Below are 57671 nucleotides of genomic sequence, written 5' to 3' on the forward strand. Positions count from 1 at the left end.
AAGAGGGGCATCAACTGGCATCATCCCTGACCAGACCCACGGGGTGGACCCAGCCAGGCTCGACACCACAAACATGGCATCGACTACTTGGCACACTGTTGAGTTCTCAAGGAACAGACGCGCATCCGCTGGACCCTCTCGGGCCCGTCTGGAGGCAACCGTTCTAACTTAGCCGTTCCGCGGCTCCCGGTCAAGGCGGCCTCTCGGCGTCCCTGGCTCGTTCGCCTGGGTCGTGAGACCCGGCCGGCCGGCCCCGTGCTCCGAGGAGCCGTGGGCCTGGATGACCGTACCCGATCCGCTGACCTGGTCCGACACCCGCCTCTCCGACCCCGGGGGGCTGAGCGGCTGGATGACCGTACCCGATCCTGCGACCCGGTCCGACACCCACCTCTCCGGCCCCGAGGGGCTGAGCGGCTGGATGACCGTACCCGATCCTGCGACCCGGTCCGACCGCCCCCACGACGCCACGACGCGGCTGGCGCTCAGCGCCGGCCGACGAGGTCGAGGGGGGTGCCGTCCGCGGGGACCGACCACCGGGTCGAGCTCGGTGTCCGTTCCTCCCTGCCGGGCGGCCGGGGGAACATTACGCAGCACCCGGCCGACGCGCAAGTCGCGTGAGCGGGTGTGACCGGGGGCACCGACGATGCTCTCGGCGGACCCTCCCCGGCACGCGACAACGCCGCCGGCCGGGAGGCCGACGGCGCTGCTCACGCGGTGGTGGTGAGAGGTCGATCGCGGTCAGTACAGGGCCGACGCGAGCGCGCGGCGGGCGGCGACGACACGCGGGTCGTCCGTGCCCAGGACCTCGAAGAGGTCGACCAGCCGCACTCGCACCCGCTCCCTGTCCTCGCCGGCGGTGCGACGCACGAGCTCGACGAGCCGGGCGAACGCGTCCTCGACGGCACCGCCGAAGACGTCCAGGTCCGCGACCGCGAGCTGCGCGTCGACGTCGTCGGGCCGGGCGGCGGCCGCCTCGCGCACCGCGCGCACGTCCGCACCCGCGGTGCGCTCCATGAGACCCACCTGCGCCAGGCCCGCGCTCGCCATCGCGTCGCGGGGGTTCTCCCGCAGCGCCTGCTCGTACGCCGAGCGCGCCGCGGGGAGGTCGTCCCGCTCGATCGCGTCGTACGCCGCCTGGTGCAGCGGCGGGAGGGCCGGCTCCGGCTCGGGCTCCGGGGCGGGAGCGCCTGCGGCGACGCGGCCCGTGATGCCGTTCGCCTCGGCCGCCGCGAGGAGCTGGTCGAGCACCGCCCGCACCTGCTCGCGCGGGTAGGCGCCCTGGAACAGCGGCACCGGCTGCCCGCCCAGCACCGCCACGACGGTCGGCACCGACTGCGCCTGGAAGGCGGCGGCCACCTGAGGGTTGGCCTCAGCGTCGATGCGGGCCAGGAGCCAGCGTCCCGCGTCCTCGTCGGCGAGGGCCGCGAGGTCCGTCGCGACCTGCTGGCTCACCTCGCTCCACGGCGCCCACAGCACCACGACCACCGGGTGCTGGGTCGAGGACTGGACGACGTCGGCGAACGTCGACTGGTCGACGTCCCGGACGTACCCGCCGGCGGTCGGCAGGCCGCCCGGGCTCCCGGGCGGCGGGGTGGCCGGACGTGCCAGGGCCGACAGGTCGACTGCTCCGCGCGCGTCGAGGCGGGGGCCGGGCTGCTGCGACGGCTGCGACATCACGAGCTCCTCGGTGTGGTCGTGCGTGCTCAGGTCGGTGAGGACGTCACCGCGGGTCGGCCCCACGGACGTGGGTGCGGTGCCGTCCGCGCATTGTCCATCGTCGCAGGCCCAGGGCGCAGCGGCGTCCGCCGCGGCGCGTCACTGGGCCGTCGCCGCGGTGACCGACTGCTCCCCCGCCAGCACCTGCACCTGCGCGTCGCTGCCGGCCGGCGGCACGTACATGACCACCACACCCGTGAACGTGCGCGTCAGGCTCGATCCCGCCGTGGTCGCCCCGCCCGCGAGCGCCGAGTAGAACGGCTCGACCGTGATCGTGCCGCCGGGCGCCGCGAGCGTCACGGTCGACGTGGTGGCGATCTCGCTGACGACGATGGCCCCACCGTCGACCGTGCCGACGGTCACGACCGGCTCGGCGGCCGGGGTGTACGTCTGGGTCAGCGTGGCCGCGTCGGCGAGCTGCGAGACGACCTGCGCCCGCTCGGCCTCGATCGCGGAGCGGAAGGCGTCCGGCGCGAACGCGCCCGCGTGCGGCGACGCGTCACCGTTCGCCAGGACGTCGGTGTACTGCGCGACCGCGTCGAGCGGGGTGAGCACCAGGCCCTCCGCGTCCGGCGCGAGCGTGGGGCTGCCCTCCTCGGGCGCCGCGGTCGCGGGCGTCTGCGCCGACGGCATGAGCTTGGCCCAGCCCCACAGCTTGTACTGATCCCGCGGGGACGCCTGGCGCAGCACGAGGACGCGGGGTGCCTGCAGGTCGTCGGGCTGCTCGGTCACGACCAGCTGGGTGCGGGGCCAGGTGTCCGTCTCCGACACGACCAGCGCCTGCTCGTCGAACGGCAGCGCCGTCGGCGGCTTCGTCCCGCCGTTGGCCGTGTTGCGCACGTACTCGGCGGTGCGGATGGCCAGGGCGGGGCCCTCGAGACGCGCCGCCAGACCCGCGGGGTCGTTCCCCGCGTCGCCCGCCGCGACCACCTCGGACACGGCGCCGAGCACGCGCTGCGCCTGGGCGACCGACAGGGCAGGCGGTGCGACGGCGGGCACGGGGTCCGGCTGCGCGGTCGGCAGCGGCGTGCCGCAGCCGGTGAGCAGGAGCAGCGGGAGCGCCGCCGCGGCGGCGAGCGCACGCCGCGCACGGCGTGTGGGCCGTGCGGCGCCGACGACGCCCTGGGCGGGCTGCGGGGCGCGGGTGCGGGTCAGGGTCATCGTCCTTCCTCCGTGGTCGGGTCGTCGTCGTCGGCCGGCAGGCCCCACGCGCGTCGCCAGGCGTCTGCGCGCGGGCCGGCGGCGGGTTCGGTCCCCGCCGCGCGCGGTCCGGTCGGGACGGGGGCGTCGCGGAGCCAGGCCGGACGCGGGGGGTCGGCCGGGGCGGGGCCAGCGCTGCGCCCCGGGACGGGGCCAGGGGTCGCGTCGGCGCCCGTCACGGCCCGCGGCCCCTCCGGACCGGCGGCACGGGACGCCTGGGGCCCCGCGGACGGGCCACGGCCCGGCGCGTCCGGACCGGTGGCCCAGCCCGGGCGCGCGGACGTCGGACGCCGCCCGCCGGGGGCGTCGGGCGAGCCCGCCGCTCCGGGCGGGGGCAGCTGCGGGCTCCCCGTCGGACGTGCCGGTGGCAGCTGCGGGCTCGCACCCGCCCGCCCCGGGGGGAGCTGCGGGGTACCGGCCGGACGCGCCGGCGCGGGCTGCGGGGTACCGGCCGTGCGCGGCCCCGGCGGCGGGAGCTGCGGGCTGCCGGCCGGGCGCGTCGAGTGCTCGCCGCCGAGCCAGGCGGGGCGACCGTGCGGGTGCTCCGACGCCGGGCCGGGTGACGCCGCGGCCGGCGTCCCCGTCATCGGCCCGCCGCCTCGGGTGGCCGTCGTCCGCGCGGCGGTGGCGGCCGGGATCCAGCCGGTCGGCGCGTCGTCGCCCGTCGGTACGGCGCCGCCCGTGGGCGCGCCGCCGTCGCGGCGCCCGCCGACGGGCACGGCCGGGCCGCGGGGCGTCCGCGGTTCCGGGGCGTCGGCACCCTCGGGCGCACCCGAGGTGTGCGCGTCCTCCCCCTGCCCGGTCGCGCGGGCCTCGCGGCCGCTCGAGCCCAGGGAGGTGACGGCGCGCAGCGCACGCCGTGTCGCGGGGGCCACCGCGGCGAGCGGTCCTGCGGCCCGGACGGGCTCGCCGGGCAGCGCGGGCTCTGCGGGCACCGCCGGGTCCGTGCTCCGGGCACCGGCTGCTGCCGGGCCGGCGGCCGGGGTGGGTGCCCCACCCGCGCGCGTCGGCGCGGCCGTGCCGGCCGTCCGACCTGTGCCGGGTGCGCCGTCGGAGGCGGACCGCCCACCAGGGGCGGCGCCGGTGGAGGCGGCAGGCGAGACCGCGACCGGTGTCACCGCGGCGTCGTCGCGTGCCGCCGACGCGTGCACGGGCTCGTCCGCGGGCGAGGCGCCGGACGCACGGGCGGCACCCTGCGCCGCCAGCTCCCGGAGCTGCCGGCGCGTGAGCCCGGCGGGCTCCCCGTCGGGGCCGACCACGGGCATCGGCCCGGTGAGCACGGGGGTCCAGTCCGCGTCGGAGCCTCGCCGCCTGCGACGCAGGTCGCGGACGAGCAGGGCCGCTGCGGCCAGCACGAGCAGGCTGCCGACGACGACGCACGGCCACAGCCAGGGCGTCGTGACGACCTGGGGCCAGGCGAGCGACAGGGTCACGGGCGAGCCGCCCGGACCGGCGGCCAGCACGCTCCAGCGGCCGGGCTGCGCGGTCCACGTGATCTCGGCGGAGCCGTCGCCCGTCGCCTCCACGACCCACAGGTCGGAGCCGGTCGGGTCGGGCACCGTCACGGCGGCCCCGGCCTCGGCAGGCGCCTCACCCTCGGCAGGCGCCTCACCCTCGGCAGGCGCCTCACCCTCGGCGGCCTCCGTGGGCTCGGGAGCCGGTGCGGCCACGTCCTCCGCGGCCAGCCGGTGCCAGCCGGCGAGCCCGGTGACGCGCTCGTGGGCGTCGGTCCCGACCCAGCCCGCCACGTCCGTGTCACGGCCGACGGCGAGGACGACGGGTCCGTCGGCCTCGGCCCGGACCGTCACCTCGTCACCGGCCAGCTCGAGCACGCCGGGGTCGGTCACCACCAGGGGTTCGTCGGCCCGCAGCTCGGCGACGAGCACGTCGTCAGCACGCCATGCGGTCGCAGAGGCCACCCCGAGGGCGATGACCACGACACCCAGGAATCCCACCAGGGCGACGATCAGTCGCTTCAGCACGCACAGTCCTCTCCGGTCGCGAACGGCCCCAGGATAGGCAGACGGGTCACGACGGGCCGAACCCGGACGAGGGGTGACGGCCCGATCGTCACCCGACCTCCACCTCCCGATCACGTCGGGACGACGCGGAGGGAGATTGCGGGGCGAACCCGGACAGACGCGGCACCCTGCCCACGCACAGGCCGCTCACCAGCACCGACGCACTCGCCGGCGGGCGTCGCCGGGCGCGTGGTCCGTCCTTTTCAGGGACCGTGTGCCGCGTATCCTGGCACCGGGGCACCGGCCCACCGAGGAGGACCTCGGCCACCGCCGCCGGCCGGGCCCGTCTTCCAGGAGGATCATTCGTGCCCGAAGCCCGGAACCCGTTTCCCGTCGTCAACTTCCGCGGCTACGACCGCGACGCGGTCGACGAGACCATCGGCGCGCTCGAGAAGGCCCTGGCCGACGCGCGGGCGCAGGTCGAGGCGCTCGACTCCGAGAAGATGAAGGTGGCGGGCGAGCTCTCCGAGGCGCACCGCCAGCTGCGCGAGGCGGAGCGCCCGACGTACGCGGGCCTGGGCTCGCGCATCGAGCAGCTGCTGCGCTCGGCCGAGGAGCAGTCGTCCGACGTCATGACCCAGGCCAACGCCCAGGCTGCGGACTCGCTGGCGCGGGCCAAGCTGGCGGCGGGTCAGCTGCGCGCCCGCGCGGAGAACGAGGTGGCCGAGCTGCTGGCCACCGCCCGGCGCGAGGCCGAGGAGGTCCGCACCACGGCGGCCGCGGAGGCGGAGAGCTCGGTGCTGGCTGCCCACCGCCGCGCGGAGGAGCTCGTCGGGTCGGCCGAGCGGGAGGCGGCGCGGATCCAGAGCGCGGTCGCGACCGAGGAGAGCGAGCGGCGGACGTCCCTCGAGCGCGAGCTCGGGACGCTGCGGGCACGCGTCGAGCACGAGGCGACCCAGCTGCGCGTCGCCACCGAGCGCACCGCGACCGAGCTGCGGACGCGCACGGAGGCGGAGACCACGGCGCTGCGCGAGGAGACCGAGCGGTACGCGCAGGACCTGCGCCAGAGCGCGGACCAGGAGACCACCGAGCTGCGTCAGCGCACCGAGGCCGAGGTCGCGGCGCTGCGCAGCGACGCGGAGCGGTACGTCGCGCGCCTGCGGTCCGAGGTCAACGCGGAGGTCGCCGCGGCGCGGCAGGCCGCGGCGGAGGAGACCACGGCGCTGCGTGCCTCGGCGGCCGAGTACGCCGACGCGACACGCGCTGCCGCGGAGCGCGACGCGGCGGCGCTGCAGCAGCGGGTCGCCACGGAGGTGGCGGCGCTGCGCACCGAGGCGGAGCAGTACGCCGCGTACGTCCGCGCGACCGCCGAGCGCGAGGCCGGCGAGCTGCGCGCCGCGACGCACGACGAGATCGCCCAGGTCCGGGCGGAGGCCGAGGACGCGGTCGCGACGCTGCGCACCGAGTCGGAGCAGTACGCCGCGGAGCTGCGGGCGTCCGCCGAGCGCGAGACGACCGAGCTGCGCGAGCGCACCGGCTACGAGGTCGCCCACCTGCGCGAGACGGCCCAGCGTGAGACCGACGAGCTGCGGTCCACGACCGACCGAGAGACGTCCGAGGCCCGGGCCGCCGCGGACCGCGAGACCACGGAGCTGCGCGAGCGCACGCGGCTCGAGGTCGAGCGTCTGCAGAACGAGGCTCGCCGGGCGGTCGCCGAGGCGATGACCCAGGCCCGCACGCAGGCCGACGAGCTGGTCCGGCGCGCCGAGCAGCAGCTCTCCGACGCCGAGCTCGCCATCGCGGCGCAGCACGAGGCGGCCGAGCGGCACGACGCTGAGCGCCACGAGACCGCGCGCGCCGAGACCGAGCGGCTCGTCGCGGACGCCGAGGCGCACGCCTCCGAGGCGGAGGAGCGCGTGGCCAAGGCCCTCGCGCACGCCGAGAAGGTGCGGGTCGACGCCGAGCAGCAGGCAGCGGAGCTGCTCGCCAACGCGCGGCGCAACGCGGACCGCGTGGTCGCCGAGGCACGGGAGCACGCCGAGAAGCAGATCTCGGACGCGATGACCGAGGCGGAGCGCGAGCGGACCACGGCGACGCGCCAGGTCGAGGACCTGCACCGGCAGCGCGAGTCGATCACGTCCTACCTCGACGAGCTGCGGCACCTGCTCGGCACCAACCCGGACCGGGCCGCGCTGGAGAAGGCGGGCAGGATCGAGGAGAAGTTCGTCAAGGAGCAGTCGGGCGGCACCGCGGCCGCACCCGCGCAGCGCGCCGAGCGGCAGCCGGCCACGGCGGCCCGCCCCGCCGGCACGGAGGCGGCCGACGCCGCCCCCGACGGTGCCGGCGACCGCACCGGGACGACCGGGTCCACCGGCTCGGGCGACGCCGCCGGCCCGCAGACCGAGCCGGCCGGTGACGAGGGCTCCCGCCCGGCGCGTCCGGCCCGGCCCGCGCGCACGTCGAAGGCTCGCCCGGCACCGGTCTCGGCGGCCGTGCCCGTCGTGCCCTCCCCCGCCGTCGAGCAGCAGGCCGACACGGCGACGGACGCGTCGTCCGACGGTCGCTGACCACCCGATGAGCAGCCCGCAGCCCTCGCCGGACGGTCGCACCGACCGTCCGGCGGGGCGCGCGCCCGGCGTCCCCCCGCACGGGCCGGCGGGACCGACCCCGGCCGCGCCGCAGGCCGCCTCGGAGCAGCCCGGCCCCGACCGCGCCGCGCAGTGGCGCGAGCAGCGCCGGGAGGCCGCGCGCGCGCACGCCGACGCGCTGGCCGCACGGCAGCGCGCCGAGTCCACGCGGGCGCGGGCGATCATCGCGGGCTTCCTCGCGGAGGCGCGCGAGCGCGGCGTGGCCCCGGGCCCGCTGCACGTGCGCTCGTACGACGGCCGCGCGCGCTACCGCACGCCCCTGCGGGGCTGGTACCTGCGCCGCGACGAGACGGTGGGCGTCGACACCGCCGGGGAGTTCTACGTGCTGACCGCCCCGCCCAGCCTCACGGCCCGCTTCCGCGGGGTGCAGCCGGTGCCGCAGGACCCGCCGCTCGTCATCGGTGCGGGCGGCAAGGACGGCGAGTCGATCGACCTGCCCGACGCCCTGGCGCGGGTGCTGGCCGGCGAGGTCTGACGCCGGCCACGTGAGCGTCCGGTCAGCCGGCGTCCACGCGGTTGGCGAGCTCGGACAGCGCCGTCGCCACGGCCGCCGGGTCCTCGACCGCCGACAGGTGACCGACCCGCGGCACCACGACCAGCAGCCCGTCCGCCGCCGTCGCCACCATGTGGTCGGCCGCGTCGGTGCCCGTGACGGCGTCCTCGTCGCCCACGACGACGGTGACCGGCCCCGTGAAGAGCCGCAGCGTCTCCGTCCGGTCGGGTCGCGCCGCCATGGCCCGCTGCGCCCAGGTGACACGCGCCGGGTCCTGCTCGCCGATCCAGGCGGTGACGCGCTCGACGACCTCGGGGCGGGCACCGCGGGTGGTCTCCCCCAGCAGCGTGCCCACCATGCCGCGGACCGGGTCGACGGAGCCGGCGGCCTCGACCTCCGCGGCGACGCCCTCGCGCTTCGCGGCGGCCTCGGGGGTGTCCGCGGTCGACTTGGTGTCGACCAGCGCGAGGCCGGCCACGAGCTCCGGGTGGCGCTCGAGGAGCGCGAGCGCCACGTACCCGCCCATCGAGAGCCCGGCGACGACCACCGGTCCGGTGCCCGCGTCGCGCACGACCTGCGCGACGTGGTCCGCCGCCGCCTCGAGCGAGGGCTCGGGCAGGTCGGAGCCGACGGGGACCGGCAGGTCGGGAGCGAGCACCGGGCGGGTCCGCGCGAGCGCGCCTGCGACGTCGTCCCACATGCGGTGGTCCAGCGGGAAGGCGTGCAGCAGGACGATCGGGCTCGCGGTCATGCGTCCTCCAGGAGGTGGGGCCGAGCGACCACCGGTGCGGTCGCCCGCTGACGACACTATCGACCGGGCGGGCGGCCCGCCCTGCGTGCGCGGGCGAGGCGCGCCGCGTGCTCCAGCAGCACCGCGACCCCGTCGTCCGCGTTGGACGGCAGGGTCGCGTGCGCCGCGGCACGCACGGCGGGGTGGGCGTTCGCGACCGCGAAGGCGCGCCCGGCCCACCGCAGCATCGGCAGGTCGTTGGGGGCGTCGCCGACCGCCCACACCTGGGCCGGCGCGATCCCGCGGCGCGCGGACCAGTCGCCGAGCGTGGCGGCCTTCGTCACCCCGGGCGCCGCGATCTCGCCGAGCGCCGCGGCGGCGGACGACGTGACGTGCGCGAGGTCGCCGACCACTCGCTGCGCGTCCGCCACGAAGGTGTCCGCGTCCGTGGGGCGCCCGGTCGCCCGCAGCAGCAGCTTCAGGGTCGTGGGCGGCAGGACGTCCTCGATGCGCTCGGCGCGCGGGCTGCCGGGCGGCACGTCGTGCTCGGAGACGAAGCCGCGCTCGGAGGCGAAGCCCGCGGCGGACTCGACGGCGAGGTGCACGCGGTCCGCGCCCCACGCCGCGCGCAGCCGCGCGGCCACGGCAGCGACGCGCCGGGCGTCCATGCCGTGCTCCTCCAGCACGCGCAGCCCCGCGACGTCGACGACGGACGCGCCGTTGGCGCAGATCGCGACGCCGTGGCCGGCGACGTGGGCGGCCAGGTCCGTGAGCCAGCGGTGCGGCCGGGCGGTGACGAAGACGACGTCCAGGCCCGCGTCCTCCGCGTCCGCGAGCGCGGCGGCGGTGCGGTCCGAGACCGTCCCGTCGGGGCGCAGCAGCGTGCCGTCCAGGTCGCTGGCGACCAGCCGGACGTCGTCGCCCGTGCCGGAGTCCTGCTCGGGTGCGGCGCTCACCGGCGTGTCGGCCCGCGCCGGGTGCGCGCCTGCCAGCACGCGGTGTGCCAGTGCCGCCGCTCGTCGAGTCCGTCCCCGCGCCAGGAGTCGGTGCGCCACGCGACGACGTGGGCGGTGCCGGCCGCGACGGTCTGGAAGCAGCCGGGGCAGCGGTACTCGCGGTCCGACCCGGCGACCCGCTGCACGACCCACTCGCCGTCGGGCCCGCTCTCGGACCGGCGTCCGCCCGTCACCCGGTCCAGGTCGAGGGGCACGTGACCGGTCCCGTAGGGGCGACGGGACGATCGGCGGGAGCGTGGCACGGCACCATCCTCACCCGGCCGCCGACCCGCCCGCTCCCGCGGCCCGGGACGCCGACGCCCCGCCGGCCGCGGTCGCGGCGGGCGGGGCGACGGCGGGGCGTGCGTCAGAGGGTCGCCGCGGAGTCCGGCGTCGGGATGACACCCGTGCGGACGAGCTCGCGGTACCACCGCGCCGAGTCCTTGAGGGTCCGCACCTGCGTGTCGTAGTCGACGTGCACGACACCGAAGCGGCGGTCGTAGCCGTAGGCCCACTCGAAGTTGTCGAACAGCGACCACACGAAGTAGCCGCGCACGTCGACGCCCTTGTCCATGGCCTCGCCGACGGCGTCGAGGTGGTCGTGCAGGTACGCGACGCGCTCCGCGTCGTGCACCCGGCCGTCCGGCGTCACGGTGTCGTAGAACGCCGCGCCGTTCTCGGTGATGGCCAGGGGCAGCCCCGGGTAGCGCTCGTGCAGCTCGAGCAGCAGGTCCACCAGTCCCTGGGGCTCGATGTTCCAGCCCATCGCCGTGTGCGGCCCGGGCTGCGGCAGCCACTCGACCTGGTCGGCACCGACCCAGGGGCTGACGACGGACGACCGGTGCCCGTCGGGACCCGGCGTTCCGTCGCCGACCGGCGGCGTCCCGTGCTGGACGCGGCCGGTGGAGTAGTAGTTGACGCCCAGCAGGTCGATCGGGACGCGGATGAGGTCGAGGTCACCGTCCTGCACGAACGACCAGTCGCTGATGCCGGCGGTGTCCGCGAACACACGCTCGGGGTACGCGCCCTCGAGCAGCGGGCCGAGGAAGACCTCGTTCGCGATGGTGTCGATGCGGCGCTTGGCCTCGACGTCCGCGGGCTCGTGGGACGCGGCGCGCGTCACGTGCAGGTTGAGGGTGATCGACACGGGCGTCTGCGCACCGAGCTCCTCACGGATCGCGCGGGCGGCCAGCCCGTGCGCGAGGTTGAGGTGGTGGACCGCCGCGAGCGCCGCGGCCGGGTCCGTGACGCCCGGGGCGTGCACGCCGGAGCCGTAGCCGAGGAAGGACGAGCACCACGGCTCGTTGAGCGTGGTCCACAGGTGCACCCGGTCGCCCAGCGCGCGGGCGACGACGCGGGCGTACTCGGCGAACGCCTCCGCGGTCGCCCGGTTGGTCCAGCCGCCCTCGTCCTCGAGCGTCTGCGGCAGGTCCCAGTGGTACAGCGTCACGACCGGCTTGATGCCGTCGGCGATCAGCCGGTCGACGAGGTCGGCGTAGAAGTCCAGGCCCGCCTGGTTGACCTCGCCCGTGCCGGTGGGCAGCACGCGCGACCACGCGATCGAGAACCGGTACGCCTGCAGGCCCAGGTCCTTCATGATCGCCACGTCCTGCGGCACGCGGTGGTAGTGGTCGATCGCCACGTCGCCGGTGTCCCCGTTCAGGACCTTGCCCGGGGTGTGGGAGAACGTGTCCCAGATGGACGGGGCGCGGCCGTCCTCGTGGACGGCTCCCTCGATCTGGTACGACGCGGTGGCCGAGCCCCACAGGAAGTCTGCCGGGAAGGGACGGCCGGACGGCCTCGTCGTGCTGGTCATGCTGGCCTCCGTGGGTCCACGTGGTCCGGCGGGACCGGAACGGTCACCCGCCGCGGCCGTGCGGCAACGGTGCCCCACGGGTCGAATCGATACGATACAGGGAGTGGGACCGCTCCCGCACCCCTGGGACGACTCAGCGGGCGTCGCTCACGCCCGCAGCTCGACCTCCGCCGTGCCCGCCGCGACGTCGACCCGGTCCCCACCCCACGGGTGCACCGCCCACGCCCCCGGGGCCCCGACCGCGCGCACCCGCACGGTCGCCCCGACGCGCCGCACCTCGAACGTCGCCTCGCCCTGCCCGCTCGGCACGCGCAGCGTCGAGACGTGACCGTCGGCCAGCCCGAACAGCCGCAGCGTGACGCCGTCGGCGTGGTCCCGGTCGGGGCGGTCGTCGTGCGCGCCGACGGGCAGCACCGTGCCCGGCCGCACGTACAGCGGGACCGAGTCGACGCCGTGCCGCTCGTGGACCCAACGCGGCCCGGTGACCTGCTCCCCCGTGAGCAGCGACGTCCACGTCCCCTCCGGCACGTAGACGTCGACGTCCCCGTCCGCCGAGAACACGGGCGCCACCAGCAGCGACTCCCCCAGCATGTACTGGGTGTCCACGGTCGCGGCCCCCCGGTCGTGCGGGAACTCCAGCACCATCGGCCGCATGACGGGCAGCCCTTCCTCGTGCGCCACCCGGCCCGCCTGCGCCAGGTAGGGCATGAGCGACAGCTTGAGCCGCGTGAAGCGCCGCGTGACCTCGACCGCCTCCTCGTCGAACGCCCACGGCACCCGGTAGGAGTCCGAGCCGTGCAACCGGCTGTGCGACGACAGCAGCCCGAACGGCACCCACCGCTTGAACACCGCGGCGTCGGGCACGCCCTCGAACCCGCCGATGTCGTGGCTCCAGAACCCGAACCCCGACAGCGCCAGCGACAGCCCGCCGCGCAGCGACTCCGCCATCGAGACGAAGGTCGACTCGCAGTCGCCGCCCCAGTGCACCGGGTACTGCTGGCCGCCCGCGGTGGCCGAGCGCGCGAACAGCACCGCCTCGCCCGGTCCCCGCTCGGCCTCCAGGAGCTCGAAGACGCACCGGTTGTACAGGTGCGCGTAGTAGTTGTGCATGCGCTGCGGGTCCGACCCGTCGTGCCACACCACGTCGGTCGGGATCCGCTCGCCGAAGTCGGTCTTGAAGCAGTCGACGCCCTGGTCCAGCAGCGTGCGCAGCTTGCCCTGGTACCACGCGACGGCGTCCGGGCTGGTGAAGTCCACCAGCGCCATCCCCGCCTGCCACAGGTTCCACTGCCACACGGACCCGTCCGCGTTGCGCACCAGGTGGCCGAGCTCCTTGCCCTCCGCGAACAGCGCCGAGCGCTGCGCGATGTAGGGGTTGATCCAGACGCAGACGCGCAGACCGCGCTCCTTGAGCCGGCGCAGCATCCCCTCGGGGTCCGGGAACGTCGCCGGGTCCCACACGAAGTCGCTCCAGTGGAACTGCCGCATCCAGAAGCAGTCGAAGTGGAAGACGCTCAGCGGCAGGTCGCGCTCGGCCATGCCGTCGACGAAGTGCGTGACCGTGGCCTCGTCGTAGCTGGTGGTGAACGAGGTGGACAGCCACAGGCCGTAGGACCAGTCGGGCACCCGCGCCGGGCGGCCGGTGAGCGCGGTGTACCGGCGCAGCACGTCCTTGGGCGTCGGGCCGGCCACGACGTAGTAGGTCAGCGACTGCCCCTCCACCGAGAACTGGGCGCGCGAGACGACCTCGGTACCGATCTCGAAGGAGACCCGCTCCGGCTGGTCGACGAACACCCCGTACCCCGTGTCCGAGAGGTAGAACGGCACGTTCTTGTACGCCTGGTCGCTGGCCGTGCCGCCGTCGGCGTTCCAGATGTCCACCGTCTGGCCGTTCTTCACCAGGGCGCCGAACCGCTCGCCCAGGCCGTAGACGTGCTCCCCGACGCCCAGGGTCAGCTGCTCACGGACGAAGTGCCGCCCCGCGGCGTCGGTCATCACCCCGACGCTGCGGGCCACGGACGAGGTGAGCACGCGGCCGTCGGCGACGAACTCGACCGACCAGTCCCCCTCGGTCGCCACCCGCGCCTCGAGCGGGCCCGAGCGGAGCGTCGCCACGGGGGCCCCGTTGAGCTGCGGCGTCGTGATCTTGACGTCGCCCACGCTGCGGTGCAGCGCGAACCGCGGACCGCGGTCCAGCCCACCCTGGAAGTGCTCGATGGTCACGCCGACGACGCCGTCCATGGGCGAGTGCAGGGTCACCGTCACCAGTGGCCGGTTGAGCGTGTCCCCGCGCGTGACGATCGGCGCCGTCGACGCGTACACGGTGAGCGTGTCCTCGCCGGCGACGACGTCGTCCACGTGGCGGGGACGCAGCTCGGTGACCCCGGGCAGGAGCTGCCAGTAGCCGTCGGTGAACTTCATGGGGTCCTCTCGGTCAGGGCGAGGGCGCCGTGCGCCGCCAGCGGCACACGGCCGGTGACGTCGGTGCCGGTCAGCAGGTCGTGCCAGGCTCCGGCCCCGGCGTCGGTGAGCTCGACGGCGCGCGGCCGGTCGCTCGCGTTGAGGCAGAAGAGGACGTCCCCGCGGCGCACGACCTCCACGCCCGCCTCGGCCCGCACGTCGGCGGGGCCCGCGACACCGGCCGCCGCCAGACAGGCGCGGACCACGGCCCCCACGGCGTCCGGCGGTAGCAGCGCGCCGACGTACCAGCCCTGCCCGCCGCCGTCGTGCCGGCGGCGGACCACCAGCGGGCAGCCGTCCAGGTCACCCCCGTCGACCGTGGCGAGGGCCTCACCGTCGTCGACGCGCAGGCGCTCGGCCCAGTCGTGCACCACGACGTCACCGAGCAGGTCGGACCGCACGCTCACCCCGACGTCGGGCAGCGGCACGTGCTCCTCCCCCGATCCGCCGACCAGGTCCGCGAACGGGACGGGGAACCGGCCGGTGCGCACGTGGGCGTCGCGGTCGACCACGGCGGAGAACGGCCCGACGAGCAGCACGCCACCACGCTCGACCACGCGACGCAGGCCCGGGACGTGGGCGTCGTCGACGAGGAACAGCTGCGGCGCCACCACCAGGTCGTACCCGTCGAGGTCCGCACCGGGGGGCACGACGTCCACCGCGACGCCGTCCTCCCACAGCGGCCGGTAGTAGGCCAGGAGCTGCGGGAGCACGCGCAGCCGCTCCGACGGGCCGCCCGGCTCCTCGGCCGCCCACCAGCTCGACCAGTCCATGACCAGCGCCACCCGTGCGGGCACCCGTGTGCCGACGACGCGACGCAGCCTGCCCAGCTCAGCACCGTGCGCCACCACCGCGCGGTGCCGCGCGGTGTCCGGCCCGGCGTGCGGGACGAGCGCCGAGTGGAAGCGCTCGGCGCCGACCACGGACGCCCGCCACTGGAAGAAGCACGAGCCGTCGGCGCCGCGGGCGATCGCGCGCAGCGAGTCCAGGCGCAGCCGGGCGGTCGACTTGGGCACGTTGTGGGGCCGCCAGCTCACGGCACCGGCCGCCTGCTCCATGACCATCCACGGCGCGCCGCCGGCCAGGCCGCGCGCGAGGTCGTGCGTGAGCGCGACCCGCACCACGTCGTCCGGGTCGGCCGGGTCCCCGTAGACGTCGTCGGCGACGACGTCGAGGTGCGGGGCCCAGCGCCAGTAGTCGGTGGGGTGGTGGAAGCCCATGAGGTTGGTGGTGACCGGCACGCCCGGCGCGTGCTGCTCCACGACCTCGCGCTGCTCGAGGTAGAGCGCCAGGAGCTGGTCGGAGGCGAACCGCCGGTGGTCGAGCACCTGGGTCGGGTTGACCAGGTAGGGCGCGGTCCGCGGCGGGATCACCTCGGACCACTCGTCGTAGCGCTGGCTCCAGAACGTGGTGCCCCACGCCCGGTTCAGCTCGTCGAGGCTGCCGTACCGTGCCCGCAGCCACGTGCGGAACCCCTGCGCGCAGTGCTCGCACCAGCACACCTGGCCGAACTCGTTGCCGACGTGCCACATCCGCACGCCGGGGTGGGGGCCGAACCGCGCGGCGAGCGTCCGCACGACGGACAGGGACCGCTCGCGGTACTGCGGGGAGGAGGGGCAGAAGTGGTTGCGGGACCCGTGCGACAGGCGGACGCCGTCCCGCGTGACGGCTCGCGTGCCCGGCCAGAGCACCCCGAGCCAGGGCGGGGGCGAGGCGGTCGGGGTGGCGAGGTCGACGAGGATGCCGTGGTCGGCGGCGAGGTCGACGACCTGCTCCAGCCAGCCGAGCTCGAAGCGCCCGGGCCGGGGCTCGAGCGCGGCCCAGGCGAAGACGCCGACCGTCACGAGGTTCACGCCCGCGTCGCGCATGAGAGCGACGTCCTCGCGCCAGACCTCGGGCGGCCACTGCTCGGGGTTCCAGTCGGCGCCGAGCAGGAGGCCGACCTCGTCGGTGAGGCGCGCGAGCGGCCGGGTGGGCGCGGGTGCCGCGCGGGGTGTCGCGAGGTCCGTCACGAGGTCCGCCTCCCCCCGCGCCCCTGGGCGCCCTGATCGTCGAAGCGCTTCACCAGCCTAGCGCGTCGATATCGTTCTACCTCCGCGTGGGTCCCCCGGCGTCGAGCCGGACGTCCGACCAGGTGCGAGGCGAAGCGCTTGCGTGCCGACCCTGCCCGTCCGCGCGGGTGAACCCGCGCCACCGGGCCGCTCGGGGCACCCGGACCGCGCGCTAGGGTGTGCCGCACCAGCGGGTGGGAGCGCGATCCGGCGAGCCCCGAGCACCTGACGGACGGAGCGACGTGGCGAGCACCATCGACGACGTGGCGCGAGCGGCAGGGGTGTCGACCTCCACCGTCTCCTACGTGCTGTCGGGCAAGCGGCCGATCTCGGCCCCCACCCGCCAGCGCGTCGAGCGGGCCATCCGCGACCTGGGGTACCGCCCGCACGCGGGCGCCCGCGCCCTGGCCTCCAGCCGCACCAACGTGCTCGCCCTCATGGCCCCGCTGCGCGTCGACGTCAACGTCTCGGTGATCATGCAGTTCGTCACCGGCGTCGTCACCGCCGCGCGCACGTACGACCACGACGTGCTGCTGCTGACCGCCGACGAGATCGCCGGCATGGAGCGCGTCGCGACCGGCTCGATGGTCGACGCGCTGGTGATGATGGACATCGAGGCCGACGACCCGCGCGTGCCCGTGCTGGCACGCCTCAGCCAGCCCGCGGTGCTCATCGGGCTGCCGCGGGACCCCGAGGGGCTGTCGTGCGTCGACCTCGACTTCGACGCCGCGGGCCGGCTGGCCGTGCGCCACCTCACCCGGCTCGGCCACCGGCAGGTGGCCCTCGTCGGCTCCCCGCGTGCGGTGCTCGAGCGGCACACGTCGTACGCCGAGCGCATGATCCGCGGGTTCACGCAGGCGACCTCCGACGCCGGCGTCGAGGGCATCGTGGAGCCGTGCGAGTCGTCGATGGTCGGCGCCGTCGACGCGATCGACCGCGTGCTCGCCCGGCAGCCGGACGTCACGGCGCTCGTCGTCCACAACGAGGTCGCGCTGCCCTGGGTGCTGGCTGCCCTCCGCGAGCGCGGGCGGCGCGTCCCGGACGACGTCTCGGTCCTGGCCGTCTGCCCGCCCGACGTGGCCGTCGGCCAGCCGCTGCCCCTGACGAGCATCGACATCCCCGCGCACACCATCGGCACGGTGGCCGTGGAGATGGCGATGGCCCGCGTGGAGAAGTCCGCCCCGGCGGAGACGCGACTGCTCACCCCGCAGCTGGTCGAGCGCGCCAGCACGGTTCCCCCCGCGCGCTGACCACGCGGCCGCCCACCCAGCCGTTCGTCCCGTGCGCGCCACCGGCGTCAGCCCTTGATGGCGCCGAAGATGACGCCCTTGGTGAAGTGCCGCTGCACGAACGGGTACACCACGAGGATCGGCACGATCGCCAGCACCATGACCGCCATCTTGACCGGCAGGCCCGTCACGGCGCCCGTCGCGACGTCGACCTGGCCGACGCCCGACCCGGGCAGCGTCACGCCCTGCAGCACGTAGGAGCGCAGCACCAGCTGCAGCGGCCACTTGGCGTTGTCGTTGATGTAGAGGATCGCGTTGAAGAACGCGTTCCAGTACCCCACCCCGTAGAACAGGGCGACCACCGCGACCACGGCCCGCGACATCGGCAGCACGACGCCGCCCAGGATGCGCCAGTCCCCCGCACCGTCGATCCGGGCGGCGTCGAGGATCGCCGGCTCCAGCCCCATGAAGAAGTTGCGCAGGATCAGCACGTTGAACGCCGACACCGCGCCGGGCAGGATCAGCGCCCAGTACGAGTCGATCAGACCCAGGCCGCTCACCAGCAGGTAGGTCGGGATCAGGCCCGCCCCGAAGAACATCGTCACGAGGAAGACGAACAGGAGGGGGCGGTGCCACAGCGACGACGGGCGCGACAGCCCGTAGGCGGCCAGCACCGACACCACCGTCGACAGGACGGTGCCGACGGCCGTGATGCCGACGCTCACCAGGACCGCCCGGGTGACGATGCCTCCGGACAGGATCTGCCGGTACGCGTTGAGGGTGAGCTCCCGGGGGACGAGCACGAGCCCGCCCACCCGGATCGTCTCGGCCTGCGTGGACAGGCTGGTGAGGACGACCGTCCACAGCGGCAGGACGACCGCCAGGACCACGCCCGTCAGGACGAGGGCCTTGACGAGCGCGCCGACCCGCGACGGCGGCTCCTCCCACGCGGGCCGGTGCCGCGAGCGCCGCGGGCGTGGGCGGCGCGGCACGCGCGTCGCCTCCTCGGGGGCCGCGTCCCGCGGGACGAGGAGCACGTCCGAGCTGATCTCCGGTGTCTGACCGCTGCCGATGCTCATGCCTTCTGGTACACCCCCGACTCACCGAACACGTGCGCGAGCTTGTTGGCGCCGAGGACCAGCGCCAGGCTGACGACGCCCTTGACGAGGCCGGCCGCGGCCGCGAAGCCCCAGTCCCCGTAGATGACGCCCTGGTAGTAGACGTACGTGTCGATCACCTCGGCGACGTCGGCCCCCACGGCGCCGCGCTGCAGGATGAGCTGCTCGAAGCCCACGGTGAGCGCGTCGCCGAGCCGCAGGATGAGCAGCAGCACGATCACGGGTCGCAGCGCCGGCAGCGTGATGTGCCACATCCGCCGCCAGCGGTTGGCGCCGTCGACGGCGGCCGCCTCGTAGAGCTCGGGCGACACGGTGGACAGCGCGGCGAGGAAGATGATGATCCCCCAGCCGGCGTCCTTCCAGACCGACTGCATGGTGACCAGCACCAGGAACGTGTCGGGGTTCGTCATGAGGTCGAAGCCCGTGCCCAGCCCTGCGTCGCGCAGCGTCTGGTTGACCAGGCCCGCACCCCCGAAGATCTGCTGGAAGATCGTCACGACCAGCACCCACGAGAAGAAGTGGGGCAGGTACACGATCGACTGGATGGTCGTGCGGATGCGCGGCGTCACGACGCTGTGGAGCAGCAGCGCCAGCACGATCGGCACGGGGAAGAAGAAGACGAGCTGGAACGCCGTGATCACCAGGGTGTTCTGCACCGCGTCCAGGAACAGCGGGTTGGACAGCACCCGCTCGAAGTTCGCCCAACCGACGAACGGGCTGCGCAGGAACCCTGTGTACGGCGAGTAGCTCTGCCACGCGATGACGTTGCCGAGCATCGGCACGTAGGCGAACACGGCGAGCAGGAGCACCGCCGGCAGCGTCATGACGAGCAGCGCCCCGTCGCGCCGCAGGCGCGTGCGCACCGACAGCCGCCGGACCGGGAGGGGCTCCGGCCGGGCCCCCGCGGACGTGCCCGCGGGGTCCCGGACCGGGTCCGGCGCCGTGGCGGCCCTCCCTCCGCCGCGACGCACGATCTGACCGAGGCCCGTCACTGCGCGTCCAGGATCTCCTGGTAGAAGGAGCGCAGCTCCTCACCCCCCGCGGAACGCCAGGTCTCGACCGCCGCGTCGAGGTCGTCGAGCGACTTGCGGCCCCGTGAGATGTCCTTCTCGAGGTCGACGAAGGGCTGCCCGATCGACGCGAACTGCGCGGGCTCGACGATCTGCTGCGCGTAGAACAGCGGGTCCGTGACGAACTCGGCCGCCTTCTGCTGCCACGTCGAGGACGCCTCGACGTAGCCGGGGTACTGCACCCGGGTGTTCGCGATCGGGCCGTCGACGAGGAACATGTACGTCGGCTGCAGCTCGGTCGCGGCGAGCGCGGTGGGCACGGGCACGCCGCCCTCCCCCTTGGTGTAGTGCACGCCTTCGACGCCGTTCTGCACCAGGTCGAACTCGGTGGTGCCGAACGGTGCCGCCAGCACGTTCGCGAGCGCGAGCAGCTCGCGGATCCGCTCCTCGTCGTCGCTGCGCTTGAGGAACGAGAAGATGTTGGCGGGGTTGCCCTTCCACAGCACGGGCGTGCCGCCGTCCGCCGCGAACGGGTCGAGGGGCTGCTGCCAGAACCCGGGGTTGCTCGCCAGGTTGTCACGCAGCGCCTCGTGCCACCCGCCGAGCCCGTCGCTCATGAGGAGCGACGTGCCGGACTGGAAGCGGGTCTTGGCCTCCCCCTGCTGGTCGGCCACGGCGTCCGGGTGGACGGCGCCGGACGCGAACAGCTCGGCGTTCCACGCCAGGGCGGCGCGGTACTCCTCGGTCTCCACGCGGTGCACCAGGCGGTCCCCGTCGAGCCGCCACTTCGGCGGCACCGCGTGGATGGTCGCCGAGGTGTTCCACAGGTCCTCGGCACCCCAGCGGCCGCCGCCCGTCAGCTCGGCGGCCAGGTCGAGCAGGTCCTGCCCGTTCCTGACGTCCAGCGTGATGCCCAGCTCGTCGAGGACGTCGGTGCGCACGAAGGTGGCGTCCGTGATGGTCTCGCCCGGGAACGGCAGGCCGTAGAGCCGGCCGTTGAAGACGCAGAACCTCCACGCGTCCGTGGGGATGTTCGCGAGGTTGGGGTACTCCTTGACGGCGTCGCCGCCGAGGTGGTCGGTGAGGTCCTGGAAGATGTTCGGGACGATCTCCGAGCCGAACCGCGGCGGGATGTTCCAGGTGGGCACGCAGACCCAGTCCGGCACGTCCTTGGCGGACGCCAGGACCGTGGCGAGCTTGTCGCCGTAGGTGTTGCCGTCGGTGATCCGGAACTCGATGGACGAGCCGAGGATGCCGTTGACGGCCTCGTAGTACTGGTTGCCCTTGGTGGGCGGGATGGTGCCCCACAGCGGCGTCATCGCGGTGAAGGTGGCGCCGCTGCCGGGGGCCTCGGGGACGGACCGGACCAGCTCGGCGGGCAGCGTCGCGTAGCCGGGGGTGGATCCGTTGACGCTGGGGAAGTCGGGCTCGACGTAGTCGATCGGCACGTACGTCGGCAGGACGTCGCCCGAGGGGACGGCGCCGGGGGCGTCGCTCGTGCCGCAGCCCGTCAGCAGGGACGGGACGCCGACGACGGCCGCACCTGCGGCGACCATGCCGAGGAACGAGCGGCGATGCACGGGCCGGTCGGCGAGGCTCCCGGCGGAGGTGGTGGTGTTCATCAGCGCCCTTCACTCCCTCGTGGATGTGGACGTGCTGCGGTCGACCGGGCCGTCGCGCGGCGCCGCGGCTCCTCGATGACCCCGATGGACATCGCGCAATCGAAGCGGTTCGACTCGGTTTCGTGCTCGGGAATCTAGGGGACGGCACCGATTCAGGCAAGACCCCCACAGCGGACAGGAGGAACTTGTCAGCGCCGGCCGATTCGGCCACGATGGCTGGCCAGCACGCCCGACGTGGTCATCGAAACGGTTCGACCATCGCACGCGTACCGGCGGCCCCGAGCCCTCGTGCGCACCCATCGCACGCCCCCGACGACGAGGAGCGACGTGGCCGACGCCACCACCCCCGACCTGCTCGTCGCCGACGCCCCACCGGCCTGGCGCGACGCGACGCTGCCCGTGCGGAGTCGCGCCGAGGCACTCCTCGTCGCACTCACCCCCGAGGAGCGGATCGCGCTGCTGCACCAGCACGCCCCGGCCGTCCCCCGCCTCGGCCTGGCGGCCTTCCGCACGGGGTCGGAGGCGCTGCACGGCGTGGCCTGGCTGGGCACCGCCACGGTCTTCCCGCAACCCGTCGGGCTCGCCGCGTCGTGGGACACCGACCTCCTCGAGCGCGTCGGCGCGGTGGTCGGCACCGAGCTGCGGGCCAAGCACGCGGCGGACCCGACGGTCTCGCTCAACGTCTGGGCGCCGGTCGTCAACCCGCTGCGGCACCCCGGGTGGGGCCGCACCGAGGAGGGGTTCTCGAGCGACCCCCACGTCACCGCCCTGCTGGCGACGGCCTACGCCCGGGGCCTGCGCGGCGACGACCCCGTGTACTGGCGGACCGTGCCGACCCTCAAGCACGTCCTGGGCTACGGCAACGAGACCGACCGGGCCGTGACCAGCAGCAACCTGCCCCCGCGCGTGCTGCGCGAGTACGAGCTGCCGGCGTTCCGCGGACCGCTGCGGGCAGGCGTCGTCGGCGCCCTCATGCCGTCGTACAACCTGGTGAACGGGCGTCCAGCCCACCTGTGCGGCGAGCTGCTCGACGAGCTGCGCTCGTGGTCGGACGAGTCCCTGCTGGTGGTCTCGGACGCCGCCGCGCCGGGCAACGTCGTGACGTTCCAGCGCTACCACGACGACCACGTCGCCTCCCACGCCGCGCTGCTGCGCGCGGGCGTCGACTCGTTCACCGACAACGACGCCGACGCCGGCCCCACGGTCGCCCGCCTCACCGCGGCGCTCGACCGCGGCCTGCTCGAACCGGCGGACGTCGACCGCGCGGTCCTGCGCCACCTCGAGCTGCGCATCCGCACCGGTGAGCTGGACCCCGAGCTGGACCCGTGGCGCGTCGGCCCCGACGCGATCGACCTGCCCGCGCACCGCGCCCTGGCGCGGGAGTCCGCCGCACGGGGGGTCGTCGTGCTCGCGAACGACGGTGCGCTCCCCCTGGACCCGCGCGCGAACGTGGCGGTCGTCGGACCGCACGCCGAGCGGGTCCTGCACGACTGGTACTCCGGCACGCCGCCGTACCTGGTGGGGCTGGCCCCGTCGCTGGCGACGCGCCTGGGCACGCACGCCGTGCACGTCGCCGACGGCGCCGACCGCATCACGCTCACCGCGACCAGCACCGGGCGGGGGGTGCGCGCGCTGGCGGACGGCACGCTGGTGGCGGACGCCGACGAGCCGCCGGGGCACGACGTCACCGACTGGGGCGACGGGCTGCTGACCCTGCGTGACGTCGGTCGCGACCTGCTGTGGTCCGGGGCGCGCTGGGTCGTGCGCGCCGACGCGACCCGCGTGGGCGGCTGGGTCGCCCAGGAGTCCTTCCGACGCACCTGGCACGACGACGGCACGTGGTCGCTGCAGCACGCCGGGTCCGGCCGCTGGCTGCGCGTGCAGCACGACGAGGCCGGCACGCTCGTCGCCGACGCACCGGACGCCGCGCTCGCCGAGCGCTTCCGCGTCGACCTGCTGCGCAGCGGTGCCGCCGCGGTCGCGGACGCCGCGGCCGCCGCCGACGTCGTCCTCGTCACGGTCGGGAACGACCCGCACCTGCACGGGCGCGAGACCGAGGACCGCCCGCACCTGGACCTGCCCGCACCGCAGGTCGCGCTGTGGCGGGCCGCCCGGGCCGCGGGTGCACGGGCGGTGCTGGTCGTCGTCTCGTCGTACCCGTACGTGCTCGGCCCGGCCGGTGACGAGGCCGACGCCGTCGTCTGGTCGTGCCACGCCGGGCAGGAGCTGGGCAACGGGCTGGCGGACGTCCTGCTGGGCGAGGCGGAACCCACGGGGCGGCTCGCCCAGGAGTGGCCCGCCGACGCCGCGCAGGCGGGCGACCTGCTCGACCAGGACGTCATCGCGACGCACGCCACGTCCTGGTACAGCCGCACCCGTCCCCGGTACGGGCTGGGGCACGGGCTGACGTACGGCGCGCCCGTGTACGACGACCTGTGGTGCACCCCCGGCCCGGTGCGTGACGGCGACGGGGTGGTCGCCCACGTCACCGTCACCAACGCCGGCGACCGGCCGGCGCACGAGCTCGTGCAGCTCTACGTCGACGCGCCCGAGCACCGGCTGGCGTACCCGCACCGCGTGGTCGCCCACACGCGGGTCGTCGTGCCGCCGGGTGGCACCGCCGTCGCGACCCTGCACGTGGCCGTCGCCGACCTCGCGGTGTGGGACGTGACCCGCGACCGGTGGGTCGTGGAGCCGGGCCGCTACGTGCTGACCGCCGCCCCGTCGAGCGCGCACGACGGGCCGCGCGCCGACCTGTGGGTGGCGGGCGACCCGGTGCCTCCGCGCGACCTGCGCACCCGGCCCGCACGTGCGGTCGACGCCGACGCGCTGGCGGGCGTCGACCCCGCCGACCTCACGCCGACGACCGGCACCTGCGTGCAGGTCCGGCGGGGCCACCCGGCCGGGAGCGTGCTGCTGCGGGACTGCGACGTCGCGGGAGCAGCCGCGGTCGAGCTCACCGTGGCCCGCACGCGGGCGGGCGACGCAGCCGTCGAGCTGCTGGACGCGGCCGACGGGTCGGTCCAGGTCCGCATCGACGTGCCCGCCGGCGGCGGCCGGTACGACTGGTGCACGCTGACGACGCCCCTCGCCCCGGACTCCGCCCTGACGAGGGCGGACGGTCCGCGCGACCTGCGCCTCCGGCTGCTCGGGTCCGCGCGTCTGGCCACCGTGCGACTGACGTGACCGGCACGCCGGGCGTCGGGCGGGGCGTCCCCGCGGCCGGTCGGGCGGCGACCGTCAGGCGACCCAGAGCCCCCCACGTGCGACACGCAACGGGCGCAGGTCGGGCGTCGTGACGACCAGGTCGGCGCGCCGCCCCGGCACGAGCGCACCGACGTCGTGCCGGCCGAGCACGTCGGCCGGCGTCGCGGACGCCGCCCGGACCGCGTCGACCAGGGGCACACCCGCCGCGACGGTCGCCCGCACGACGTCGAGCAGGTGCGCGACGCCGCCGGCGATGGCACCGGTGCTGACCCCGCCGTCGGCCGTGGGCTGCAGCACCCGCGCGACACCGTCGGCGACCCGGACGGCGGCGGGGCCCAGGCGGTAGTCCCCGTCGGGCATGCCGGCCGCGGCCATCGCGTCGGTCACGAGCACGGCGCCGTCGGGGCCGACGAGCTCCATGACCGCACGGACGGTGGCCGGTGCCAGGTGCGTGCCGTCGGCGACCAGCTCGACCACGAGCTCACCCCGCGCAGCGGCGGCCAGGCACGCGGCGACCGGCCCCGGGTCCCGGTGGTGCGGCGGGCGCATGCCGTTGAACAGGTGGGTGGCGGTCGGCCGGGGACCCCTCGCCCGGGGCGACGTCGCGAGCAGGTCGAAGGCTCGCGCGACCGCCGCCTCGACCTGCTCGGCCGTCCCGTCGGTGTGCCCCACGGAGGGCAGCGCACCGGCGGCGACGAGAGCGGCGAGCACGTCCTGCCCCCCGTCCGCCACACCGGGGACCTCGGGTGCCACCGTCATCGTCACCAGGTGGCCCCTCGCGGCCGCAGCGAGGTCGCGCACGAGCGTGGGGTCGCCCGGCAGCATGTCGTCGGCGCTCTGCGCACCGCAGCGGGCGGGCGCCAGGAACGGCCCCTCGAGGTGGATGCCCGCGACGACACCGGCGTCCGCCGCGTCGGCGAGCAGCGCGGCCCGCTCCAGCAGCACCGCGCGGGGGGCCGTGACGAGGGACGCGACCAGGGTCGTGGTGCCGTGCCGCAGGTGCTGGGCCGCTGCCCGCCGCACGTCCTGCGGCCCCGTGGCGTCGGGGAAGCCGGCGCCGCCACCGCCGTGGCAGTGCAGGTCGACCAGCCCCGGCAGCACCAGCGTGCCCGGCGCCGGGGCGTCCGGCCGCTGCTCCGCCGGTACCTGCGCCGCGGGCTCGACCCGGTCGACGCGACCGTCCACCACGTGCACCACCGCGTCACGCAGCACCCCGGTGGGCGTCACGACGTCCCCCCGCACGAGCAGCGGACCGGTGGGGTCGGGGGCGTGGCTCACCATGGCCCCATCATGGCGCGGCACGGGACGCGTCAGCGCCGCTCGCGCGGCGCGGCGGTCCCGCGGCGCGCCCGCACGGCGCCCGCCGCCAGCCCGCCGACCAGTCCGGCCAGGGCCGGCAGCCCGATGAGGTCCCACGCCGCCGAGCCCGCCTGCCAGGGCCACGCCGACAGCAGCACCCCGGTCTGCACCACACCGACCAGTGCACCCCCGACCAGGCCCAGCCCTGCGTACACGCCCGGCCCCGGGCCGAACCGCCCCAGCACCGCCCGCGCCAGCACCACGAGCGGCACCGCGCAGAGCACAGCGGGCCCGGCTGCGTACAGCAGCCACGTCGCGGAGCCGGTGAGGGCCTGCCCGGGGCCGTCGACCAGCAGGAACGCCGCGGCGCGCACGACCCAGGCCGTGACCACAGCGACGACGACCCCCACGACGGCCGGCGCCGTCCAGTGCCGGATCACGCCCGGGCCGCCGCGACGAGGCGCAGCACGTCCTGCGCCGCACCGGGCACGACCGGCAGACGCGCGAGCGAGACGAGTCGCCCCACGACCGGTGCCGCACCGTCGATGAGCGCTCGGGTGCGCCGGGAGCCCCCCGGGTCGTCGTGCCCCCGCTCGCGGAACAGCCGCAGGGCCGTCGACCGGATCAGCTCGCGGGTCTCGTCCGCGGTGCGCCGCGCGCTCACGGCGCGACCGCCGCAGGAGCACCGGCCGTCACGTGCTCGCCCCTGTCGGCATCCCGGCCGTCGGCGGGGTCTGCGGGTTCGCCCGTCCGCATCGTGTCCATGGTGCAAGTGAACACGTTCATCCGAACCCGCTCACGACGTCAGAAGAGGCGGGCGTCCACGTCGTCGACGCCCCGCATGGCGTCGTAGTCGAGCACCAGGCACGTGATGCCGCGGTCGGTGGCGAGCACCCGCGCCTGCGGCTTGATCTCCTGCGCGGCGAACACGCCCCGCACGGGCGAGAGGCGCGGGTCACGGTTGAGCAGCTCCAGGTAGCGCGTGAGCTGCTCGACGCCGTCGATGTCACCGCGCCGCTTGATCTCGACGGCCACGCTCCCGCCGCCGGGCGCCTTCGCCAGGATGTCGACCGGTCCGATCGCCGTCGGGTACTCGCGCCGCACCAGCGTGTGGCCGGACCCGAGCAACCCGATCTGGGCTGCCAGCAGCTCCTGCAGGTGCGCCTCGACGCCGTCCTTGACGAGGCCGGGGTCGACGCCCAGCTCGTGCGCCGAGTCGTGGTGCACCTCGTAGAGGTCGATCACGAGCCGGTCATCGGTCTTGGCGTGCTGCACCGTCCAGACCTGCGTCACGCCGGCGGCACGCTGCTCGGCGTCCGGCTCCCCCACGGCGAGGGAGCACGGCGGGCTCATCCAGTTCAGCGGCTTGTACGAGCCGCCGTCGGAGTGCAGCAGCACCGACCCGTCGGCCTTGACCACCACGAGCCGGCGCGCGCGGGGCAGGTGCGCCGACAGCCGTCCCGTGTACCGCGCCGCGCACTCGGCGACCACCAGGCGCATGGACGCTCCTTCAGTGCTTCGGGGGGATCAGAACACCTTGCCGACCCGCGAGGGGGTGGCCTCCAGCCAGGACGTGAAGCCGGCGTACGCGTCGGCGGACATCTGCAGCCGGATCTCCTGGAGCGGACCGCCGGTCGCGGGAGCGACCTGGCAGCGCGCGACCACCGCCTGCGGCTTGCCGGGGACGAGCGGCAGCACCGTGCGCTCGAGGACGACGATGCTGCCGCGCGACCACGTCCGGGCCGGACGAGGCATGACCGACGCCCGCCGCCACCAGTAGAGGGTCACCGAACCGTACTGCGCGACCCCCCGGGCGGACGGCGTCCTGCCGTCGTGCGCCGCCTCGACCAGGCGGCACGAGAACGAACCGACCCGGCGCGAGAGCGTGCTCGTGCGGGACAACCACACCACGGCGACGACCCCGGCGAGGAGCACCAGCGTCGCCGCGACCGTGATCCACGCCGCACCGTTCACGCCGTGACCTCCACGCCGACGTCCGCCGCGTCAGCGCCCGGTCGGGGCGGTGCCGGCCGACCCGGAGACCGAGTCGACCACCACCGTCACCTGGTCGGAGTCGACGGACAGGAAGCCCCCGTCGACGTCCCACGACAGCGGCGCGCCGCCGCCGGCGGGCACCACGCGGACCGCGCCGGGCCGCAGCACCGACAGGATCGGCGTGTGCCCGGCGAGGATGCCGATGTCACCGTCGGCCGCGGGGGCCGACACCAGACGTGCGGTGCCGGACCACACCTTGCCGTCCGCCGCCACGACGTCGACCTCGAGCTGAGCCACCGTGCTGCCTCCTGAGTCCTGGTACGTCGTCTGTGCCCGCAGGCTCAGACGCCGTACTCCTTCTGGATGCGGGCCCAGTTGCGCTCGAGGTCCTCGAGGCCACCGATGTTGAAGAACGCCTGCTCCGCGATGTGGTCGAACTCGCCCTCGGCGATCTTCTTGAACGCCTCGACCGTCTCGGACACCGGCACCGTCGAGCCGACGACGCCCGTGAACTTCTCGGCCATGTACGTGTTCTGCGAGAGGAACTGCTGGATGCGGCGCGCACGCGCGACGATCGTCTTGTCCTCCTCGCTGAGCTCGTCCACACCGAGGATCGCGATGATGTCCTGGAGCTCCTTGTTGCGCTGCAGGATCTGCTTGACCTGCGTCGCGACGTCGTAGTGCTCCTGGCCCACGTAGCGCGGGTCGAGGATCCGGCTGGTCGAGGCCAGCGGGTCGACGGCCGGGTACAGACCGCGCGACGCGATCTCACGGCTGAGCTCGGTGGTCGCGTCGAGGTGCGCGAACGTCGTGGCCGGCGCCGGGTCGGTGTAGTCGTCCGCGGGGACGTAGATCGCCTGCAGCGACGTGATGGAGTGACCACGCGTGGAGGTGATGCGCTCCTGCAGCTGACCCATCTCGTCGGCGAGGTTGGGCTGGTAGCCCACCGCGGACGGCATGCGGCCGAGCAGCGTGGAGACCTCGGAGCCCGCCTGCGTGAACCGGAAGATGTTGTCGATGAAGAGCAGCACGTCCTGCTTCTGCACGTCGCGGAAGTACTCCGCCATCGTCAGGGCGGACAGGGCGACGCGAAGACGCGTGCCCGGGGGCTCGTCCATCTGGCCGAAGACGAGGGCCGTCTTGTCGAAGACGCCCGCCTCCTCCATCTCGACGATGAGGTCGTTGCCCTCACGGGTGCGCTCGCCGACACCGGCGAACACGGAGACACCACCGTGGTCCTGCGCGACGCGCTGGATCATCTCCTGGATGAGGACGGTCTTGCCGACACCGGCACCGCCGAACAGGCCGATCTTGCCGCCCTGGACGTACGGGGTGAGCAGGTCGATGACCTTGATGCCGGTCTCGAACATCTGCGTCTTCGACTCGAGCTGGTCGAAGGCCGGGGGCTTGCGGTGGATCGGCCAGCGCTCGGTGATCTCGAGCGTCTCGCCCTCGGCGAGGTTGAGCACCTCACCCGTGACGTTGAAGACCTTGCCCTTGGTGACGTCACCGACGGGCACCGAGATCGGCAGACCCGTGTCGCGCACCTGCGCGCCGCGGACCAGGCCGTCGGTCGGCTTGAGCGCGATCGCGCGCACCAGCGAGTCGCCGAGGTGCTGCTCGACCTCGAGGGTCATCGTGAAGCCGCCGGAGGCCTCACCCTCGCCCTGCGCCGAGAGGTCGATGTCGACCTCGAGCGCGTTGTAGATCTCGGGGATCTGGTCCGGCGGGAACTCGATGTCCACGACGGGCCCGATGACCCGCGCGACCCGGCCGACGCCGGGCGTGCCGGCGTTCGCGGCCGTCGCGTCGACGGTGGTGGCGGTCATGTCTGCCTCGCTTCGCTCGTCCGGAACGCTCGGGCGCCCGGCTGGGGTCGGTGTCGTGCTGTCGTTCGGGTCAGGAGGCCGCGAGAGCGTCGGCACCCGACACGATCTCGCTGATCTCCTGCGTGATCTCGCCCTGACGCGCCTGGTTGGCCAGTCGCGTGTACAGGCGGATGAGGTCCTCGGCGTTCTCGGTGGCCGTGTGCATGGCACGCTGCCGCGCGGCGAGCTCGGACGCGGCCGCCTGCAGGAGGTTCGCGTAGATGCGGGTGCGGACGTACCGCGGCAGCAGCGAGTCCAGCACCTCCTCCGGGCTCGGCTCGAACTCGTAGAGCGGCAGGGCGTCGTGCTCGCCGGCGGGCTCCACGCCCTCGACGACCTCGAGCGGGAGCATCCGGATCACGCGCGGGCGCTGCGTCACCATGTTCACGAACTGCGTGAACACGACGTGCACCTCGCCCACGCCGCCCTCGTCGGCCGGAGCACGGAAGGCCGCCAGCAGGGCGTCCGCGATCTCGTCGGCCACCTCGGGGGTGGGCGCGTCCGAGAACCCGGTCCACCGCCCGGCGAGCTCACGCTGCCGGAAGGTGTAGTAGGCCACCGCTCGCCGCCCGGAGACGAAGAGCGAGACCTGCTTGCCCGACTGCTCCAGACGCTGCACGAGCCGCTCGGTCTCGCGGATGACGCTCGCCGAGTACGCGCCGGCCATGCCACGGTCCGAGGCGATGAGCAGCACAGCGACCCGCTTCGTGTCGTCCCGCTCCACGAGGAAGGGGTGCGACACGTCGGAGTGGGTGGCGACCGCCGACACCGCGCGCGTGATCGCGCGCGCGTACGGCGTGGCCATGGTCACCCGCCCGCGCGCCCGGCCGATGCGCGACGCCGCGATGAGCTCCTGGGCGCGGAACATCTTCTTCAGCGACTGGGTGCTCTTGATCCGCGCCTTGTAGACGCGCTGCTGACCGGCCATGCTCAGGCCCGCTTCTGGCGGACGATCTGCTCCTGCTCGACCTCGACACCCTCGTCCTCGGCGTCGCCGCCCACGAGCGGCGTCCCGTCGAACTTCAGGAAGCCCAGCCGGAACTCGTCGATCGCACCGGCCAGTGCCTGCTCCGTCGCCTCGTCGAGCTTGCCCGTCTCGGCGATCGTGGACAGCACGTCGGTGTTGCGACGCAGGTGGTCCAGCAGCTCGGTCTCGAAGCGGCGGACGTCCTCGATCGGCACGTCGTCCAGCTTGCCCTTGGTGCCGGCCCAGATCGACGCGACCTGGTTCTCCACCGGGTACGGCGAGTACTGGCCCTGCTTCAGCAGCTCCATGAGGCGCGCACCACGGGTGAGCTGCGCACGCGACGCCGCGTCGAGGTCGGAGGCGAACATGGCGAACGCCTCGAGCGAGCGGTACTGCGCCAGGTCGAGCTTCAGCGTGCCGGACACCTGCTTCATCGCCTTGACCTGCGCGGCACCACCGACGCGGGACACCGAGATGCCGACGTCGACGGCCGGGCGCTGGTCGGCGTTGAACAGGTCCGACTGCAGGAAGATCTGGCCGTCGGTGATGGAGATGACGTTGGTCGGGATGTACGCCGAGACGTCGTTCGCCTTGGTCTCGATGACCGGCAGCCCGGTCATCGAGCCCGCGCCGAGCTCGTCGGAGAGCTTCGCGCAACGCTCGAGCAGGCGGGAGTGCAGGTAGAACACGTCGCCGGGGTACGCCTCGCGGCCCGGCGGGCGGCGCAGCAGCAGCGACACGGCGCGGTACGCCTCGGCCTGCTTCGACAGGTCGTCGAACACGATGAGGACGTGCTTGCCCTGATACATCCAGTGCTGGCCGATGGCCGAGCCGGTGTACGGGGCGAGGTACTTGAAGCCGGCCGGGTCGGACGCGGGGGCCGCGACGATCGTCGTGTACTCGAGCGCGCCGGCGTCCTCGAGGGCGGAGCGCACCGAGGCGATCGTCGAGCCCTTCTGGCCGATCGCGACGTAGATGCAGCGGACCTGCTTCGACGGGTCGCCGGTCTCCCAGTTCGCCTTCTGGTTGATGATCGTGTCGATCGCGATGGCCGTCTTGCCGGTCTGGCGGTCGCCGATGATGAGCTGACGCTGCCCGCGCCCGATCGGGATCATCGAGTCGATCGCCTTGAGGCCGGTCTGCAGCGGCTCGTGCACCGACTTGCGCGCCATGACGCCCGGCGCCTGCAGCTCCAGGGCGCGGCGGGCGTCCGTGGCGACCTCGCCGAGGCCGTCGATCGGCTGGCCCAGCGGGTCCACGACGCGACCGAGGTACCCGTCACCGACGGCGACCGAGAGCACCTCGCCCGTGCGGCGGACCTCCTGGCCCTCCTCGATGCCGGTGAACTCGCCCAGGACGACGACACCGATCTCGCGGACGTCGAGGTTGAGCGCCAGGCCGAGCGTGCCGTCCTCGAACTTCAGCAGCTCGTTGGCCATCGCGCCGGGCAGGCCCTCGACCTGCGCGATGCCGTCGCCTGCGATCGAGACCCGGCCGACCTCTTCGGTCGCCGGTCCCTTGGGCTCGTAGGACTTCACGAAGCTGTCCAGCGCGGAGCGGATGTCCTCCGGCCGGATCGTCAGCTCAGCCATGGCGTTCTCCTCATCTGACGCACGCGCCTCGCGCGTGCGGTGTGTCGTGGGCCGGTGCTCCGGCGTGGGTCAGCCGGCCAGCTGCCGGCGGGCGTCGGCGAGTCGGGAGAGGACGGTCGAGTCGATGACGTCGGGACCGGCCTGCACGCGCAGACCCCCCACGACATCCGGGTCGACGACGACGTTCACCTGGACGGGCCGTCCGAGCGCACGCCCCAGGAGGGCGGCGAGACGGTCCGTCTGCGTCGGGCTGAGTGGCGCGGCCGCCACGACCGTGGCCACCTCACGGCTGCGCAGCTCGGCGATCAGGTCACCGACGTGGTTGAGCGTGGTGACGAACCGGCGTCCGCGCGGCGCGACCGCGGCGCGGCGCGCCACCGCACGGGTGATCGCGGTGCCCTGGCCGCCGAGGATCCGGTCGACCAGGTCGCCGCGGGCCTGCGCGGGGAACGCGTCGTCGAGCAGGTAGCGACGCACCTCGCGCTGCCCGGCCAGGGACCGGGTCAGCCCGAACAGCTCGTCCTCCACCTCGCCGAGCGTGCCGTCCGCCTCCGCGGACGACAGCAGCGCACGGAAGGCGAGCCGCTCGGTCGCGCCCGCGAGGTCGGCGTCCGCCGACCACCGGGACCGCACGAGCGCCTGGGCGATCTCGACGGTGCGGGGGTCCGCACCGTCGAGCACCCGCGCGACCAGCGCGCTCTTCGGGTCGCCCTCGACCGACGGGTCGGCGAGGGTGCGACGCAGCGAGCTCGACGAGTCGAGCGCGTCCACGAGGGCGAAGAGCTCCTCGCTGATCCTGCGTGCCTGCCCGCCGGCGGCGCGGACGACCGGCGTGTACCGGTTCTCCACCGCCTCCAGCGAGGCGCGACTGGTCCCGCGCATCAGTTCCCCTTGCCTGCGCTCGTGGTGGTGCCCGCCTCGAGCTCGTCGAGGAACCGGTCGACGACGCGCGAGCGGCGCGCCTCGTCCTCGAGCGACTCGCCCACGATCTTCGAGGCGAGCTGCGTGGCGAGCGTGCCGACGTCCGCGCGCAGCGACACCGCGGCCTGCTGGCGCTCGGCCTCGATCTGGCGCTGGGCGGTCTCGGCGATGCGAGCCGCCTCCTCCTGGGCGCGCACACGCGACTCGGCGAGGATCTGCCCACCCTCGGTGCGCGCGTCCTCGCGGATGCGTGCGGCCTCGGCACGAGCGTCGGCGAGCAGCTTCTGGTATTCCTCGAGCTGCGCTGCCGCCTCCGCCTGGGCCGACTCGGCCTTCGCGATCCCGCCCTCGATCTTCGCCGTGCGCTCGTCCAGCACCGCCTGGAACTTCGGCAGCACCAGCTTGTAGAACGCGACGCCGATGACCACCAGGACGAGCGTCGACCAGAACAGGTCGTAGCCGGCGGGGACGAGCAGCCGGATGCCCTCGACCTCTTCCCCCGCGGCCGTCACGACGCCCGCGGGGACCGCGGCGCCGCTCACTGGAAGAGGAACCCGGTGATGAGGCCGAGGAGGCCGAGGACCTCGACGAAGCCGATGCCGATGAACATCGTGGTGCGCAGCTGGCCGGCGACCTCGGGCTGGCGCGCGATGCCCTCGACGGTCTTACCGATGAGGATGCCCAGACCGATGCCGGGGCCGAGCACCGCGAGGCCGTAGCCGACGGTCGCGATGTTCCCGGAGACGGCGTCAGCGGCGGCAAGGATCATGCTGGTGTCTGCCACGGTGGCTCGTTCCTTCCGTTGGGTCCCCGGCCGGTCGGCCGGGGGCTCGTACTCACGTGCGGGACCACGCGCCCGCGGGGCGTGGTGTCAGTGCTCGTCCGAGATCGACAGGCTGATGTAGACAGCCGCGAGGACGACGAAGATGTAGGCCTGCAGCGCGGCGACGAACACCTCGAACAGGGTGATGGCGAAGCCGCCGAGCAGGCTCGGGACGGCGAACACGCTCATGCCCGACATGGAGCGGACGAAGTAGTCCGTGGCCGCGAAGCAGAGCACCAGCATGAGGTGGCCGGCGACCATGTTGGCCATGAGCCGGACGGCCAGCGTCACGGGCCGCAGGATGAAGACGGTGAGGAACTCCACCGGCGTCAGCAGGACGTAGAGGAACGGCGGGACGCCCGGCGGGAACAGGCTGACCTTGAGGAAGCCGCCGAGCCCGTGGGCGCGGATCCCCGCGCCGAGGTACATGACGTACACCCACAGCGCGAGCATGATCGGCAGGCCGATCAGCGCGCTCCCGGCGATGTTCAGCCCGGGGATGATCCCTGTGATGTTGAAGGCGAGGATCGCGAAGAACACCGTGGTGAGGAAGGCGACGTACTTGTGCGCCTTCTCCTTGCCGATGATGTCCTCGGCCACGTTCACCCGGACGAAGTCGAGCAGGAGCTCGATCACGTTCTGCCCGCGGCTGGGCACGAGCCGCGCCTTGCGCGCCGCGACGATCATGATCGTCAGCAGGACGACCACGGCCACGACCCGCACGAACTGCATCCGGTTGAACTCGAAGATCGTGCCTTCGAACAGGATGGCCGGCGGGAAGAAGTCCGCGATCGAGGGCGTGTGGAAGACGTTCTCGTCCGCGGCGAGCGGCAGGATCGTCGCGATGCTGGACAGGGCGGTCTCCTGTGGTCGTGATGGCCGGTGCCGCCTCGTCGCGGGCACACCAGCAGCACCTGGCCGTCGTGGATGGGGGAAGCCTAACCCATGCATGACCTTGGTCCGGCCTGCGGGGACGCTTCATGTGGTGACGCAGGTCACCGCGCCGGGGCGCCGGGCTCCACGTAGGGGACCCGGCCCGTCTGGACCGCCCGGAAGTCGAGCACGGCAGCCCCCACGACGCCCAGCGCCAGCACCGCGGCCAGCACACCACGGGAGTAGAAGTCGTGGTCACGCAGCAGCGCGAGGACGACCACCACGACGAGCACCTTGGCCAGCCAGGTCCCCATGACCACGGCCGCCATCGTGGTCGGCGGGGAGTGCAGCGTCCGCAGCATCGCCACGACGGTGGTCCCCGAGAACACCAGCGCGAGGCCGACGCCGATCAGCGCGCCCCACACCCCGGGCGTGCCTGCCAGCAGCGCTCCGGCACCGAGGCCCACGACCGCGAGCCCGCCGAGCAGCAGGCCGGTGTCGCGCAGCGCGCGACGGAACACCGCCGCGGTCGGGTCCGGCGCGGGCGTGGCGGGGGTGGGGTCGCTGGTCGTCATGGCTGGGCCTCCACGGGCTCCGGGGTGCGCCCGCGCAGCGGGCCGAGGGTCAGGGCGGTCGCCACCACCACGCCGACGCCGGTGGCGACGAGCACGGTGGTGGTCGACAGGACGGCGAGGGCCGCGACGCCGAAGGCGAGCACGGCCGTCCAGATGTACATGATGAGCACGGCGCGCCGGTGGCTGTGCCCCAGCGCCAGGAGCCGGTGGTGCAGGTGCAGCCGGTCGGGGTGGAACGGGCTCTTGCCCTTGAGGAGCCGCCGCACGATCGCCAGCCCCATGTCGAGCAGCGGCAGCACCAGCACCGCGACGGGCAGCAGGATCGGCACGTAGGCCGGGAACTGCACGCGGTCGACCACCGCGGCGGGGTCGATCTGCCCCGTCACGACGATCGCGGCAGCGGCCATCACGAAGCCGAGCAGCATCGACCCCGAGTCGCCCATGAAGATGCGCGCCGGGTACAGGTTGTGGGGCAGGAAGCCGAGGCAGACGCCCACGAGCGCCGCGACCACCAGCGCCGCCAGGTTGGAGTAGTCGTCCCGGCTGGTGTCGACCGTCAGCAGGTACGCGTAGAGGAAGAAGGCCACACCGCCGATCGCCAGCACGCCCGCCGCGAGGCCGTCGAGCCCGTCGACGAAGTTGACGGCGTTCATCGCGACGATCACGGAGACGACGGTGATGAAGACGAACATGCGCGACGACCCGGTCAGCACCCCACCGATCGGCAGCTGGTAGAGCAGGACGCCCTGCCAGGCCAGGAACCCGGCGGCCAGCACCTGGCCCATGAGCTTGGTCAGCCAGTCCAGGTCCCAGATGTCGTCGGCGACACCCAGCGCGCACACCAGGGCCGCGCCGCCCACCACACCGAGGATCGGCCGGGGGTTGGCGTACACCGGTTCGAGGAACGGCAGCCGGGAGCCCATGAGCAGCGCCACCAGCAGCCCGGCGAACATCGCCATGCCGCCCAGGCGTGGGGTGGGGATCGCGTGCACGTCACGGTCGCGCACCGCCGTGATCGCACCCCACCGCAGCGCGCACCACCGTGCGAGCGGCGTCATGAGGTACGTGACCACGGCCGCGATGACCATGATGAGCAGGTAGACCCTCACGGCGCGGGGGCCCCCGGCGTGGCGGCGGCACCGTCCGCGGCGGCCCCGTCCGCGGCGGGGCCCGGGCGGCCCGGCGGCGGGGGCGCCATGACGGGGGCGACCGTGGCGAGCGTGGCGACGTCCAGCGCCCCGAGGCGCACGATGCGCAGCACGTCGCCGGTCGCGTCGACGATGGTGGAGGCCACCCCGCCGGGGCTGGTGCCGCCGTCGAGGACGACGGGGACCTTGGCGCCGAGCTGGCGGTACGCCTCGACGGCCGTCGTGGCGGCCGGGTGGCCGGTGAGGTTGGCGCTGGAGACGGCGAGCGGCCCCGTGCGCCGCAGCAGCGCGAGCGCGACCGGGTGGTCGGGCATCCGCAGCGCCACGGTGCCGTTCGTCTCCCCCAGGTCCCACGCCAGCGACGGCTGGGCGCGCAGGATCACGGTGAGGCCACCGGGCCAGAACGCCTCGGCCAGCGCACGCACCCCGTCCGGCACGTCGGTGGCCAGGCCGTCGAGCGTCCGCACGTCGGGGATGAGGACCGGCGGGGGCATCTGGCGGCCGCGGCCCTTGGCGTCGAGCAGGGCCTGCACCGCGCGCGGGTCGAACGCGTCGGCGCCGATGCCGTACACGGTGTCGGTGGGCAGGACGACCAGCTCGCCGCGGCCGACGGCGTTGACCGCCTCGTCGATCGCGGGGCCCCAGGTCGCGGGGTCGGTCGCGTCCTTGATCCGGATGAGGCTCACGCGGGCGAGTCTCCCACGACCGCGGGCGCGACCCGCCGTGCCACGAGCGTGCGCGGACGCCCGGTGAGGTCGGGCACGGTCCGCACGTCCGCGAAGGCCCCGGTGGCCCGGGCGGCGGCGCAGGCGGCGGGGCCCTGCACCTCGGCGTGCTCCATCACGAGCAGGCCCCCCGGCGCGAGCAGCCGGGCCGCGGCCGCCACGACCGCGCGCGGCACGTCGAGACCGTCGGACCCGCCCCCGTACAGGGCGAGGTCCGGGTCGTGGTCGCGCACCTCGGGGTCCAGCGGGACCGCGTCCGGCGGGATGTACGGCGGGTTGGAGACCAGGACGTCCACGGTGCCGTCGTGCTCCGCGAGCAGCGCGGGGTCCCGGACGTCACCGGCCAGCACGCGCAGGTCGTCGGCGCCCGCGGCGCGGGCGTTGGCGCCGGCGAGGGTGACCGCGTCGGCGGACAGGTCGACCGCGACGACGCGGGCCGCAGGGACCTCCGTGGCCACCGAGACCGCGATCGCCCCCGTCCCCGTGCACAGGTCCACGACGAGGGGCCGCCCGCCCCTGGCCGCCAGGGCCGCGGCCTCGTCGACCGCGAGCTGCGCGACCGTCTCGGTCTCGGGACGCGGCACGAAGACGCCGGGCGCGACCCGCAACGTGACGTACCGGAACACGGTGCTGCCCACGATGTGCTGCAGCGGCTCGCGGCTGCGGCGCCTCTCCACCACCGCGGCGTAGTCGCGGGCGAACCCGACCGGCAGCGGCGGGGGCAGCACGAGCTCGACGCGCGGCAGGCCGAGCACGTGGGCGGCCAGCGCCAGCGCGTCGTGCCGCGCGGACGGCACACCGGCCTCCGCGAGCACCGTCGTCGCCCCGTCGACGTACGCGCGCAGGCCGGGCGTCGCGTCGCGGGACACGGCCCCCTGCGGCGCGGCGTCGGCGCCCCGGGTCGCGCCCGTCACGCCGTGACCCCGCCGGCCGCCGCGAGGCGGGCCGCCTCGTCGGCCTCGACCGCCGACGCGATCACCGCGCCCAGGTCGCCGTCGAGCACCTGGTCGAGGTTGTACGACTTGTAGCCGGTCCGGTGGTCCGCGATGCGGTTCTCCGGGAAGTTGTAGGTCCGGATCCGCTCCGAGCGGTCCACCGTGCGCACCTGCGAGCGGCGCGCCTCGCTCGCCGCCGCGGCCGCCTCCTCCTGACGGGCCGCGAGCAGCCGTGCCCGCAGCACCCGCAGCGCCTGCTCGCGGTTCTGCAGCTGCGACTTCTCGTTCTGCATCGACACGACGATGCCCGTGGGCAGGTGGGTGATCCGCACCGCGGAGTCCGTGGTGTTGACGGACTGCCCGCCCGGGCCGGACGACCGGTAGACGTCGATGCGCAGGTCGTTCGGGTCGATGTCGACGTCACCCTCGTCGTCCGCCTCGGGGAAGACCATGACGCCCGCGGCCGACGTGTGGATGCGGCCCTGCGACTCCGTGACGGGCACCCGCTGCACGCGGTGCACCCCGCCCTCGTACTTCAGGTGGGCCCAGACACCGTCCTCCGGCGGCCCGGCGGTCCGTGCCTTGACCGCGACCTGCGCGTCCTTCACACCGCCCAGGTCCGACGGGGTGGAGTCCAGGACCTGCACGCTCCAGCCCTGCCGCTCGGCGTACCGCGTGTACATCCGCAGCAGGTCGCCGGCGAACAGCGCCGACTCCTCGCCGCCCTCCCCCGCCTTGATCTCGAGGATGACGTCGCGGCCGTCGTCGGGGTCCCGCGGGACCAGGACGCGCCGCAGCCGCTCCGCGGCGTCGTCGGCCGCGGCCTGCAGGGCCGGCACCTCGGTGGCGAACGCCGGGTCCTCGGCGGCCAGCTCACCCGCGGCCTGGGCGTCGTCGGCGGCCGCACGCCACTGGCGGTAGGCCTGGACGACGCGCCCCAGCTCGGCGTACCGCCGTCCGAGCCGCCGGGCACGGGCGGCGTCGGCGTGCACGGCGGGATCCGACAGGTCCCGCTCGATCTGGGCGTGCTCCGCGAGCATCGCCTCCACGGCGTCGAGCTGCTCCACGTGCTGCCTTCCCACTGCGACCGGCCCCGGGCACACGCACCGGACGTGCGCGCGCAAAGCGACAGCGCCGGTGCGCGGGCGGACACGACCATGGAGGGCCGTCGTCCGCCGGGCGCACCGGCGCTGCTGAGGAGCTAGTTGGCCGGCTTCTTGCCGTAGCGGGCCTCGAACCGGGCCACGCGGCCGCCGGTGTCGAGGATCTTCTGCTTGCCCGTGTAGAACGGGTGGCAGGCGCTGCAGACGTCGGCGTGGATCTTGCCGCTCGTCACCGTCGACCGCGTGACGAACGAGTTGCCGCAGGTGCACGTGACCTCGGTGACCACGTACTCCGGGTGGATGCCAGACTTCACGGGAGCTCTCCTTGGGGGTTTGTCTCCGGGTCCGGACGCGCGTCCCGCGCCGGTGAACCGCAGACCGACGGACCATTGTGCCAGAACCGTGGGCCAGTGCGAAAACTTCCCGCACAGGACGCGGACGGCCCCGCACCACGGGGGTGCGGGGCCGTCCGGCGACGGTGCGCCGGTCACACGACCGTGCGGCTGACGCCCTCCTCGAGGGTGGGGCCGCTGCCGCCCGGGGTGGTCTTCTGCACCTGCAGCAGGAACTCCACGTTGGACCGGGTCTCGCGCAGCTTGCCGAGCAGCAGCTCGATCGCCTGCTGCTGGTCGAGCGCGCCGAGCACGCGACGCAGCTTGTAGACGATCTTCAGCTCGTCGTTGCTCATGAGCACCTCCTCGCGGCGGGTGCCGGACGCGTTGACGTCCACCGCCGGGAAGATGCGCTTGTCCGCCAGCGAGCGGGACAGCCGCAGCTCCATGTTCCCGGTGCCCTTGAACTCCTCGAAGATGACCTCGTCCATCTTCGACCCCGTCTCCACCAGGGCGGAGGCCAGGATGGTCAGGGAGCCACCGTTCTCGATGTTGCGCGCGGCGCCGAAGAACCGCTTGGGCGGGTAGAGCGCCGAGGCGTCCACACCACCGGACAGGATGCGGCCCGACGCGGGCGCCGCCAGGTTGTAGGCCCGCGACAGGCGGGTGAGCGAGTCGAGCAGCACGACGACGTCCTGCCCCAGCTCGACGAGCCGCTTGGCCCGCTCGATGGCCAGCTCGGCGACGATCGTGTGGTCCGACGCGGGGCGGTCGAACGTCGAGGCGATGACCTCGCCCTTGACCGTCCGCTCCATGTCCGTGACCTCCTCGGGGCGCTCGTCGACGAGCACGACCATGAGGTGGACCTCGGGGTTGTTCGCGGTGATCGCGTTGGCGATCTGCTGCATGACGATCGTCTTGCCGGCCTTGGGCGGCGCGACGATGAGGCCGCGCTGGCCCTTGCCGATGGGCGCGACGATGTCGATGACACGCGGCGTCAGGCGACCGGGCTCGGTCTCCAGGCGCAGCCGCTCCTGCGGGTACAGCGGCGTCAGCTTGGTGAACTCGGGGCGCTGGCGCGCCACCTCCGGGTCCATGCCGTTGACCGTGTCGAGCCGGACCAGCGCGTTGAACTTGTTGGGGCGGCCGCCCTGCGGCGCCGCCTCGCCCTCACGCGGCTGACGGACCGCACCGGTGATCGCGTCACCGCGGCGCAGCCCGTGCTTCTTCACCTGGTTGAGCGACACGTACACGTCGTTCGGTCCCGGCAGGTAGCCGGTCGTCCGCACGAAGGCGTAGGAGTCCAGCACGTCGAGGATGCCGGCGACGGGCACCAGGACGTCGTCCTCGGTGACCTCGATCTCGTCGAGGCCACCCAGGTCGCCCTGGGTGCCGCGGCCCGTGCGGCCCCGCTTGCGGTCGCGGTCACGGTCGCGGAACCGGTCGCGCGACCGGCGACGCCGGCCGCCGCGCTCGTCGTCGTCCTGACGGTCGTCGCCGCCCTGGCGGACGTCCTGACCGTCGGCCTGCTGACGGTCGGCCTGCTGGCGGTCGGGCTGCTGGCGGTCGGGCTGCTGGCGGTCGCCCTGCTGGCGGTCACCCTGGGCACGGTCGCCCTGCTGGCGGTCGCCCTGGGCACGGTCGTCCCGCTGGCGGTCGCCGCGCTGGCGGTCCCCCGCACGGTCGTCCTGCCGCTCGTCCCGCACGCGGTCGTCGGGGCGACGCTCGGGGCGCTGCCGCTCGACCGTGGCGTCGTCCGCGGGCTCGACCGCGACGGGCGCACCGGCCCCGCGTCCGGCCCGGCGGGAGCGGCGCTCACCGGCACCCTCGGCGCGCGTCCCGCGCTCCTCGCGCTGCTCCGGCGGGGTGAGGCGCGCGTCGAGCGCGGCCTCCAGCCCGGCGAGCGCGTCCCGGCTGCCGGAGCGCTGGCGCGCACGCGCCGGTCGCTCCACGGGTGCCAGGTCGACGGCGGGCACGTCCACGGGTGCGGAGGTCTGCGCGCGCTGCGGGGCGGGCTCCGACGTCACGGGCGCCTCCTGCGCGACGGCCTGGGCCCGGCGCGTCGTCGCACGGGGCTCCGCGGCCTGCGGGCGCTCACCGGAGCGCGCGGCGGAGATCGCCTGCACCAGGTCGCCCTTGCGCATCTTGCTCGTGCCCTTCACGCCGAGCTGCGCTGCCAGGGCCTGGAGCTCCGGCAGGCGCATCGCGGAGATGCTGCCGGAACCCGAGCCGCCCGCAGTGGTCGCGGCGGCGTCGATGGTGTCTGTCACGAAGGATCCTTCCCCCTCGTCGGGGCCCACCCGGTCCGACCGGGAGGAGGCCTGCGTCCGGTCGGACACGACCGGACGGAGCGGTGCCACGCGCGCTGCGTACGACGACGTCTGCTCGCGCGGGCTGGATGTTCCCCTCGTCGTCGACTCGGTGGACCGTCCGGCGGGATTCCAGGAGGTGGTCGGGGAGCTGAGGACCGTGGAAGGTCCACGCCGGGTCACCGACAGGATCCACAGGGGGCCGGAGGACGAGGTCCGGGGAACGGAACAAAGCGTAGCACCGGGGACACCGGCCCCGGGGCGGGTCCGGCGCGTTCACCCGGGCGCGCGCCCGCCGCCGCTCAGTCCAGCAGCGTCACGACGGACGCGCCCTGCGTGTCGACCGGCAGCGGCAGCACGCGCCACCCCGCCATGACGCCCCCGAACGCCGCCGACACGGCGGCGTCGGCGTCGGTCGCGCCGTCCCCCTCCCCGCCGGCGACGCGCCGCGCGAGCGCCAGCACCGTCGGGCCGGCGCCGGAGACGACCGCGGCGACGCCCTGGGCGCGCAGCGCGTCGACGAGCGCGAGGGACGCCGGCATCACCTGCCGCCGGTACTCCTGGTGCAGCCGGTCGCCCGTCGCGGGCAGCAGCAGGTCGGGTCGTCGGCCGAGCGCCTCGACCAGCAGCGCCGAGCGACCGGCCTGCCAGGCCGCGTCCACGTGCGGCACCTGCGCCGGCAGCACGCCCCGCGCCGCGCGGGTCGAGAGGTGCCCGGGCGGGACGATCGCCACGGGGGCGACGTCGGGGTGCACGGAGAGGCGCGCCGCGTGCACCCGCGGGACCGACGCCTGACCGGCGTCGTCCGTCCACGCGACCGTGAGCCCACCCAGCAGCGCGGGGGCCGCGTTGTCGGGGTGTCCCTCGAGGCCCGTGGCCAGCGCGAGCGCCACGTCGTCGTCGAGCGCGTCGGGGTCCCCGACGAGCCCGCGGGCGGCCAGCACGCCGGCCACGACGGCCGCGGCCGACGAGCCGAGCCCGCGGCCGTGCGGCACCCGGTTGTGGCACACCAGGTGCAGCCCGGTCTGCGGGGCACCGACGTGGTCGAGCGCAGCGCGCAGGGCCCGGACCACCAGGTGCGTCTCGTCGTCGGGGAGGGTCCCGGCTCCCTCGCCCTGCACCTCGACACGCACGCCCGGGGTACCGAGCGCGCGCACCTCGAGCTCGTCGTGCAGGCCCAGGGCGAGCCCGAGGGCGTCGAAGCCCGGACCGAGGTTGGCGGAGGTGGCAGGGACCCGGACCCGCACGTGCGCCGCGCGCAGCCGCACGGCGCTCAGTCCAGGCCGAGGGCGTCAGCGATGGACACGACGTCCGCCGACACGCGCACGGGCTGCACCTCGTCACCGTCCGCGGTGCGCAGCGCCCACTGCGGGTCCTTCAGACCGTGGCCGGTCACCGTGACGACGACGCGCGCACCGGCCGGGACCAGACCACGCTCGGCGCGCGCCAGCAGCCCGGCGACGCCCGCGGCGGACGCGGGCTCGACGAACACCCCGACCTCGGCCGACAGCACGCGGTGCGCGGCGAGGATCTGCTCGTCGGTGACGGACTCGATGACGCCGCCCGACACGTCACGGGCCTCCTCGGCCTGCTGCCACGACGCGGGGTTGCCGATGCGGATCGCGGTGGCGATCGTCTCGGGGGTGTCGACGGGGTGACCCAGCACGATCGGGGCGGCGCCCGCGGCCTGGAAGCCCCACATCGCGGGGGTGCGACCGGCGACGGCCGGGAGGGCCTCGCCCGCGTCGAGGCCCGCGTACTCGCGGTAGCCCCTCCAGTACGCCGTGATGTTGCCGGCGTTGCCGACGGGCAGGCAGTGGATGTCGGGGGCGTCGCCCAGCGCGTCGACGATCTCGAACGCCGCGGTCTTCTGCCCCTCGATGCGGTCGGGGTTGACCGAGTTGACGAGCTCGACCGGGTACGCCTCGGCGAGCTTGCGGGCGGCGACCAGGCAGGCGTCGAAGTTGCCGTCGACCTGCAGCAGCCGCGCGCCGTGCGCGATCGCCTGGCTGAGCTTGCCCATCGCGATCTTGCCGTCCGGCACGAGGACCGCGCAGACCATGCCCGCGCGGGTCGCGTACGCCGCGGCGGACGCCGAGGTGTTGCCCGTGGACGCGCACACGACCGCCTGCGCGCCCCGCGCCGCCGCGGCGGAGATCGCCGTGGTCATGCCCCGGTCCTTGAAGGAGCCGGTCGGGTTCATGCCCTCGACCTTGACGTGCACGTCGGCGCCCGTGAGCCGCGACAACGCGGGTGCGGGCACGAGCGGCGTGCCGCCCTCCCCCAGCGTGACGATGCGCTGCTGGACGTGCGCGGGCAGGCGGTCGGCGTACTCGGCGATGACGCCGCGCCACTGGTGGGCCATGGGATGCGATTCCTCGGGTGGGTGGGGTGGGGTGTTCAGAGCACCGGCAGCACGGACACGACGGCGCGCACGACGTCGAGCGCGGCGACGGCGTCGACCGTCGAGCGCAGCGCGCGCTCCGGTGCGGTGTGGGTGGTGATGACGAGCGTGGCCGACACGTCGCCGTCCGTGTCCTGCAGCGTCTGGCGCACCGACTCGATGGAGACGTCCTGCGCCGCGAGCTCGGCCGCGACCCGGGCGAGCACGCCCGGGAGGTCGTCGACCTCGAGGCGCACCTGGTACCGCGACCGGGCCTCGCCGCCGTCGAGCACGGGGAGGTCGGCGTGCGAGGACTCGACAGGTCCCTTGCCGCCGAGGACCCGGTGCCGCGCCACCGAGACGAGGTCGCCCAGGACCGCCGACGCGGTCGGGCTGCCGCCCGCTCCGCGGCCGTAGAACATGAGCTCGCCCGCGGCCTCGGCCTCGACGAAGACGGCGTTGAACGCCTGCCGCACGGCCGCGAGCTGGTGCTCGGCGGGCACGAGGGTGGGCCGGACGCGGACGAGCACACCCTCGCGCCCGTCGGCCGCGCGTGCCCGCTCGGCGACCGCGAGCAGCTTCAGGACGTGGCCGGTGCGACCCGCCCAGGTCACGTCGTCGGCGGTGAGCCCCGTGATCCCCGTGCGGTCGACGTCGGCGAGCGCCACACGGGTGTGGAACGCGAGCGACGCGAGGATCGCGGCCTTGGCGGCGGCGTCGTACCCCTCGACGTCGGCCGTCGGGTCCGCCTCGGCGTACCCGAGGGCCTGCGCGTCCGCGACCGCCTCGTCCAGGCCCTGCCCGGTGGTGGTCATGGAGTCGAGGACGTAGTTGGTGGTGCCGTTGACGATGCCGAGCACGCGCTGCACGGTGTCGCCCGCGAGCGACTCGCGCACGGGGCGCACGATCGGGATGGCGCCGGCGACCGCGGCCTCGTAGTACAGGTCCACGCCCGCGTCGTCCACGGCGTCGTAGAGCGCAGGCCCCTCCTGCGCGAGCAGCGCCTTGTTGGCGGTGACGACCGACGCCCCGTGCTCGACGGCACGCAGCACGAGGGTGCGGGCCGGCTCGATCCCGCCCATCAGCTCGATGACGACGTCGGCCTTCTCGACGAGCGACTCGGCGTCCGTCGTCAGGAGCGCGCGGTCGACCACGGGGTCGCGCTCGGCGTCCAGCGAGCGCACCGCGACCCCGACGAGCTCGAGCGGCGCCCCGACGCGGGCGGCGAGCTCGTCGGCCTCCGTCACCAGCCGGCGGACCACCTCCGTCCCGACGACGCCGCAGCCGAGGACGGCGACGCGCAGGGGCGGGTGGGTGCCGGGGGTGAGGGCCACGCAGGTGCCTTCCGAGCGGGGCGGCCGACGGCCGCCGGAGGTCGTGGGGGTCGTGCGTCGGACCGGCCCGCGAGGGCCGGTCGGGGCCCAGGATAGGGCGCGCACGCCCGGCGCCGTCCCGCGGGTCCGCGCTCCGGGCGCCGCGCGGCTGGACGGCGGTCTTGTGAGGTCGTCCTCACCGCCGGTAGCGTCCGTCCTGACAGAGTGTCAGCAAGTCCTGGCACGCCCTCGCGCACCAGGAGCACCATGGCCACCACCCCGGAGACCGTCGACACCCTGTCGACGGCGCTGCGCACCGGCACCCGGCAGGACCACGAGGACGCCGAGCGGTCCGCGTTCGTCGAGCACCTGATGGGCGGCACGCTCCCGCTGGCCGGGTACGTCGACCTGGCCGCCCAGCAGCACGCCGTGTACCGCGCCCTGGAGGCCGCCGGCGACCGCCTGGTCGCGGCCGGCACCCACGGCGACCTCGTCTTCCCCGAGCTCGTCCGGGTGCCCGCCATCGAGGCGGACCTCGCGCACCTGCTCGGCGACGGCTGGCGCACGCAGGTGCGGGTGCTGCCCGCCACCGCCGACTACGTCGCGCGCCTCGAGGCCGTCGGCGACGACCTGCCGCGCTACGCCGCGCACGCGTACACGCGCTACCTGGGCGACCTGTCCGGCGGCCAGATCCTCAAGCGCATGATCGAGCGCCACCACGGGCTGAGCGGTGCGGGGGTGTCGTTCTACGACTTCCCGCAGATCCACAGGCTCAAGCCCTTCAAGGACGTGTACCGCGACCGGCTCGACGCCCTGCCCCTGACGCCCACGCAGCGCGAGGAGGTCGTCGCCGAGGCCCGCATCGCCTTCCGGCTCAACCGGGCGGTGTTCGCCGACCTCGCGGCCGTGCACCTCGGCTGAGCGGGGTGGCACCGGCAGGCGGGGTCAGCCCGTGCCGGTCGGCTCAGGACGCCGCGACGTCGAGCGCCAGCAGGTCCGCCACGGTCTCGCGGCGCACGAGCACGCGCGAGGCCCCCGCGGTCACCGCGACCACCGGCGGGCGGGTCAGCAGGTTGTAGTTCGACGCCATCGACCGGCCGTACGCCCCCGTGGCGGCGACCGCGAGCAGGTCTCCCGCCCGCACGTCGCCGGGCAGCTGCACCTCGTGGACGACGACGTCACCGCTCTCGCAGTGCTTGCCGACCACGCGTGCGAGCACGGGTGCGGCGTCCGACAGCCGCGACACGATCTCCGCGTGGTACTGCGCGCCGTACAGCGCGGGGCGGATGTTGTCGCTCATGCCCCCGTCCACGGAGACGTACGTGCGCACGCGTCCGTCGTCCAGACGCACGGGCTTGACCGTGCCCACGGTGTAGAGCGTCAGCCCCGCGGGGCCGACGACCGCGCGGCCCGGCTCGATCGACAGCCGCGGCAGCGGGGTGCCCAGCTCGCGCGCCGCGTCGGCGACCGCCTGGGCGACCTCCTTCGCGATGCGGTCCGGGTCGAGCGGGACGTCGCCCGGCAGGTAGGCGATGCCGTAGCCGCCGCCCAGGTCGACCTCGTCGACCAGGACGCCGGTGCGGGCGTGCAGCGCCGCCCGCAGCGCGAGCACGCGCTGCGCGGCCACGGCGAAGCCCGACGGGTCGAGGATCTGCGAGCCGATGTGCGAGTGGATGCCCAGCAGGCGCAGGGCGGGGTGCTCCAGGACGCGCAGGAGCGCCGTCAGGGCGGGGCTGTCGCCGCCATCCGGTCCCGCGGCCAGCGACAGCCCGAACTTCTGGTCCTCGTGCGCCGTGGAGATGAACTCGTGACCACCGGCGTGCACACCGGTGGTCACGCGGACCATGACCGGCGCGGGGGCGCCGTCCGGGCCGCGGTGCGCGCGCACCAGTGCGGCGAGGCGGTCCACCTCGACGAGCGAGTCGACGATGATGCGCCCGACCCCCGCGTCGAGCGCGGTGCGCAGCTCGTCGTCGGACTTGTTGTTGCCGTGCAGACCGATGTCCGCGCCGGGGACGCCGGCCGCCAGCGCGACGGCGAGCTCCCCGCCGCTGGCCGTGTCGACGCGCAGGCCCTCCTCGTGCACCCACCGCGCGACCGCGCGCGTCAGCAGCGCCTTGCCGGCGTAGTAGACGTCGACGCCCGTGCCGACCTGCGCGCACGCGGCCTCGAACGCCGTGCGGTACGCCCGGGCACGGGCTCGCAGGTCCGCCTCGTCGACGACGTACGCGGGGGTGCCGTGCGTCGCCGCCAGGTCCCGCACGTCGACGTCCGCGACCCGCACGGCACCGTCGGCGCCGCGCACGACGCCGGAGGACCACGGCGGGCCGAGCGGCCCGGCGGTCACATCCGCTCCGGCGCGCCCACCCCGAGCAGGCCGAGGGCGTTGGCGAGCACCTGGCGGGTCGCGTCGTTGAGCCACAGGCGCGTGCGGTGCGCGTCGGTGACCTCCTCGTCGCCCCACGGCACGACGCGGCGCTTCTGGTCGTACCACTTGTGGTACGCCCCGGCGACGTCCTCGGCGTACCGCGCGACGCGGTGCGGCTCGCGCAGGTCCGCGGCCTGGGCCACGATCCGCGGGAAGTCGGCCAGCAGACCCAGGAGCTTGGCCTCCGACTCGTGGTCGAGCAGCGAGCCGTCGAACCCGTCCTCGCGGCGCACCCCCGCCTCGGCGGCGTTGCGGGCCACCGCGGCGGTGCGCGCGTGCGCGTACTGCACGTAGTAGACGGGGTTCTCGTTGGTGGCCTTGGCGAGCAGGTCGAGGTCGAGGTCGATCTGCTGGTCCGACGACGAGCGCGACAGCGCGTAGCGCGCGGCGTCCACCCCGACGGCCTCGACGAGGTCGTCGATCGTGATGATCGTGCCCGCGCGCTTCGACATCCGCACCGGCTCCCCGTCCTTGACGAGGTTCACGAGCTGGCCGATGAGGATCTCGAGGTTCACGTGCGGGGTGTCACCGAACGCCGCGCACACGGCCATCATGCGACCCACGTACCCGTGGTGGTCCGAGCCCAGCATGATGACGACGCGGTCGAAGCCCCGCTCACGCTTGTCGAGGTAGTAGGCGATGTCACCGGCGATGTAGGCGGCCTCGCCGTCGGACTTGATGACGACGCGGTCCTTGTCGTCGCCGAGGTCCGTGGTGCGCAGCCACAGCGCGCCGTCCTTCTCGAACATGTGGCCGCCCGCCCGCAGACGCTCGACCGCGCGGTCCACGGCACCGGACTCGTGCAGCGAGTCCTCGTGGAAGTACACGTCGAAGTCGACGCCGAAGTCGTGCAGGGACTGCTTGATCTCCCCGAACATCAGCTCGACGCCGCGCGCGCGGAACGCCTCGCGCGCCTCGTCGTCCGGGAGCGTGCGCGGGTCCGGCTCACCGGCCGCGAGCGCGTCGGCGATCACCTGGTCCGCGATCTCGGCGATGTACTGGCCGCCGTAGCCGTCCTCGGGGGCCTCCTCGCCGCGGGCGCGGGCCAGGAGGGACCGCGCGAAGCGGTCGATCTGCGCGCCGTGGTCGTTGAAGTAGTACTCGCGCGTGACGTCGGCGCCGGACGCGGTCAGCACGCGAGCGAGCGCGTCGCCGACCGCCGCCCAGCGCACGCCGCCGATGTGCAGCGGACCCGTGGGGTTGGCCGAGACGAACTCGAGGTTGACCTTGAGGCCTGCGAACGTCTCGTTGGTCCCGTAGTCGGCACCCTGCTCGACGATGCCGCGCGCGAGCTCGCCGGCGGCCGCGGCGTCGAGCCGGATGTTGAGGAACCCGGGGCCGGCGATCTCCACCGCCGCGATGCCCGGCACGTCGGCGAGGCGCCGCGCGAGCTCCTCGGCGAACGCGCGGGGGTTGACGCCCGCCTTCTTCGCCAGCTGCAGCGCGACGTTCGTCGACCAGTCGCCGTGCTCGCGCTGGCGGGGTCGCTCGATGTGCACGCGAGCCGGGATCGCGGCCGGGTCGAGGGTGAACGTGCCGTCGTCGACGGCGTGCACGAGAGCGCCGCGCAGTGCGTCGGCGAGCTGGTCGGGAGTCACGGTTCCAGGGTAGGGGACGGGCCGCCCACCTCCGTGCGCGCCCGTCGGCGGCGGGGCCGACTCAGCCGGCGACGAGGTCACGCCGGCGCAGCAGGACGAGCGACACGGCGAACAGGGCGACGGCGACGGCCGCCATACCCGCCGCAGCGCCGCGGTCCCAGGTCTCGAGCGGCACCTTGCCCATCCACTCCAGTGGCGAGAGGTGGCGCGCGGTGTCGCTCAGCCGGAGCAGGTCCGCGCGGAGCGCGACGACCGCGGCCCAGACCACGACGACCCACCCGAGCGGAGCGAGCCTCGGGCTGATCGCCCCGAGGAGGACCGTCAGGGCCCCCACGAGCAGCACGGGCGCCGCGAACGACATCGCGTCACGAAGACCGTCGGCCACCCTCGCGTCGTCCTCGAGAGCGATCGCGAGCCCCAGCCCGCTGAGCAGTCCTGCCCACGCCAGCATCAGCAGCGACCACCCCGCGGCGACCAGGCCCGCCGACCCCAGCCAGCGCTCGCGGCTCAGCGGCGCGGCGAGGACGCGCCCCGTGCGACCGGCCCGCTCCTCCTGCGCGGTCACGAGCGCGCACCGGACGGCCACGGCGGCCGCGAGGAGCGCGTTGACCTGGACGAGGAGGACGAGGCGAGCCTCGAGTCCCTCGCTGGCCATGTCCCGGGCGAACAAGCCGAAGACGAACGCGACCACGCCACCACCGACGAGGAACGCGAGCGACGGTGCGCGGGTCAGCCGCGCGACGAGGGCGGTCGGTCCGCGGAGCACCGGCGAGGCCTCCGCCCGCCCCGGCCGGGGCTGCATCACGCCGCCGCCGAGGTCACGGTGCGCCGTGACCCACAACGCGGCAGCGGACAGCACGACAGCGACGACGGCGAACGCGACGGCGGGCCACACGGGCGGGGAGGAGGCGAACGGGCGCACCTCCGCCAGCCAGGACATCGGGGTGGACCACGTCGCGTCGAGCCGCTCGACGTCGACGAAGCCGCGCACCAGGTAGCAGAGCAGGACGATGCCGAACGCGAGCTGGTGCGCGTCGCGTGACGTGCGCGCGAGCTGACCGGCGAGCAGCCCGAGCGACGACGCCCACACCATGAGCAGGGTGAGTGCCGCCGCGTACCGCGCGGACCCTGCCCCGGGGTACTCGGCCCCGAGCAGGGTGAGGTACCCGAGGACGCCGACGAGGACGGCGCTCGCGGTCGAGGCGAGCATCCCGGCCACGACGGGGGCGAAGCGGCCGACGGGACCGGCGAGGACGATGTCGAGGTGGCCGCGGTCCTCGAGCGAGCGGGTGAGGTGCACGGCGATGTGCGCGCCGACCAGCGGGAACAGCGTCAGGGTGATGATGCCCATCTCCTGGGCGAGGATCCCCCCGACCGTCGTCAGGTCGTAGCCGCGCCCCTGGAACACGCTGGTGGCGACCGAGCCGGTCACCGCCTGGGCGTAGAGCTCGCGGTGAGCCGCGTCCGGGTAGAGGTCGAGGATCGACGCGGCGGCCGACCACAGCAGCACCGTCATCACCACGGGCCAGCCGAGCACGCTCACCCACGTCGTGCGCAGGAGCAGCCGCAGGCAGCCCACGACACCGGTCATGCGTGGAGCCCCGCTGTCCCGGCACCCGCGGAGTGGTAGGCCGTCAGGAACAGCTCGTTGAGGTTGGGTGGCTCCACCGTGATGCGCAGGAGCCCTGCCGCCATGACGACCTCCATGGCGGCAGGCAGGTCCTCCGGACCGACCCGCAGCCTCGTCCGGACGCCGTCGGCGTGCTGCTCGGCGTGCAGGTCCGTCACGGAGGGCACCGCGTCGAGGGGCCCGAGCGGCCGGGCGGTGAGGGCGAGCACGGTCGTGCGGGTGCTGCCTCGCAGGCTGTCGAGAGTGCCGCTGGTCACCGCACGTCCCGCCCGGATGATCGTCACGCGGTCGCAGAGCGCCTCGACCTCGCTCAGGATGTGGCTCGAGAGCAGGACGGTGCGACCCTCCGCCTTCACCTCCTGCACGCAGGACTGGAAGACCTCCTCCATCAGCGGGTCGAGACCGGAGGTGGGCTCGTCGAGCAGGAGGAGGTCGGCCTCCTTCGAGAGCGCGGCGACGAGCGCCACCTTCTGCCGGTTGCCCTTGGAGTACGTGCGGGTGCGCTTCGTCGGGTCGAGGTCGAACCTCTCGACCAGCTCGCGACGCCTGCGGGCGCTGCCACCGCCCTGGAGGCGCACGAGGATGTCGATGCACTCGCCGCCCGACAGCCCGTTCCACAGCGCGACGTCGCCGGGGACGTAGGCCAGCCGGCGGTGCACCTCGACGGCGTCGGACCAGCAGTCGCGGCCGAAGATCCTCGCCCGGCCCCCGTCCAGACGCAGCTGCCCGAGCAGCGCGCGGATCGTCGTGGACTTCCCGGCACCGTTGGGGCCGAGAAATCCGTGGACCTCTCCCTCGGCGACCCAGAGGTCGAAACCGTCGAGCGCGTGAGTTCGTCCGAACGACTTCCGAAGACCTTCCGCCTCGATGGCCGGACTGCCTGTCGATTCGTTTCTTGGCACAGGAACAGCAGCTGGCGTCGGCAACACGGGTCCTATCCCGCAGGACGTCGGAGCCCCCTGCGGATCCGCCGCACCCTGCGCGTCGGGGAACACAGTGGCGGGCCGGCCCCCGCCCCGCAAGGGACCTTCCGCCGCCGCCGACGGCCCGGCTCCGGCCGCCGTGACGTGTCGCGGAGCTCCCCCGACGACCGTCCCGGTGGTGAGAGGTCGTCCTGTCGACGCCTCGTCCTCACCGGCACAGTCGGTCACGGCGCGGCGACGCACGGCGCGCGCAGAGCGCCAGGGCTGGTCGTCCGGTCGTCGGACGTGTTGACTCGGGCAGGGCGCCGGGGCCGCGAAGCGGGCGGCGCACGCCCCGACGCCGACGACGAGGAGACCACCGCCCATGGCGCGACGCACCGGACTGATCGACACCGCCGTGGAGGCGCTGCGGTCACGCATCGGCTCGGGCGAGTGGCCCGTGGGGACGCGCATCCCGCCCGAGCCCTCGCTGGTCGAGCTGCTCGGCGTCGGGCGCAACACCGTGCGCGAGGCCGTGCAGTCGCTCGTGCACGCCGGGCTCCTCGAGCGACGCCAGGGGTCGGGCACGTACGTGCTGTCGTCCTCCGAGTTCGCCGTGACCATGGGCCGGCAGATCGCCGACGCCCGGCAGCGCGACGTCGTGTCCGTGCGGCGGGCCCTGGAGATGGAGGCCGCGCGGCTGGCCGCGCGCCGCCGCACCGCCGACGACGCGTCCGAACTGCTCGCCAAGCGCGACGCCCGCGCCGCGGCCTACGAGGGCGGGGACCTCGACGAGATGGTCGCCTCCGACCTCGCGCTGCACCGCGCGATCGTGCGGACGGCGGGCAACCCCGTGCTGCGCTCGCTGTACGACAACCTCATCGAGGCCATCGGCGACAACATCCGCTTCAACTTCGTCACCGACGTGCACGCCGCGGACGCGCACGACTCGCTGATCGAGGCGATCGTGGCCGGCGATCCGGAGCGCGCGGCCGCCGAGACCAGCGGCTACCTGTCCGGCCTGCTCGAGGACGGCTGACCGGCCGCGGCACCGGGGCGCGCCGCGCGGGGGTTGCCGCGTCCGCGAGCGCGTGACCTCACGCCCCCGCGGGTGCTGGTAGTCTCGGGCATCGCCGCGCGCCCGTAGCTCAGCGGATAGAGCGTCTGCCTCCGGAGCAGAAGGTCGAAGGTTCGAATCCTTTCGGGCGCACCACACGAGAGCCCCACCGCCGTTCCCCGGCCGTGGGGCTCTCGCGCGTCCGGGGGCGCACGCCGCTCCCTGCGCCTGCGACCGGACGGGGGACGCGCCCGCACGATGGGGTGACCACGCAGGCCGGGGCACGGGCCGGTGGCTACCGTCGGTGGCCGTGCTCGTCCACCAGCCCGTCCCCCGCACCCGCGTCCGCCTGGGCCGCACGCTCGGGCGACGGACCGGGTGGCAGGCCACCGCCCGCGGCTTCGTCTGCTACCGGGCCCGCGACGCCGCGACCGGGCGCTTCTCCCTGTGGGAGGAGTGGCACCTGCGCGACGGCGACGACGCCGACCACCGCCTGGCCTACACCTACGGCTACCGCCGCCGGACGGTGACGCTCTCCTACCCCGTCGACCTGCCCGAACGGCTCGACCCGGCCACCCTGCGCGCGGGCGAGGACGTCACCGTCACGCTGGACGGCCGACGCCGTCGTCTGCAGGTCGCCCGGGCGGACGTCGCCGAGGTCCTCCACGTCCTGGGCGCGCCCCGCCACCCGCTCACCGTGGGCGACCGGGTCGCGCACGCCGAGCTGCGGGCGCCGGACGTGGTGCTCACCGTGCAGGACGCCGGCGACGGCGTGGTGGACGTCCACCGCGGCGCCGTGCTGGAGCCGCACGCCCAGCGGCAGGTGCTCGGCCGGGACGTCCGGCCGCGGATGAACCGCTTCCTGGTGGCCGGCGGGGCGTTCGCGGGGTTCGTGCTGCTCTACAACGCCCTGCACGCCTGCCTCCCGGATGCCGGCACGGCCGGCGCCGCGGGGGCCGCGAGCGCGGTGGTCGCACCCGTCGGGCCGGCGGGCGCCACCCCCTGACCCCTGCCGGCCCGGACGGGCCCGAGCACTCCCCTGGCCCCCGGGCCCCGCACCCGCAGGGACGCGGGACCAACGGCCGCGGCGCCGCGCCCGTCCGGCGAGGACCGTGGGGTCATGACAGCGATGGTGGTGTTCGAGTCCATGTTCGGCGGCACCCTGGCGATCGCGGAGGCGGTCGCTGCGGGCATCGCGTCGTGCGGCCTGGCGGTCGACGTCGTCGAGGTCGGCCGGGTCGTGGGTGACGGGGAGCGCGCACCGTGGCGCGCGACGGACGTGCTGCTGCTGGCCGTCGGAGGGCCGACGCACCTGCGCGGCATGAGCACCAACGACTCCCGCACGCAGGCCCGCACGCACGGCCCGACCGTCTCCGGCCTGACCGGGCTGGACCGCTGGCTCACCTCGGCGCCGGCCCTGGTGGCCGGTACCCCGGTGGCCGCGTTCGACACGTCCTGGGGCACCGCGGACAGCGGCTCGGCCGCGCACGCGATCGCCGAGCGGCTGCAGGCGCTGTCCGGGAGGCTCGTCGCCCCGCCGGCGTCTTTCGAGGTCACCGGGACCACCACCGGGCCGACGGAGGCGGAGCTCGGACGCGCCTTCGGCTGGGGTGCGTCGCTGGTGTCCGCGCGGGCGTAGCGGGCGGCCTCGACGCGCGGTGAGCCGCCGACCCCCCTAGCGTCTGTGCCGCCGGACGTCGCCGGCCGCCACCTGGAGGACATCGATGGGTCTGTTCGGACGCCGCCCCCCGCCGCAGCAGGTCGAGGACGCGCCCGCGCGACCGGCCGCCGCCCCCACCCGGACCGCGGGTGTGCTGTGGGCCGACGGCCTGGGGCGGGCGGGCACCCGCGCCGTGCAGGTCCTGGCCGTCCTGGCCGTGGTCGCGGTCGCGGTGTTCGCGCTGACCCGCCTCACCCTCGTGGTCATCCCCGTGCTCATCGCGCTCGTGCTGGCGTCCGCGATCTCGCCGGTGGTCGGCACCCTGCGCCGGCGCGGGGTGCCCTCGCTGCTCGCGACGTGGATCGCCCTGCTCGGCCTGCTGGCACTGCTCGGAGGGATCGTCTGGCTCGTCGTCCGGGCGGTCGTGAACCAGTGGGAGGACCTGCGCGACCAGGCCCTCGACGGGTTCGACGAGCTGCAGGCGTACGTGCAGAGCCTGCCGTTCGACATCACCGACGAGCAGATCGCCTCGGTGCGGGAGTCGGCCGTGGGCCTCCTGCAGTCCGACGCCGTCGGGTCGGGCGCGATCGCGGGGGTCTCGCAGACCGCCGACTTCGTCGCCGGGTTCTTCATCATGGTCGTGGTCCTGTTCTTCTTCCTCAAGGACGGGCCGAAGATCTGGGAGTTCCTGCTGCGCCCGTTCGACGGCGAGCGGTACCGGCGCGGCCAGCGGGTCGGCGCCGCGACCGTGCAGGCGCTCGGCGGGTACGTGCGGGGCACGGCGATCGTCGCCGCGGTGGACGCCGTCGGCATCGGCATCGGGCTGGCGGGCGTGGGCGTGCCGCTGGTGATCCCGCTGTCGGTCCTGGTCTTCCTGCTCGCGTTCATCCCGCTCGTGGGCGCGACGGTCGCCGGCATCCTCGCCGCGCTGGTCGCGCTGGTCGCCGTCGGACCGGTGCAGGCGCTGATCGTCGTGGGCATCGTCGTGCTGGTGAACCAGCTGGAGGGCGACTTCCTGCAGCCGGTCGTCATGGGTCGCTCGTTGTCGCTCCACCCGCTGGTCATCCTCTTCGCGCTGACGGCCGGCACGGTGCTGGCCGGCATCACCGGGGCCGTGCTGGCCGTGCCGATCGCCGCGTCCGTGTGGCGGTCGATCCAGGTGTGGGACGGGCCCGACCTGCCGGCCCGGTTCGCGCGGAAGAAGCGTCCCGAGGTCGTCTGAACCCGCGCGGGCGGCGCGGACGGGCGCCCCGCCGGGCTACCGTGCCCGGATGGCGACCGACCCGCTCCCCCGTGCACCGTGGGCCGTCGCGATGCGCTGGTCCCGCCTGCTGTTCTGCCACTGGCCCGTGCCCGTGGCCGCGCTGCGGCCGCACGTCCCGCCGCTGCTCGACATCGACACGTTCGACGGCGACGCCTGGCTCGCGGTCGTGCCGTTCACGATGCCGGTGGTGCGACCCCGCCTCACCCCGCCGCTGGGGTTCGGCCCCGGGGCCTTCCACGAGCTCAACGTGCGGACCTACGTGACGTACCGCGGCGAGCCCGGGGTGTGGTTCTTCAGCCTGGACGCCGCCAGCGCGACCGGCGTCGAGGTCGGGCGCGCGACGATGAGCCTGGCCTACCACCGCGCCCGCATGCGGCTCGAGGAGACGGCCGGGACGGTCCGGTACGCCAGCGACCGCACCGACCCGCGCGCGCCGGCGGCCGCGTTCCGCGCCGTCTACGCACGCACCGGTCCGGCGCGGGCGTCCGAGCCGGGCACGCTCGAGCACTTCCTCACCGAGCGCTACCGGATGTACACCAGCGACCTGGCGCCCCGCGCGCCGCGCCGGCTGTGGGTCGGCGGTGTGGAGCACGCGCCGTGGCGGCTTGCGCCCGCGGAGTGCGACATCACGACGAACACCATGACGCTGCCGCTGGGCGTCGACGTGTCAGGCAGGGCCCCGCTGCTGCACGCGGCCGAGCCCCTCGACGTGCGCGGCACCCTGCGACGACGGCTCGTCTGACGCTCAGGCCGTCGACCGCCCCTGCCACGTGCACACGCACGCCTCGTTGCCCTCCGGGTCGGCCAGCACCCAGAACGACGGTGCGGCGTCGTCCGACACCAGCCGGCCACCGGCGGCGAGGGCCGCCGCGACCCGCTCCTCGGCCAGGTCGTGCGGCACCGTCACGTCGACGTGGAGGCGGTTGCGCTGCGGGCGCGGCGCGTCCATCTGCTGGAACCACACCGCCGGCCCGGTCCCGGCCGGGTCGGCGAGCGCGCCCGGGTCGCCCGGGACGTCGTCGTAGGCGAGCACCGCCTTCCAGAACGGGCGGACCGCCGGGATGTCGAGCGCGTCGACCGCGATCTCGAGGATCTCGCCCGCGGGCTCCGCGGCCTGCAGGCCCAGCTCGTCCGCGACGGCGGTGACGGCGGCGGCCAGGTCGACGTCACGCTGCGTGAGGCCGTGCACGTCGTGGCTGCTGGTGGTGACCGTGACCTGGCCGTACCGCAGCAGCACGTCCGGGTGGTGGTCGGCGGCGTCGGCGGCCCGCGCGACCCGGGCGACCAGCTCGGCGCCCGTGGCCCAGTCGGGCGTGCGGAACGCCGCCCGCAGGGTGCCGAGCAGGACGCGCCAGTGGCGGGCGTCGACGGCGGCGGTGACGGCGGAGTGCGGCAGGACGTCGCTCATGGGGCCACCGTGCCACCGGGGTCCGACACCCGCGCGGCGACGCGTCCGGCGGCCCCGACGGGCCCGCGGAGCAGGACCGAGGTCCCCTCACGGCCGCGCCGCGGGACGCGGGAGCGGCGTGCGTCACACCCGCGGGGACTTTCATCCCACGTTTCCGGGCCCCCTGATCCCTAGCGTCGGAACCAGCGACGGACGGCCTCCAGCGTCCGCCCCCCTCTCACCACTACCCGGGGAGTCCAGGTGTCCGAAACCAAGAAGAGCACCCGCGCGAAGGCCGCTGCCGACGCGCCGGCCGAGGCGACCTCGG

The 57671-nt window shown here is 74.7% G+C and carries 51 protein-coding genes and 1 tRNA gene (1 of these 52 running past the window's edge); 12 read left to right on the forward strand and 40 right to left on the reverse strand.

Features of this window, described 5'->3' with window-relative positions; all coding sequences use genetic code 11:
- Positions 1-738: 738 nt before the first annotated feature.
- The 3 genes from J1G43_RS16090 to J1G43_RS16100 form a co-directional block, all read right to left on the reverse strand.
- On the reverse strand, positions 739-1674 hold the full coding sequence (locus J1G43_RS16090; RefSeq protein ID WP_207341722.1) for a tetratricopeptide repeat protein: 936 nt from the start codon (positions 1672-1674) through the stop codon (positions 739-741).
- A 141-nt stretch (positions 1675-1815) separates the two neighbouring features.
- On the reverse strand, positions 1816-2877 hold the full coding sequence (locus J1G43_RS16095; protein WP_242635911.1) for a hypothetical protein: 1062 nt from the start codon (positions 2875-2877) through the stop codon (positions 1816-1818).
- Positions 2874-4898: a hypothetical protein gene (locus J1G43_RS16100; protein ID WP_207378834.1), complete on the reverse strand. Its 2025-nt coding sequence runs from the start codon at positions 4896-4898 to the stop codon at positions 2874-2876. The genes J1G43_RS16095 and J1G43_RS16100 overlap by 4 nt, the downstream gene beginning before the upstream one ends.
- 344 nt (positions 4899-5242) lie before the next feature.
- Here J1G43_RS16100 and J1G43_RS16105 point away from each other — a divergent pair, with 344 nt between their 5' ends.
- Positions 5243-7444 (forward strand): hypothetical protein, encoded by a 2202-nt coding sequence (locus tag J1G43_RS16105; protein WP_207341693.1) that lies wholly within the window; start codon positions 5243-5245, stop codon positions 7442-7444.
- 7 nt (positions 7445-7451) lie between these two features.
- Complete coding sequence (locus J1G43_RS16110) at positions 7452-8000, forward strand: hypothetical protein (RefSeq protein WP_207341692.1); 549 nt, start codon at positions 7452-7454, stop codon at positions 7998-8000.
- Positions 8001-8022: 22 nt separating this feature from the next.
- On the opposite strand, the gene J1G43_RS16115 is transcribed toward J1G43_RS16110, so the two are convergent.
- The 6 genes from J1G43_RS16115 to J1G43_RS16140 form a co-directional block, all read right to left on the reverse strand.
- On the reverse strand, positions 8023-8769 hold the full coding sequence (locus J1G43_RS16115) for an alpha/beta hydrolase (protein WP_207341691.1): 747 nt from the start codon (positions 8767-8769) through the stop codon (positions 8023-8025).
- Between the two features lie 56 nt (positions 8770-8825).
- The gene (locus J1G43_RS16120) at positions 8826-9704 is read right to left on the reverse strand and encodes an HAD family hydrolase (protein ID WP_207371296.1); all 879 of its coding nucleotides are present in this window, start codon (positions 9702-9704) and stop codon (positions 8826-8828) included.
- Positions 9701-10006: a hypothetical protein gene (locus tag J1G43_RS16125; RefSeq protein ID WP_207341689.1), complete on the reverse strand. Its 306-nt coding sequence runs from the start codon at positions 10004-10006 to the stop codon at positions 9701-9703. The genes J1G43_RS16120 and J1G43_RS16125 overlap by 4 nt, the downstream gene beginning before the upstream one ends.
- Before the next feature lie 104 nt (positions 10007-10110).
- On the reverse strand, positions 10111-11559 hold the full coding sequence (locus J1G43_RS16130) for a GH1 family beta-glucosidase (RefSeq protein WP_207341688.1): 1449 nt from the start codon (positions 11557-11559) through the stop codon (positions 10111-10113).
- A gap of 147 nt (positions 11560-11706) precedes the next feature.
- A complete protein-coding gene (gene yicI, locus J1G43_RS16135; RefSeq protein ID WP_207378835.1) occupies positions 11707-13980 on the reverse strand; it encodes an alpha-xylosidase in 2274 nt (757 codons plus the stop codon).
- Positions 13977-16031, reverse strand: a complete 2055-nt coding sequence (locus J1G43_RS16140; RefSeq protein ID WP_207341686.1) for a beta-galactosidase — start codon at positions 16029-16031, stop codon at positions 13977-13979. Before J1G43_RS16140 ends, yicI begins: the two co-directional genes overlap by 4 nt.
- A 281-nt stretch (positions 16032-16312) precedes the next feature.
- Here J1G43_RS16140 and J1G43_RS16145 point away from each other — a divergent pair, with 281 nt between their 5' ends.
- Positions 16313-17320 (forward strand): LacI family DNA-binding transcriptional regulator, encoded by a 1008-nt coding sequence (locus J1G43_RS16145; RefSeq protein ID WP_207341685.1) that lies wholly within the window; start codon positions 16313-16315, stop codon positions 17318-17320.
- 47 nt (positions 17321-17367) lie between these two features.
- Here J1G43_RS16145 and J1G43_RS16150 read toward each other — a convergent pair whose 3' ends face one another.
- From J1G43_RS16150 to J1G43_RS16160, 3 genes are read right to left on the reverse strand one after another with little or no spacing between them, the layout of a single operon-like run.
- Entirely contained in the window at positions 17368-18378 is a 1011-nt protein-coding gene (locus tag J1G43_RS16150; RefSeq protein ID WP_207378836.1) for a carbohydrate ABC transporter permease, read from the reverse strand.
- Entirely contained in the window at positions 18375-19391 is a 1017-nt protein-coding gene (locus J1G43_RS16155) for an ABC transporter permease (protein ID WP_372434917.1), read from the reverse strand. Before J1G43_RS16155 ends, J1G43_RS16150 begins: the two co-directional genes overlap by 4 nt.
- Before the next feature lie 14 nt (positions 19392-19405).
- Complete coding sequence (locus J1G43_RS16160) at positions 19406-21049, reverse strand: extracellular solute-binding protein (protein ID WP_207378837.1); 1644 nt, start codon at positions 21047-21049, stop codon at positions 19406-19408.
- 327 nt (positions 21050-21376) lie between these two features.
- On the opposite strand from J1G43_RS16160, the gene J1G43_RS16165 reads away from it, so the two are divergent.
- A complete protein-coding gene (locus J1G43_RS16165) occupies positions 21377-24235 on the forward strand; it encodes a glycoside hydrolase family 3 C-terminal domain-containing protein (protein WP_307859634.1) in 2859 nt (952 codons plus the stop codon).
- A gap of 54 nt (positions 24236-24289) precedes the next feature.
- Here J1G43_RS16165 and J1G43_RS16170 read toward each other — a convergent pair whose 3' ends face one another.
- From J1G43_RS16170 to J1G43_RS16280, 23 genes are all read right to left on the reverse strand, one after another.
- On the reverse strand, positions 24290-25537 hold the full coding sequence (locus J1G43_RS16170; protein WP_207378838.1) for an N-acetylglucosamine-6-phosphate deacetylase: 1248 nt from the start codon (positions 25535-25537) through the stop codon (positions 24290-24292).
- 29 nt (positions 25538-25566) lie between these two features.
- A complete protein-coding gene (locus J1G43_RS16175; RefSeq protein ID WP_207371291.1) occupies positions 25567-25995 on the reverse strand; it encodes a hypothetical protein in 429 nt (142 codons plus the stop codon).
- Positions 25992-26219: a hypothetical protein gene (locus J1G43_RS16180; protein ID WP_207378839.1), complete on the reverse strand. Its 228-nt coding sequence runs from the start codon at positions 26217-26219 to the stop codon at positions 25992-25994. The genes J1G43_RS16175 and J1G43_RS16180 overlap by 4 nt, the downstream gene beginning before the upstream one ends.
- A 140-nt stretch (positions 26220-26359) precedes the next feature.
- Positions 26360-27055 carry an endonuclease NucS gene (gene nucS / locus J1G43_RS16185; RefSeq protein WP_207341679.1) on the reverse strand — a complete coding sequence of 232 codons (696 nt, stop codon included), beginning with the start codon at positions 27053-27055 and terminating at the stop codon, positions 26360-26362.
- A gap of 27 nt (positions 27056-27082) precedes the next feature.
- On the reverse strand, positions 27083-27529 hold the full coding sequence (locus tag J1G43_RS16190; protein ID WP_207341678.1) for a DUF2550 family protein: 447 nt from the start codon (positions 27527-27529) through the stop codon (positions 27083-27085).
- Positions 27530-27559: 30 nt separating this feature from the next.
- Positions 27560-27847 carry a F0F1 ATP synthase subunit epsilon gene (locus J1G43_RS16195; RefSeq protein WP_207341677.1) on the reverse strand — a complete coding sequence of 96 codons (288 nt, stop codon included), beginning with the start codon at positions 27845-27847 and terminating at the stop codon, positions 27560-27562.
- Between the two features lie 44 nt (positions 27848-27891).
- A complete protein-coding gene (atpD, locus tag J1G43_RS16200; RefSeq protein ID WP_207341676.1) occupies positions 27892-29379 on the reverse strand; it encodes a F0F1 ATP synthase subunit beta in 1488 nt (495 codons plus the stop codon).
- Between the two features lie 70 nt (positions 29380-29449).
- Complete coding sequence (locus J1G43_RS16205) at positions 29450-30346, reverse strand: F0F1 ATP synthase subunit gamma (protein ID WP_207371287.1); 897 nt, start codon at positions 30344-30346, stop codon at positions 29450-29452.
- A gap of 2 nt (positions 30347-30348) precedes the next feature.
- Positions 30349-31977, reverse strand: coding sequence for a F0F1 ATP synthase subunit alpha (gene atpA / locus J1G43_RS16210; protein WP_207371286.1), 1629 nt, complete (start codon positions 31975-31977; stop codon positions 30349-30351).
- A 69-nt stretch (positions 31978-32046) separates the two neighbouring features.
- Positions 32047-32859, reverse strand: a complete 813-nt coding sequence (locus J1G43_RS16215; protein ID WP_207341673.1) for a F0F1 ATP synthase subunit delta — start codon at positions 32857-32859, stop codon at positions 32047-32049.
- Complete coding sequence (locus J1G43_RS16220) at positions 32859-33440, reverse strand: F0F1 ATP synthase subunit B (RefSeq protein ID WP_207341672.1); 582 nt, start codon at positions 33438-33440, stop codon at positions 32859-32861. Before J1G43_RS16220 ends, J1G43_RS16215 begins: the two co-directional genes overlap by 1 nt.
- On the reverse strand, positions 33437-33667 hold the full coding sequence (atpE, locus tag J1G43_RS16225) for an ATP synthase F0 subunit C (protein ID WP_043598826.1): 231 nt from the start codon (positions 33665-33667) through the stop codon (positions 33437-33439). The genes J1G43_RS16220 and atpE overlap by 4 nt, the downstream gene beginning before the upstream one ends.
- A 102-nt stretch (positions 33668-33769) precedes the next feature.
- Positions 33770-34555: a F0F1 ATP synthase subunit A gene (gene atpB / locus J1G43_RS16230; RefSeq protein ID WP_242635920.1), complete on the reverse strand. Its 786-nt coding sequence runs from the start codon at positions 34553-34555 to the stop codon at positions 33770-33772.
- Between the two features lie 161 nt (positions 34556-34716).
- Complete coding sequence (locus J1G43_RS16235; RefSeq protein ID WP_207371285.1) at positions 34717-35169, reverse strand: hypothetical protein; 453 nt, start codon at positions 35167-35169, stop codon at positions 34717-34719.
- On the reverse strand, positions 35166-36278 hold the full coding sequence (locus tag J1G43_RS16240; protein ID WP_207341669.1) for an MraY family glycosyltransferase: 1113 nt from the start codon (positions 36276-36278) through the stop codon (positions 35166-35168). The genes J1G43_RS16235 and J1G43_RS16240 overlap by 4 nt, the downstream gene beginning before the upstream one ends.
- On the reverse strand, positions 36275-37003 hold the full coding sequence (locus J1G43_RS16245) for an L-threonylcarbamoyladenylate synthase (RefSeq protein ID WP_207378840.1): 729 nt from the start codon (positions 37001-37003) through the stop codon (positions 36275-36277). The genes J1G43_RS16240 and J1G43_RS16245 overlap by 4 nt, the downstream gene beginning before the upstream one ends.
- Positions 37000-37956, reverse strand: a complete 957-nt coding sequence (prmC, locus tag J1G43_RS16250) for a peptide chain release factor N(5)-glutamine methyltransferase (RefSeq protein WP_374191812.1) — start codon at positions 37954-37956, stop codon at positions 37000-37002. Before prmC ends, J1G43_RS16245 begins: the two co-directional genes overlap by 4 nt.
- A complete protein-coding gene (gene prfA, locus J1G43_RS16255; RefSeq protein ID WP_207371307.1) occupies positions 37953-39017 on the reverse strand; it encodes a peptide chain release factor 1 in 1065 nt (354 codons plus the stop codon). Before prfA ends, prmC begins: the two co-directional genes overlap by 4 nt.
- A 161-nt stretch (positions 39018-39178) precedes the next feature.
- Complete coding sequence (gene rpmE, locus J1G43_RS16260) at positions 39179-39394, reverse strand: 50S ribosomal protein L31 (RefSeq protein ID WP_207341667.1); 216 nt, start codon at positions 39392-39394, stop codon at positions 39179-39181.
- Between the two features lie 173 nt (positions 39395-39567).
- A complete protein-coding gene (rho, locus tag J1G43_RS16265) occupies positions 39568-41682 on the reverse strand; it encodes a transcription termination factor Rho (protein ID WP_207378841.1) in 2115 nt (704 codons plus the stop codon).
- Between the two features lie 341 nt (positions 41683-42023).
- On the reverse strand, positions 42024-42989 hold the full coding sequence (thrB, locus tag J1G43_RS16270) for a homoserine kinase (protein ID WP_207371281.1): 966 nt from the start codon (positions 42987-42989) through the stop codon (positions 42024-42026).
- A 5-nt stretch (positions 42990-42994) separates the two neighbouring features.
- A complete protein-coding gene (gene thrC, locus J1G43_RS16275) occupies positions 42995-44086 on the reverse strand; it encodes a threonine synthase (RefSeq protein WP_207341664.1) in 1092 nt (363 codons plus the stop codon).
- Positions 44087-44121: 35 nt separating this feature from the next.
- On the reverse strand, positions 44122-45438 hold the full coding sequence (locus J1G43_RS16280) for a homoserine dehydrogenase (RefSeq protein ID WP_207341663.1): 1317 nt from the start codon (positions 45436-45438) through the stop codon (positions 44122-44124).
- A gap of 246 nt (positions 45439-45684) precedes the next feature.
- Between J1G43_RS16280 and J1G43_RS16285 the strand changes: the two genes are divergently transcribed.
- A complete protein-coding gene (locus tag J1G43_RS16285) occupies positions 45685-46338 on the forward strand; it encodes a heme oxygenase (biliverdin-producing) (RefSeq protein ID WP_207341662.1) in 654 nt (217 codons plus the stop codon).
- A 43-nt stretch (positions 46339-46381) separates the two neighbouring features.
- Here the strand turns inward: J1G43_RS16285 and lysA are convergent, their stop codons facing one another.
- The 4 genes from lysA to J1G43_RS16305 all read right to left on the reverse strand — a co-directional run bounded on the left by lysA (position 46382) and on the right by J1G43_RS16305 (position 51975).
- Positions 46382-47764 (reverse strand): diaminopimelate decarboxylase, encoded by a 1383-nt coding sequence (gene lysA, locus J1G43_RS16290; protein ID WP_207341661.1) that lies wholly within the window; start codon positions 47762-47764, stop codon positions 46382-46384.
- Positions 47761-49443 (reverse strand): arginine--tRNA ligase, encoded by a 1683-nt coding sequence (gene argS, locus J1G43_RS16295; protein ID WP_207341660.1) that lies wholly within the window; start codon positions 49441-49443, stop codon positions 47761-47763. Before argS ends, lysA begins: the two co-directional genes overlap by 4 nt.
- Before the next feature lie 61 nt (positions 49444-49504).
- Positions 49505-51034, reverse strand: a complete 1530-nt coding sequence (locus tag J1G43_RS16300) for an ABC transporter permease (RefSeq protein WP_207378842.1) — start codon at positions 51032-51034, stop codon at positions 49505-49507.
- Complete coding sequence (locus J1G43_RS16305; RefSeq protein ID WP_307859635.1) at positions 51031-51975, reverse strand: ABC transporter ATP-binding protein; 945 nt, start codon at positions 51973-51975, stop codon at positions 51031-51033. Before J1G43_RS16305 ends, J1G43_RS16300 begins: the two co-directional genes overlap by 4 nt.
- A gap of 385 nt (positions 51976-52360) precedes the next feature.
- Between J1G43_RS16305 and J1G43_RS16310 the strand changes: the two genes are divergently transcribed.
- The 6 genes from J1G43_RS16310 (at position 52361) to J1G43_RS16335 (ending at position 56698) form a co-directional block, all read left to right on the forward strand.
- On the forward strand, positions 52361-53014 hold the full coding sequence (locus tag J1G43_RS16310) for a FadR/GntR family transcriptional regulator (protein WP_207378844.1): 654 nt from the start codon (positions 52361-52363) through the stop codon (positions 53012-53014).
- 98 nt (positions 53015-53112) lie between these two features.
- Positions 53113-53188: transfer RNA gene (locus J1G43_RS16315), tRNA-Arg, on the forward strand.
- A 154-nt stretch (positions 53189-53342) separates the two neighbouring features.
- The gene (locus J1G43_RS16320; RefSeq protein WP_207341656.1) at positions 53343-54038 is read left to right on the forward strand and encodes a hypothetical protein; all 696 of its coding nucleotides are present in this window, start codon (positions 53343-53345) and stop codon (positions 54036-54038) included.
- Between the two features lie 114 nt (positions 54039-54152).
- Entirely contained in the window at positions 54153-54671 is a 519-nt protein-coding gene (locus J1G43_RS16325; protein ID WP_207341655.1) for a hypothetical protein, read from the forward strand.
- 85 nt (positions 54672-54756) lie between these two features.
- Positions 54757-55914, forward strand: a complete 1158-nt coding sequence (locus J1G43_RS16330; protein WP_207371276.1) for an AI-2E family transporter — start codon at positions 54757-54759, stop codon at positions 55912-55914.
- 49 nt (positions 55915-55963) lie between these two features.
- Entirely contained in the window at positions 55964-56698 is a 735-nt protein-coding gene (locus J1G43_RS16335) for a YqjF family protein (RefSeq protein WP_207378845.1), read from the forward strand.
- A gap of 3 nt (positions 56699-56701) precedes the next feature.
- On the opposite strand, the gene J1G43_RS16340 is transcribed toward J1G43_RS16335, so the two are convergent.
- Positions 56702-57364 carry a VOC family protein gene (locus tag J1G43_RS16340; RefSeq protein WP_207341652.1) on the reverse strand — a complete coding sequence of 221 codons (663 nt, stop codon included), beginning with the start codon at positions 57362-57364 and terminating at the stop codon, positions 56702-56704.
- A gap of 240 nt (positions 57365-57604) precedes the next feature.
- Between J1G43_RS16340 and adhE the strand changes: the two genes are divergently transcribed.
- Positions 57605-57671: the 5' end (the start) of a bifunctional acetaldehyde-CoA/alcohol dehydrogenase gene (gene adhE / locus J1G43_RS16345; RefSeq protein WP_207341651.1), read on the forward strand. It continues 2693 nt past the right edge of the window; the window shows 67 of its 2760 coding nt (coding positions 1-67); it begins with the start codon at positions 57605-57607; the stop codon falls past the right edge of the window.

The organism is Cellulomonas sp. zg-ZUI22, assembly GCF_017353535.1.
GTDB lineage: Bacteria > Actinomycetota > Actinomycetes > Actinomycetales > Cellulomonadaceae > Cellulomonas > Cellulomonas wangleii.

Bases quoted from the DNA above. Each gene is read 5' to 3' on its own strand.
- atpA (WP_207371286.1), bottom strand. From the start codon at position 31,977: ATGGCTGAGCTGACGATCCGGCCGGAGGACATCCGCTCCGCGCTGGAC.
- yicI (WP_207378835.1), bottom strand. From the start codon at position 13,980: ATGAAGTTCACCGACGGCTACTGGCAGCTCCTGCCCGGGGTCACCGAG.
- J1G43_RS16160 (WP_207378837.1), bottom strand. From the start codon at position 21,049: ATGAACACCACCACCTCCGCCGGGAGCCTCGCCGACCGGCCCGTGCAT.
- J1G43_RS16235 (WP_207371285.1), bottom strand. From the start codon at position 35,169: ATGACGACCAGCGACCCCACCCCCGCCACGCCCGCGCCGGACCCGACC.
- thrC (WP_207341664.1), bottom strand. From the start codon at position 44,086: ATGGCCCACCAGTGGCGCGGCGTCATCGCCGAGTACGCCGACCGCCTG.
- J1G43_RS16335 (WP_207378845.1), top strand. From the start codon at position 55,964: ATGGCGACCGACCCGCTCCCCCGTGCACCGTGGGCCGTCGCGATGCGC.
- J1G43_RS16285 (WP_207341662.1), top strand. From the start codon at position 45,685: ATGGCCACCACCCCGGAGACCGTCGACACCCTGTCGACGGCGCTGCGC.
- J1G43_RS16215 (WP_207341673.1), bottom strand. From the start codon at position 32,859: ATGCGCGGGACCAGTCGCGCCTCGCTGGAGGCGGTGGAGAACCGGTAC.
- J1G43_RS16170 (WP_207378838.1), bottom strand. From the start codon at position 25,537: ATGGTGAGCCACGCCCCCGACCCCACCGGTCCGCTGCTCGTGCGGGGG.
- J1G43_RS16090 (WP_207341722.1), bottom strand. From the start codon at position 1,674: ATGTCGCAGCCGTCGCAGCAGCCCGGCCCCCGCCTCGACGCGCGCGGA.
- J1G43_RS16310 (WP_207378844.1), top strand. From the start codon at position 52,361: ATGGCGCGACGCACCGGACTGATCGACACCGCCGTGGAGGCGCTGCGG.
- atpD (WP_207341676.1), bottom strand. From the start codon at position 29,379: ATGACCGCCACCACCGTCGACGCGACGGCCGCGAACGCCGGCACGCCC.
- J1G43_RS16150 (WP_207378836.1), bottom strand. From the start codon at position 18,378: ATGAGCATCGGCAGCGGTCAGACACCGGAGATCAGCTCGGACGTGCTC.
- J1G43_RS16130 (WP_207341688.1), bottom strand. From the start codon at position 11,559: ATGACCAGCACGACGAGGCCGTCCGGCCGTCCCTTCCCGGCAGACTTC.
- J1G43_RS16110 (WP_207341692.1), top strand. From the start codon at position 7,452: ATGAGCAGCCCGCAGCCCTCGCCGGACGGTCGCACCGACCGTCCGGCG.
- prfA (WP_207371307.1), bottom strand. From the start codon at position 39,017: ATGCTCGCGGAGCACGCCCAGATCGAGCGGGACCTGTCGGATCCCGCC.
- J1G43_RS16115 (WP_207341691.1), bottom strand. From the start codon at position 8,769: ATGACCGCGAGCCCGATCGTCCTGCTGCACGCCTTCCCGCTGGACCAC.
- J1G43_RS16300 (WP_207378842.1), bottom strand. From the start codon at position 51,034: ATGACCGGTGTCGTGGGCTGCCTGCGGCTGCTCCTGCGCACGACGTGG.
- nucS (WP_207341679.1), bottom strand. From the start codon at position 27,055: ATGCGCCTGGTGGTCGCCGAGTGCGCGGCGCGGTACACGGGACGGCTG.
- J1G43_RS16325 (WP_207341655.1), top strand. From the start codon at position 54,153: ATGACAGCGATGGTGGTGTTCGAGTCCATGTTCGGCGGCACCCTGGCG.
- J1G43_RS16205 (WP_207371287.1), bottom strand. From the start codon at position 30,346: ATGGCCGGTCAGCAGCGCGTCTACAAGGCGCGGATCAAGAGCACCCAG.
- J1G43_RS16340 (WP_207341652.1), bottom strand. From the start codon at position 57,364: ATGAGCGACGTCCTGCCGCACTCCGCCGTCACCGCCGCCGTCGACGCC.
- atpE (WP_043598826.1), bottom strand. From the start codon at position 33,667: ATGATCCTTGCCGCCGCTGACGCCGTCTCCGGGAACATCGCGACCGTC.
- J1G43_RS16095 (WP_242635911.1), bottom strand. From the start codon at position 2,877: ATGACCCTGACCCGCACCCGCGCCCCGCAGCCCGCCCAGGGCGTCGTC.
- J1G43_RS16330 (WP_207371276.1), top strand. From the start codon at position 54,757: ATGGGTCTGTTCGGACGCCGCCCCCCGCCGCAGCAGGTCGAGGACGCG.